This is a genomic window from Methanomicrobia archaeon (genome assembly GCA_011049045.1).
Classification (GTDB): Archaea; Halobacteriota; Syntropharchaeia; order Alkanophagales; family Methanospirareceae; genus JACGMN01.
Window position 1 is genome coordinate 1 of sequence record DSCO01000058.1, and the last position, 45,765, is coordinate 45,765.

A 45,765-nucleotide genomic window follows, 5' to 3' on the forward strand; every position below is an offset into this window, starting at 1 on the left:
CGTCAAAGTTCCAGCGACGCTTGAGCAGGAGCAATCCGGCGAGTTGATGTGCGAGGACATCGAGCGGTTTATCCGGGATGTCTGCAGGCTCTAATTCGTCAGCGAGCGCGCGGCGACAGATGGCTAACGCCTCCAGCGCGTCGTCCGAATCCTGAACCACGATCGCACCGTGCGCAATACCGCCGATTCGATGCCCGCTGCGCCCGATCCGCTGAAGAAGCCGCGTTACCTGCCGCGGCGAGTTATATTGTATCACAAAATCCAGCCGCCCGATATCAATACCGAGTTCCAGCGAGCTCGTGCAGATGATCCCGAGCAGCTTGCCCTCCTTTATGCCGCGCTCGACCGTGATTCGCGACGGTTTGGAGAGCGAGCCATGATGCACCCCCATGAGAAAGTCCAGGTCCCAGACACGGAACCTGCTCCCGAGGATCTCGGTGATCGAGCGTGTATTGGTGAAGATCAGCGTAGATTCATGCGCTTCTACGAGCGCCCGCATCAATCGCAATCGAGCGGCAACGTCAGGATAGGTATAGAGCTCCTTTGACAGCTCGTAATCTGCCGCATCGGCTTTCGGATAGTGTACCGTCACCTGTATCGAGCGCGCGACGGAGACATTGATGATCTCACAGTCGCGCTCAGCACCCACGAGGAACTTCGCCACGCGTTCCGGCGAGCCGATGGTAGCTGATAAGCCAATGAGCTGGAAGTCACCCTCCTTCAGGTAGCGGAGTCGCTCCAGGGCAAGAGCCAGTTGCGAGCCGCGTTTGTCGATCGCGAGCTCGTGCACCTCGTCCACGATCACCCAGCGGACCGCGGTCAGATGCTGCCGCATAAGCCTGCCCGGTAAGATCGCCTGTAACGTCTCCGGCGTGGTGATCAGGATGTCGGGCGGGACGATTGCCTGGGCTTCTCGCTCCCGTGTCGGGGTATCGCCATGGCGCATCCCCAGGCGTAGATCAAGCCGCTGGCACCACCACTGCAGTCGCTCGAGCATGTCGCGATTCAGCGCCTTGAGCGGCGTAATGTACAGGAGCTTGATGCCCGGCTCGCGCGTTCGCGTCAGAAGCGCATCAAGCACCGGCAACAAGGCCGATTCGGTCTTGCCCGTTGCCGTCGGCGCGATCAATAAGACGTTCTTCCCCGCGATGATCAGGGGTATCGCCCTCCGTTGCGGCTCGGTGGGGTGCGTGAAGCCCTTCTCGCGGATAGCCCGCTGGAGGGGGCTTGAGAACGCTTGAAACACCTCAGATGGCATTGCTCGTTACTAACTACCGTACCGGCTGTGATCAGTTAGTACTGGGAGCTGCGAGCAGAAAAAGCGCAAACGGCTACGTGAACGTAGTACTGCACGGGGACGCAAAAGCTAATATGGAGAGAAGACAACGGATATTCAGGCTCCCTTTATTTCAGGTGGACATGAGCAGCTTATTTCATCTCCGGAGGGGCGTCATACCGGCCTGCGACGTACGGGATCTGCGAGCGCTGCGGAAGCTCGTTGAGGCTACCTGCGATCTCGAGGGCATTGTGGGCTACAAGATCGGCGCGCTCCTCGGCTTGACCTACGGGCTCCCGCGGCTGGTTGCGGCTATCGAGGAGTATACGGACTTGCCGGTCATCTACGACCATCAAAAGGCGGGCACGGATATTCCGGAGCTGGGCGAGCTCTTCGCGGCCGTCTGCGCAGATGCAGGCGTAAAAGGTGTCATTATCTTCCCGCAGGCGGGTCCGGCGACCGAGGCCGCATTCATCGATGCGCTCTTCGCAGCGCGGCTTGTGCCACTGGTGGGGGGAGAGATGACGCATCCCCGCTATTTAACGACCGATGGGGGCTTTCTGAGCGCGGACGCACCTGATGCGATGTACACGCTCGCTGCGGATCGCGGCGTGACACACTTCATCGTGCCCGGGAACAAGCCCGCGACTATTAACCGCTACCACCATCTGCTGGCTCAACGGGTACCGGAGCCGGCATACAGCATGCCGGGCATTGGACGGCAGGGCGGGGCTATCCGCTCAGCTTTTGCGGCCCTTGAAGGCGCACCCGCATATGCGATCATTGGTGCGAGCATTTACGAACAGGACGATATGGCCGCGGCGGCGCGGAGCTTCTGCGCTGAAGCACTCCAGGATACCGGAACTGCGGGACGATGAGCTGGGAGGACGAGAAAAGGCGCATCGGGGAAGAGCTCGTGCGCGCATTGTATCACCATGGCCTGATCAGAACGTGGTACCGTGATAATCCACCGGGTTGGAGACTCGTCTCCGGGCTGTGGAGCCCGCTGTATATCCAGCTTCGGCCGCTGTCCTCCTATCCCGAGCTGCTCAGGACGGTGGGCAGTGCTTTAGGGCGATTGATCAGGGAAGAATGTACTGACCTCACCCGGGTCATCGGCGTCGCGACCGCGGGCATACCGATCGCGACCGCCATCTCGCTCATGGCGAATGTCCCCGCCTGTTTCACGCGGCGGTTGGAAGGGGTCCGGTCCCTGCAGGAGCTGAACCTGTACCTCAAGGGCTATGGCGAGCATTCGATGATCGAAGGTCTCTTAGAGGAAGGTGATCGTGTGGGGATCGTGGACGATCTCGTAACGAAGTTTGACAGCAAGGTGCTCGCCCTCAAGCAGCTGGAGTTCGAGCTACAGCGCCGCGGCTTGCAGCAGGTGACCTGCCCGGACATCATCGTGGTTCTTGATCGGGAGCAGGGCGCGACCGAACGCGCGAAGGAGTACGGGATCACCGTGCACAGCCTCATTCCCTTCCGGTCACAGGGCATCAACTGGCTCAGGGACGTACTTGCTGATCGTGAATACGAGATCATTTGCGATTACCTGCAGCATCCTGAGCACTATCAGGATCCACGTGTGCACGCAGAGCTCGCAACGCTCATAGCAGAGCAGTAAGTAGCTCTTCAGCTCAGCTCAGCTCAGCTCAGCTCAGAGCCGGGGATTCTGCGGGCAGGACAGCGCCGGCTCGCCCGATAGCCAGTACGCGCAGTGTTGACAGTGGTCACAGGCCGTGATCTGGTCGAGCTGTCCGTTTTTCGACTTGTTCACGAGCTGCGGATCGGCCACCTGCGCTCTGCCTATCGCCACGAGGTCTGCTTGTTCCACTTCGAGTATCTGCTGCGCGAGCGCCAGGCAGCGAATGTTGCCCGCGCAGATGACCGGAACATCAACGACCGCCTTTATCGCGGCCGCGAGCGGAACGTGCACAGCCTCACCCAGCTCTTTCCCGGGCACCATGTGCTCCATGCTCGCATAGGTGCCCGCGGCAACGCTGATTACGTCCGGGCCCGCATCCACGAGCATCGGAGCGATCTTTCTCGTCTCCTCGAGCCTCAGCCCGCCCTCAACGAACTCAACAGCGCTGATACGGCAGCTCAGCGGCAGACCACCGACCGCAGCACGTACGCTCGCGATCACTTCGCGCACGAATCTTACCCGGTTTGCCAGGCTCCCGCCATACTCGTCCGATCGCTTATTCGAGTATGCCGAGAGGAATCCGCCGAGCAGATAGCCAAAGGCCGCGTGGATCTCTATCAGATCCGCGCCCGCTCGTTTCGCTCTGACCGCGGCACGCGCGAAATCATCCTCAATACGCAGGATCTCCGCAACGGTCAGCTCCCGCGGACGCTCCTGCATCACGGGACAGGGAATGGCGGAGGCCGCAACGAGCGGCTGCTTGGTAATGGCTGAGCGAGTCTGTCGCCCGAAATGGATAAGCTGCGCGGCCGCCAGCGAGCCGGTCGCTTTGATCGCGGCAAAGAGCTCGGCACAACTCGCCTCGTGCTCCCCGGTCGTCAATCGGAGCATGTTCGTCGCGCCCGCGCCATCAGGCGAAACGGCGGTACAGCCGACCATGGTGAGTCCCGTTCCGCCCCGGGCAATCTCGCGATAGAACCGCAGGAGACGATCGGTAACGAGACCGTCTGTTGTGGCGTAATTGGTTTGAACGGCCGGAAAGACAATTCGATTGGGAAGTGTCACACCGCCGACGGTCGGCGGTTGGAAGACCGCATCGAACAGGGTGCTCACCCCTCCTCACCACTCCATGAGCATCGCACGTAGCATATGGTTGTACGGAAAGAGATCGATCCGATCACTGGAATAGGTATCCCATTACCTCTCATTCGTCAAATTGCTGATCAGGGACGTTTTGAGTATAACTACGACAAATACCTGCTTCCTATTTATACTTATAACCTCATGGTGACTAGGGATACCACAGGAGTTCTAGCTATACGATGCCCGCGTCCGCCCTTCAGGCACTCATGAGGATCGCCCATACCAATCTGCAGCAGCCGCTCACGCAGATCCTGGAAGAGATACTCGCTCAGGTGGTGCGGCATATCGGGGGGCATTCAGGCTCAGTCATGCTCATCAACGAAAAGACCGGCGAGCTTGAGATGGTCGCAACCTTCGGGCTTCCTGAGGATTACATCGATCGGATTTACGCTCGCCATGTCCCGATCACCTGCAGCCCCTCCGGGTTCGTCCTGGAGACGGGTGAGTGCTACATCGTGCCGAATATCTTCCACGAGCCACGGGATAGATGGTGGGCTGACCTGGGCAAGGAGTTCGGATTCGCAGCACAGCTCTTCATGCCGATGAAGTACGAAGGCAAGCTCATCGGCCTCCTGAATGTCTACATGCCCGAGCCGCACGACTACGCGGAGAGCGAGATCTCGTTCGTGAGCCTCGCAGCGAGCCATGCGGCTACCGTGATCGAAAACGCGCGCTTGTACGGGGAGCTCGTGAAGAAGACTGCCGCCCTGGAACAAGAGATCCAGGAGCGCGAGGGGCTTGAGCACGCGCTGCGCGAGCAGAAAGAGCGCCAGGAGCGGATCTTCGCGGTCTCACCCATTGGTATCGGGATCATTGAGATCGAAGGACCTGCCCTGGAGGAGCGCAAACTCGGCTGGACGAACGACGCGATGCTGCGCATCTTCGGCTTCGATCCTAACGAAGATGAGTACAAATCGTACCTCGGACTAAGTTCCGAGAACATATACGCCTCGCGAGCGGAATTTGAACGCGTTTCACGACTGTTTCAGCATGAGTTAAGCCAGGGCAAGATAGCGCAAACCGATGCGAAATTTAAACGTAAAGATGGCTCGCTCTTCGATGGTTATGTACAACTCAGCGCTTTTGATCCTTCCGATTTCCGAAAGGGTGCTGTCGCCACCGTCTCGGATATGTCATGGCGGAAGCAGGCGGAGGAGCGATTACGGCAGAACGAGGAGACTGCACGCGCGCTCTTGAACGCCTCTCTCGATGCCGCGTTGTTGCAGGGCCGTGATGGGAAACTACTGGCTTTGAATGAACGACTGGCACAGCGGTTTGGAAAAAGCGTCGATGAGCTTATCGGCACCTGCGTGTACGACCTCTTCCCGCCCGAGTTTGCACGGGCCAGAAGGGCCGCGGTTGACCGGGTTATCAGCACGAAGCAGCCGTATCGTTTTGAAGACGAGCGCGCGGGCAGGATTTACGACGCCAACATATATCCTTGCTTCGATGTGGACGGTACGGTTATCCGCATCGCGATCTTCTCGCGTGACATCACGGAGCAGAAGCGCGCGGAGCAAGCGCTGCAGTTCTCGGAGAAGATGTACCGGACGCTCTTCGAGAGCACCGGCGCCGCGCTGCTGGTCATCGAGGATGATATGACGATCTCGCACCTCAACGAGGAGATGGTCAGCCTCCTGGGCTATCAGAAAGCGGAGATCGAGGGGAAGGTGAAGTGGCCAGAATTGGTGGCGGACGCTGATCGGGAGCAGATGATGGCGTATCACCGTCTGCGACGAACAGCGCATCCAGAGGGCGCACCCACGAGTTACGAATTCCAGTTTATCCACAAAAATGGTGAACTTCGCGATGCGACCCTGGTGGTGGGCATGATTCCGGGCACGAACCGGAGCGTGGTCTCAATTCGCGACATTACCCGGCAGAAGCGCACCGAACAGGAACTCCAGCAGTCTGAGGCGCTCTACCGAACTATTTTCGAAGCCACTCGTGCACCAACGGTCATTCTCGAAGAGGATGGCACCTTCGCGCTCACGAACTGGGAAGGGGTGAAGATCTCCGGCTATAGCAGTAAAGCGGATCTGGAAGGCAAGCGGAAATGGACGGAGTTCATCGCGTCAGCAGACGATCTTGCGAAGATGCGGGAGATCCACCGGTTGCGACGCATCGCGCCTGATACGGCACCGCGGAGCTATGAATTCCTCTTCAAAGACTGCCAGGGCAATCAGAAGAATATCTGCTGCACCGCTGCGGTGATCCCGGGCACGAACCGGAGTGTGGTCTCGTTTATGGATATGACTGAGCGGCGGAAGACGGAAGCTGCGCTGCGCGAGAGCGAGGAGCGGTTCCGCTCGTTCTTTGATGAGCTCCCGCTGGGGATATTCATGATCAACCCGGAGGGAGAGATAATCGCGGCGAATAAGGCTATTTGCCTGTTCATGGGCTATGCTCAGGAGGAACTCCTGGGGCAGCACGTTTCGGCATTATATCATGCCGGTGACGCGGGTACGGATACCGCCGTGTATGCTGCCCTCGATGACGGAGAGCAAGACCGCAGTGTGACGGAAATACGGCTCATCTCTAAGAATGGCGAGGCCCTCTGGGCGCGTCTCCATCTTTCCCGCGTGAAGGACGCGGCAGGGAACGTTAAGCACGCGACCGTACTCTGTGAGGACGTCACGGGCTATAAGAGACTGGCAGAGGCGTTAACCGCAAAGCGGCAGGACGTAGAGAACCTGATGGCTCAGCTCAATCGTGCTGAAACGGCCTTGAGCGAGAGTGAAAAGAAGTACAAGGAAATTACCGAATTCTTACCGGATCTGATCTACAAGTCGATCCTCATCGATTCCTAGCGGTGGGCCGGAACGAGTGAGCCGAGCAGCACGCGAGCAGGCAAGCGGCCCGCGACCGGGATAGATCTAATCTAAACCGAACAAGAGCAGTATCAGCATATACCGCTTCTCAGCTTCCGGGGCAGCGGATTGCGTTCACGCACCGCGGGCATCGTTGATGCGGTCAGAGAGGTGACGAGCTCGGTGCTAAGGACAAAAATCGCACGTTTGTGCTCCTCTTTGCTCCGGTGCACCTCGAATGGCGAGATCCGTAGCTCGTCATATCTCCTGAGCTCAGAGATCAAGCTGTTCTCCTCGCAATATTTCTTGTATTGCGCCAGCAACATATGGATATGAATGTACTCTTCTTTCTTCATCATTCACCGCTCCAGCTGGTGGTAACCGGTCGCGGCAGCGCTTCACCCGACACGAAACGAAACGGCACCGTGAGCATAGCTAAAGTCTGGCAGTATATAAAACCTCCGGCTCTATTTCCGGTGGAGGGCAATATTGTTACGGGTGAGCAATACCGGCGCGGCCGAGGAGCCGCTACCAGGTGGGTTGAGACGGCTTAACTGTGCTGCCCTCTATCTTAGAGTATTAAACATGGAACCCGAGCTCACCGTCCTTGAATCCGCGCGAATTCTCGGCGCACATCCTGAGAGCGTGAAGCGCTGGATTCGCTACGGCGATCTTCAGGCCACCAAACAGGGCCGCCTCTATTATATCAAACGCAGCGATCTCGAATCCTTCCAGCTGCTCCGTGAGGCAGCCCACAAGCTCAGGAAGACCGATCCACGCGCGTTCTGGAGCAGCCCGCAGGGCGAATTCATCGCCAAGGTCGGTGAGCAGCTGGACGGCATTGTAGCTGACCAGCCATTGAGCATACTCGCCCTGGAGCCCGGGGGGGTCTGCTTCGCCGAGTTCCTCGCCCGTTATCGCGCGATAAAGAAAAGCCAGCAACCAGCGATACTCAGCGTGAACGTGCTCGATGAGCGTGTGCTCGAGGAGCAGCTGCGAGCCGCCCGGGAAGAGATCCGCGGCCGGAAACTGCTCATCGTCGATGACGAGTCATGCCACAGCACGCCGTACCGGCTCGTAACGAACCTCTGCTTCCGCCTGGCCGGGTTGTTGGGATTCGAGGACTTCTTCCTCAGAGATCTTGACGAGTACTTTGAGATCATCATCGCGCCGTTCCTCACCGGGCAGGACTTCGATCCCGTCCACACCGCCAAACGGATCCCGCTTGCGGTACATACCGACCATATGGCGATCGCCTCGTTCTTCGTGCGACGCCCGCCGAAGGAGTAAAGTAACTTCATCCTGACCCACACCCTTTGGGGACTCATGGATAGGGTGATCTATAAACGGGTGATCGCGCTCGCCTATCCCGCGATCATCTCCAATCTACTCTTCACCTTCCAGATCATCGCGGATACGATCATGCTCGGCCGATATCCCCCTGCGGACGTGAGCCTGAGCGCCGTTGGCGTCGTCTTCGCACTCTATCATATGTTCTTCCCGCTTACCATGGGCCTGGTCACCGGTTCGATCGCGATCATTGCGCGGCGCTGGGGCGAGCGTGACTATGACGAGGCACAGTGGGTCGCCACCGATACGATGATCACGCTCATCCTCATATCGATTCCGATCGCGCTCTTCGGGCTCCTCATCGGGCCCCACGTGATTTATTACCTTGGCGCACGCGGTGCGGTCATAACAGAGGGCACGAGCTATATCCGTGCGATCTTCTCCTTGTTCCCCTGTGTCGCGCTCGTTAGTACGTACCACGGGATCTTACGCGCGGCGGGCGACACGAAGACACCGATGTACGTTGATCTCGTCGCCAACCTCTACAATGTCCTCATGAACTACACGCTCATCTTCGGCCATTTCGGGTTTCCCGAACTCGGCGTCCTGGGTGCGGGTATCGCAACCGGGACCTCCTATGCCGTTGCGTTTGCCGTCTATCTGGTGCTCCAGCAGCGCAACAAATTGATCATCCATCCGGTTTACCGCAGAACCGTCCCGTACCGACTGGAAACGGTCAAGAAGATGTTCCGGATTGGTATTCCTGCGGGCATTGATATGGCGATGTGGAGCTTTGCAGCCATCATCTTCACCTGGATGATCTTATCGTTTGGCACACTCGGCTATTCCGGATTCCAGATCGGACTCCGAGCCGAGAGCATGGCCTACATGCCTGCGTTCGGCTTCAGCATCGCCGCCACGACACTCGCCGGCCAGTATCTGGGCGCGAAGAAAGAGGACCGGGCGAAGCAGGCGGTGCTCGCATCCACCCACCTCTGCCTGCTCTTTATGGCCATGATCGGGCTCCTTTTCATTCTCCTGCCGGACTACATCGCGATGGTCTTCACCAGCAACCGAGAGGTCACGAGCTGGGCGGCGCTCTATCTCTTCATCATCGGCTTCTCCGAGCCAGCACTGGGTGCGTTCTTCACCATCGCCGGCGGCATGCGCGGTGCGGGCTATACCAAAGTGCCCATGCTCGTCAATTTCGTCAGCCTCATCGGGATCCGCATCTCACTCGCCTATGCGCTTGGGTTCGTACTCGGCTGGGGGCTCTTGGGTATCTGGGTCGGCATGACGATCGAGACCGTTATACGCGCGGCCGTTATCTACGCGGTCTTCCGCAAAGGAACGTGGATGAACGTATCGGTGTAAAAACCTGAGTATCGGTGCGGATCACCGTCTCTGCCGGTAATCCTCGAGCGCCGCCCTGAGCGCATCGAGAGCGATCTCAGGCGTATGCTCTTCGTCCTCAGGCACGCCACCGAGCGCGGATTTGATCGTTTCCGCATCGATCTCCGTGGCCTCTTCTACCGTCTTACCCTTCACCAGCTCCGTCACTGCGCTCCCGAAAGCAATGGTGGGGCCGCGCGCATCAGTGACAAAGGTGCAGTCCGTGATCCTTCCGTCTTCGATGCGGATATAGAGCTGCAGCGTAAAACCTTCCGCAGTGGTGCCCCTCCCCACGCCGTCCGGCCGCTCCAGCTCACCCACGTTCTTCGGATTGAAGGCCGCGTCAACCATCTTCTCACCGAAGAAGCTCCGCTCCTCATCTCTGATGTCCGCTTCCAGCTCATTGACCATCTCGTCGAAGGTCTTGGGTCGTTTTCTCGTCCTCATCTCCTCTTTCCACTACGCATTCGTACTCACCCGGTTCACCGCGTCTCGAAACGCGCTCGCAGTCGCTCCACGCACGCGTCTACGCTCAGCTTGTCCTGTGATCCGGTAATAAAATCACGGAGCGTCACCAGCTCATCGCGCAACTCGTCCGTGCCGATCATCACGGCGAACTGATAGTTCCGTGTGTTAGCGTACTTGAGCTGCGCTTTCAGGCTCCGGTTCATCAGATCGATATGTGTGGGCACGTACTGCCGCAATCGAGCGGCCAGTTCAATGGCCGCACCCATTATCGCGCGGTCGCCAGGCCCAGTCCGTATCGGCACCACGATCACACCGCCCGGTCTCACGCCGTCCGCGGAAACCTCAAAGATCTCCGCCAGGCGGTCGAAGCCGAACGCGAATCCGGTCGACGGGATATCCTCACCGCCAAAGAGCTTGGCGAGCCGATACGAGCCACCACCGCAGACCTGATTCTGCGCACCTAATTTCCCGCCCACTTCGTAGATCTCGAAGACCATACCCGTGTAATAATCCAGCCCACGGGCGATCCCCAGGTTCAACGTGTACGCAACGCCGTAAACCGCAAGCAGTTCCAGGAGCGCTTGCAGCTCCGCTAACGCTGCACTTCCCGCCGCAATGACGCCCCGAGCACGCGCCTCCTGCAACGTGTCCTTTCCTTTCAAAGCGATCAGATACAGAAGATCGTCAATCACCGACTGCTCAACACCCGCGTCACCCATCAACTCGATCACCGCTGCGTGCTCACCCTTGTCGATCAGCCGCATCACACGGTTTATTCGTTCCTCGCTCAGCGGTGTCCTAGCACTCAAAAGCTCCCGAATCAGCCCCACATGGCCCACGTGCAGCTCCGCATGCACGTCTAACGCCGTTAACATGGCAAAAGCGAGCGCAATGAGCTCCGCCTGCGCATCGGGACTGTCCGCGCCGATGATCTCCGTGCCAAACTGCCAGAACTCGCGGAACCGGCCCTTCTGCGGCTCCTCGTACCTGAAGCAGTTCCCGAAATAATACCATTTCGTCGGCTTCGGCGCCATCTTCAGCTCGTTCAGGTACATCCGAATCACCGACGCGGTGATCTCGGGCCGTAACGCCAGATGCCGCCCGCCCTTGTCCGCGAACTCGTACATCTCCTTCAGGATCTCCGGCCCGGACTTCAGCGTGAAGAGCTCCGCACGCTCGAACGTCGGCGTTCTGACTTCCTCATAATCCCAGCGCTCGGCTATCGCACGCATGCGCTCCTCCATGATCCGCCGCTTCCGCATCTCCACCGGTAGAAAATCCCGGGTGCCTCGTGCTCGTTCGATCCGCATCGTGCTCTCGTAACAGACATAAAAAGCGCAGTGCGCAAATAAAATCATGCGCCACGGAGCGTGGATAGAGCACATCCGGGACCCAACCACGGAGTACCCGACGCGGCTATTTAAATAGAGAGGATCAATAACATATTCGGAGGTAGACCATGATGAGAGGAAGATCCTTTGACAGAAAAAGGCAGGGGTATGATCGCCCACCGCGTGAGATGCACACGGTCACGTGCGCAGACTGTGGTAAAGAATGTGAAGTACCCTTCAAGCCCGATGGCACCCGGCCGGTTTACTGTCAGGAATGTTACCAGAAACATCGACCAAAACGCTTTTAGTCGATAGAGGCCTGGTAGGGTAAACGTTTTTCCTCTTGTCGTGACTGGAGGAAAATGTTTTTCTTTTTTCTGTATTTTTTGTTTTCTCGCGTCAGCGGACGCTATACTCCGCGCTGCCACTACTTCGGTCAGGTACGCACGTGGAGGGCACGTGGAGGCGAGTCATGAAGTTCCGGCTGGTCTTTGTGCTGGATCTGCTCGATGGCCAGGTTGTCCACGCCCTGCGGGGGCAGCGTGACCGGTATCGGCCGATAAACTGCTTCAGTTCCCTTGTGCCCTCCTCAGACCCGTTCCAGATACTCCAGGCGCTCAAACCCCGGGAGCTGTATATCGCTGATCTCAACCGACTCACCGGCCGGGGCAATAATCGAACGGTAGTAAAAGCACTGCGAACAAGTGCACCGCACCTCATGCTTGATTACGGGCTGCACGCGCTCACGGAGTTACAGGAGCTCAGTGTTGCTGCACTCGCCGATACCTTTGTGCTCGGAACGGAGACTGCTTCGCTCGATTTCATCGCTGCGGCTGCAAGCAGCGAGATACCCGTGACGGTCAGCGTGGATATCAGCAATAATACGGTCCTGACACGGGATAAGCAGTTGCAAGCAGCGCCACTGGACGTGATCAAGATGCTCAATGACCATGCCCTTGAAGAGCTCATTGTGCTGAACCTGGATCGCGTAGGCGCGAGAAGCGGCATTGATCGCGCGTTCCTCGAAGCCGTGGTGGCCGTCTCCGATCACGCCGTTCTGTGTGGTGGTGGTGTGAGACGGTCTGAAGACCTCGAGGCCCTGCGCGAAATCGGTATTGAGGGCGCACTGGTTGCCACGGCAGTACACGACGGCTCACTACCGGTAGCCGCGCTGCAGGAGCAGGAGCCATGAGCAGGTATAAACCGTTCCAGACGGACGTGCTGAACCTGCTGACACGGGTACCGGAAGGTCGAGTGACGACCTATGGCGAGTTAGCACGCGCCCTGACCGGCTCTGTTCGCGCCGCTCGGGCCGTCGGGCAGGCGGTAGCCCGGAACCCGCAGCCCATTACCATCCCCTGCCATCGCGTGGTGCGCAGCACCGGTGAGGTCGGCGAGTACGGTGGCGGCATGGCGATGAAGATACAGCTGCTGCGCGCTGAGGGCGTTGAGATCGCGGAAGGCCGGGTGGTGGATTTTGAGCATAAGGTCTTCCGGTTCGCTGATGAGCTGGAGGAGCAACTGCGATTCCTCACCGACCGGATGTTCGGCAAGCTCACCACCTGGCTTCGTATCCTCGGCTACGATACCGTTTACGCCGCTGATATTCCCTTCACCAGCCGTGAGAGGAACGACGAGGACCACGCACTTGCCACGGCCGCTGCGCGCGAGGGCAGGATACTGCTCACGCGTGATAAGGAGCTCATCGCGATCGCGATACGGAAAGGAGCGCGCTGCATGCTCATCAAGGCTGACGATGTTCTGGATCAGCTCCAGGAATTGCTCGAGCAGCAGGTCCCCCTGCAGCTCGAGCCTGTTCCGGAGCGGTGTAGCGAATGCAACGCGCGGATACGGCCCGTGGAGGCTCATGAGCTCGCTCTGCTCCGGCACAACAGCTACGTGCCTCAGGACATGATCGGTATCTGGGTGTTCTGGGTCTGCGACCGCTGCGGCAAGATCTACTGGGAAGGGAGCCACTGGCGCGATATGCGCGAGCGGCTGAAGCGCCTGACTGGACGGGACTGAGCGGTACCGGGCAACGGTCGATCCAGAACAGGGTAGCGCGCAGAGCATGCAACCGCCTGACCGAACCGAAGAGTCATGGTTACGGCTGACCGTTCTTAGCGGCGAAAAAGGGCCCGTGTCCGATTTTCACTGCTCGTTCTGGTGCCCCCGACAGAAAAACGACCGCGCAGCTTTTACTGCACCGCTCTATTAGTTCCTGATGGTATGAGCAGGGAGCTTACGACCGAGGAACTCTACGGTATCCAGGAAGAAATCGCGGCACGCGCACTCATTACCGATACGTTCGACCCCGGCGGAATCAGCCTCATCGCCGGCGCCGATCAGGCGTTCTTCCTCGATTCCGCGGGCGAAGAGAAGATCATATCCGCGATCGTCCTTCTTGATTACCCTGATCTGCAGGTTCTCGAGTGTGCATACGCCGTGCTGCCGGTCGAGTTCCCCTATATCCCCGGGCTGCTCGCCTTTCGCGAAGCGCCTGCTCTCATCGCCGCGTTCCGCAAACTCGCCACACGACCTGACCTTCTCGTGATCGACGGCGGTGGCATCAATCATCCCCGGTTCGCGGGCCTGGCCACGCACGTCGGTGTGCTTCTGGACATCCCGACCATCGGCGTGACCAAGAAGCTCCTCTGCGGCTCCGGTGAGCTGCCCACGGTAGAGGGCGATGCGCGCGTCATTCGCTATGAAAACCGTGAGGTCGGGTATTACCTCACGAGTAAAACCGGCTGCCGGCCCATCATTGTCGCGCCCGGGCACAAGATAGCACTTCAGACCGCGCTACAGCTCATGAAAGCCTGTATCCGGAAGCACAAGCTGCCTGAGCCGGTCCGCATCGCGCACCGCTCTGCGAATCACGTGAAACGCACCGGAACGAAACGGAGAGACTGACAGACCGCAAGATTTAAGTATGCGGGCAGGCAATAGCATCTCGGTGTATCTTTATGGTCGAAGAGCTCAGCAAGATCCTCAGTAACGGTTTCGCCACGTGGAAGGCGAATCTTGTTCTGTGCCTCCCGTTCGTCTTCAGTATTATTGTTCTCGGTATCCTGGCCCTGGTAATCATTGGCGGTGCCCTCGTGCTTGCGATTGGCCCGTTCATCCCCGCCATTCTGCCGTATCTGACCGACTCGGGTGAGCTCCCGCCTGAGATCCTGCAGCAGTTATCCGGGCCGCTCATGGCGAGCGCCGGATTACTCCTCGGTGCGATTCTGGTAACCGTGATCCTCATGCTGCTGATCAATTCCTTCTTTAACGCGGGCGCGATCGGCATGGCACGGGTCGCGACGAAGACCGGCCACACCAGCCTTTCGGACATGCTGGACTACGGGCGGCGGAAGTTCCTGAGCTTCTTCGGCGTCTCGGTGCTCATTGCGGCGATCCAGCTTGCAGGGCTCATCTTCCTGATTCCTGGCATTCGATCTTTCGTCTCGAGTGCTGCGAGTTCAGGTACCCCGTTCGATCTCTCGAGCACGGCCGCCGCATGGGCGCTGCTCGGAATCGGCCTGCTACTCCTGCTACTCTATATGCTCATCATCAGCATCGTGCTCACGGTTCCGCCCTATGCGGTGGTCATCAGTGACCTCAGCGCCATTGACGGCCTTAAAACCGGATTCCGGTTCTTTATGGAGCACAAACTCGACGTATTCCTGCTCTGGCTTGTGGTGATCGTGATCGCCGTAGTCGCGAGCATGGTGCTCGGGATGATACCCTCGATTGGCGGGCTGCTGAGCATGGTGGTCTCCGTGGTTATCGTGCAGCCGCTCGTCGCTATCTGGTGGACGCGCCTCTACCTGAGCGGAACCGAACCTGCACCTGTAGACCGTGCCGTGTTTGCGGAGCTAGTCGAGTAAAGAAAGAGACCGGGAAAAAGAGGTGTGTTACGAGGGCGTGTTCGCCTGCTTAGCTCTGCTTAGCTCAGCTGCTTGCTCCGTACGGGCCCCCGCTCTCACTCACCCGAGGTGGCATAGATCTCGTAGGGCAGGATCTTCTTATTCGCCTTCTTCTTGCCCTTCAGTCTGCTCACCAGATCGGCGGCTCGCTCCTTCTTCTCGCGCGTCTTCAGCCGCTCCATAATACTGGTCATCTCTTTTGTCTTCTCGTCGCCGCCGTATTCGGTCTCCTCCACAATCGCCTCGTCATCCTCTTCTAACTCCTCCTCGCCTTCATAATTCGCGGTAATTATCTCTGCGATCATGGCTCGTTTCATGCACCTCTTATGGTGAGCACTGCTACTTACCCATAGAAGCCCGGACTATTTATATTTTCCTTTCCGCGCGTGACGTGAACCGCGGGGAACCGTTAGGGGGTTTACTGCGTCACCTTCTCGGGATACAATCGCTTCGCCGTTGCTAAGATCGCCGTCAGATCCGCGTCTTCTTCCGCTATGACCGGACCGATCTCTTCCGCGTTCAGCATGAAGGGCTCGTCCAGAAGCACCCTCGCCTCCGGCAGCTCGATCGTTGACCAGCTCGCCCTGCGTACCTGCGACCCATATCGCTTCAGGACCGCGGTTTTAAAGTAATCACGCGTCTGCTCCGGCGCATTATCTAACGCGTAGGAGACCCGTTCAGGCAGCGCAGTCCAATCAACGCCCTGCACGGCTCGCTGCGCGAATGCGAGCGAATCGTGGGGATTGAACAGCACGTTGCTCGTCATGCCTCGTTCTTCGCCCAGGTAGAGCAGTGACGTTTCGTCGAGCAGTGCGTACTGGTTACAGATGCCGATGCCCTCCGCGGCTGTTCTCGGATCGTAATTCACGAGCAATGCGAGCTTCGTCACCCAGTCAATACCATCAACGTATTTCTCGAGCCGTCGCGCTTCCAAATCCGCCAGGAGCTCCGCGAAGCACGTGAGCCCGATCTCATCCCACCTGCTCGGGCCGTGCTCCTCCGAATCTTGCAGCCGCTCCACCGCGTCCAGATAGAACTGCAAAACGGCAACCGCGTCGGTTCGCTCACCGCTCTTCAGCGTTATCCGCCACTCGCAGGACGTGGTATCCCGTGCGAGCTGCTTGAAGGTGCTCACGGGATCTTCGAGCTCCGGCGCGCCGGTCAGAAAGCCCTGCTCAAACGCCCGGATCACCAGCGCCTGCATGATGTCGCGGAGGAAGAGCGCATATTCAGAGCGGAGCGCCTCAAAATGGATATCATGGAGCCGCCAGTAGTGATGCGCCGCATGCGGCTGATCGCGTGTATTGAGGATGCCGCGGCTCGTGGTCGTCGCGAGTGAGGACTGCTGCGTGACAAACAGCGCGCGTGGCGAGATCACGAACTTCGCACCACCTTCACCGAACAAGTCGCCGGAGACCATATCGCCACCACCGGTGAAGAGGATTCGTGTCACGAGCCAGGGGATAAGCGCTCGCTCCACCCTGCTCCAGTCGGCGCATGCGGCACGGGTGGTGATACAGTTACCATGGGTGGCGTAGGTCCTGGTGGTTATGGGACGCCGTTTGCCGCGGCGCGCACCCGAGTCGAGTCCCCCGAAGGAATTGGCCACGTTGTTTTTATGAGTCACCACGCGCTCATGCAAGATTATCCCTGCCTCCTGGGAGCCCAGAACCGCGTAGATCTCCGCGGCTTTGTCGTACGCGACCGCGTCAAACGGGTTATTGTACGCGGGTGTCGCGATCTCGAGATGGCCCATATCATTATAGATCCGCGAGCCATTCGTGGCGAACGAAGACCGTATTCGCGCCTCATGCCGCTCCTGCGAGGTCTCCCTGCAGAGATCCCAGGCCACCTCGCGTGCGATCTGCCGCCATTTCAAGCCCTGAATCGCGGTATTCGCCAGCAATGAGGGATTGAGCCGCCCCCGCGCACTCACCGGGTATTCCTGCTCAACACCCCGTATCTTCGTCTCCGTCCCTACCCGCAGCACCTGTCGCTCTCTCCCCTACCGTATTCGCTCGACCTAACTAACCGGCACGCACGCCAGAGGACCGCTCGGTTCGCGCCACGCCGCGATCACTCGTCCTGGTCACTGCGCTCCTCACGATGGATCTCCTCGATCTTATCCTGTATCGAGGCCGCATTCCAGCCGTCAAGGTTATCGAACCGGAAGGTTCGGTTCTGTGCGTACAATAAATAATCCAGATACGGATTGCGCACGATCCGATTTCTGATCTCGCGGGTTATCTCGTCTTCCCAGCCCCGAATATCATCCTCTTCCGCAAGCAACCGTACGAGCACCTGCCGCGAACTCTCTCCTCTGCTCCGCTCGCGGAAAAAGACCACCACCGCACTCGGCATGCGCTCGAGTTCCGGGTAGCGCTCAAAGAGTCGTGCGTACTCCTCGCTGCTCGGCCGGCTCATGTCGATCTTCACTTCCGGCTCGCGGTTGATCGTTATTTTATTCCAGCCCAGGGTGGCATTCTCGAATTCCGCCGCCAGCCGGACCCGTAACTCAGCGCGTGAGTTCTTCGGCGGAAAGAGCAAAGCCTCACCGAGATCCTCCTCGGTCAGCAGCCGCTCCGCTCCGATCGCCTCCGCAACGCACTCGTACAGATCATGGTCGCAGAGATTGGTGAAATCGAACGACGCCGCGATCTCGCGCTCTACCTGCTCGTCCATCGGGTACATGTTCCGGTAATCGAACTTCCCTTTGGGGATCGTGTGGTATTCGAAGCCATCCAGCGCATGCTTGATCGCCCAGCGCTTCATCAACCACTCAACCCGACGATAGACGTAGGGGTCCTCCAGCAAGCCCTGCTCAAACTTGGTGCAGAGTCGTTTGAAGGTGTCCAGGGCGTATTTGTCCCAATAGGACACCTCCCGCTCCTCGAACAACTCCTCGATCGCGGCAAGATAATGGCTCGCGAGGTAATCCGTCGCGGTCTCCGATCGCCCGTTGATCAATTTGACCCGCCACTCGCCCTCCGTATTCTCCGCGAGATCCTTGAAGGTCTGCAGCGGGTTCCACAGTTCCTCGACCTGCGTGATCTTCCCCGACTCGATCGCATCGATGACGTAGGCGGTTATCGCATTACAGAGCAGTCGTGTCACCTCCGAACGGACGCCTTCGCCGGACGTGACGTGCACGCGATAGGTGTCCTTGGTGCCCAGCGGCTCGTCCCGCGTCGAGAGAATCGGCCACTGCGAGGGCGATTCCGTGAGCACGCGGCGAGCAACCATAGCTTTGGGCGAGATGACGTACTGTATGCGATCCTTATCCGCGACGTAGCCGCCCGCGCCGAAGAAGAGCTTCCGAATGATCAGATAGGGTATGAGCAGGTGCTCGCGGCCCACAAATTTCTTGCGCTCCACCAGGTATGACTCATGCGTGCCCCTGCTGTACCGCTTATCGATCTCTACGTTCGCCTTCCAGCACTGGATATACGACGCCAGCCGACTACTCCGCCGCCGGCGCAATTTCTCCTGATACTTCTCGTTCGTGCGCTCCACACCGATCTGCATGTACAGCTCGGCCGCTTTGTCATACCTGAGCACGTCGAACGCGGTGCGGCATTCCGGCGTGGCGATCTCGAGGTGGCCGCCCGTGCAGATGTAAATCCGCGAGCCATTCCGCAGGAAGCCGTCGTTACGCCGCCGTAGCTTCGAACAGACCGCGGAAACACCGTCAAAGAACTGGTAGGTCTCAAGCGCGTGAATAACTTCGTCAACGTGATAGAATCGTGCATACCGGTACAGACCGGGCGAATCAGAACTGAGCCCGATGCGAAATTCATGCTCGAGTCCTTGCCAGCGGCTCAGATCGACTCGCTCCATGGGTCTCTCGGCGCTCAGAAATGCATACCCGTCTCTTCCTCGCGCAACTCTTCAAAGCCGGATGCCAGCATCTCCTCCGCGCGTCGCTGCACGAACTTGTCAAACCCTTCTTTCAGGTGCCGCAAGTCCACGCCGATCTCATCGGTGTTCTTGTAGCGCTTCAGCAGTTCCTTGGCTCGCTCACCCACATCCAGGATCGTTGAAAGACCTTCACGCTCCCACATCTGCTTCAGTGCCGCATCGCCGATCACGCCCTTCTTCATCATGAGCATCGTCCGCTCCTCCAGGGCCTTATCACGCGCATAGCCGAAGATCTGCGCGATGAACCGTCCGGTAATGGTATCCTCGCGCTTGATTCGGCCGATCTCCGTCTCCACGTAGACATCAGCGTACAGGTAGTTGCTCAGCTCTTTTACCAGATAGGCACGAGCGGCCTCCGCGCTTCCCTTTTCCTTTATCAGATACTGGTCAACGGGGACGCGCGCGGCGTAGATGGGCAGAATAAATCGTGTCGCTTCGCGATCGGGCTTCGGGACCTCAATGATCTTATCGAAGCGCGATCGGAAAGCGGAATCAATGAGATGCAGGCGGTTGGTCGCCCCGATAACCGTCAGGTGTGGATGCAGTGCGTAAAAGCCATCGAGGATATCGAGCAGCTGGCCGGTAACGCGTTCAGGCGCACCCGAAGAACCCGCGAACATGCCGCGTTCCTGGGCGAGCGCATCGATCTCGTCAAAGAAGATAACGCCGTAGTCGATCTCGCCCTCAGCCAACTTCTCGTTCGTCGCCTTGAAGACCATTCGCACGTTCCGCTCCGACTCACCCAGCCACATGCTGAAGAGCTCGCCCGCGCCCACCTTCACGAACTCGCAATTGGGCAGTGCCGAGGCCAGCGCCTTCGCACACATCGTCTTCCCGCAGCCGGGCGGGCCGTACATCAGAATCCTGCGCGAGTTCTCCCCGAATTTCGTGTAGTCGTCGGGATTGAGCATAGGGAGTATGATGCTCTTGACCAGTTCCTGCTTCACGCTCGTCAGGCCGCCGATGTCCTTGAAGCTGACGCCCGGGCTCTTCGTGACCTCGTACCGTGAATACTCGCGTGTCCGGTACGTGCGTTTGATATCGAGCGTTCCGGGGAGCAGGCCGACCTTCATGCCTTCCCGTATCGACCCGCGTTCGTCCTCCTTGAGCCGCTTATATATTCTGCCGCGGCCACGGCCCGTGGAGATCTCGGCGATCCAGCCCTCCTCAGCCTCATCCTTACGGAGCTCTTCGATCTCGCCCACCTCTAAATCCACCATGCGATCGAAGACGCTCGTAATGCCTATGGAAAACCCACTGGGGTTACTTTTATCCGGGATTCGGCCGATGAAGACGAACTTACCCGGCTGGAGCTGCTCAAGCTCGCCATCGCTCAGCGGGCCATAGGGCAAGGCCTTCAATGCACCATTCAAATTCACCAGTGCGCCCTCGGGCAGTTGCTCAACCAGAAAACCGCAATCTAAGGGTGGTGATCTCGATTTGGAGACGAGCCGCTCCAGATCTTCCTTATACGCCTCGGTCTCCTCGTATTTACGGCGCAAGCGCCGATATTCGCTCTCCAGCCGCTCATACTCGTATCGGGGGATATAATCCTCCTGTGCCATGGTCTCTATGTGTATCTAGTGCCGGGAATTATAAAAAACCTGTGCCGGCCCCGTACGGTTATATAAAAAACTTAAATATATAGAGGTGTATAGAAAGGTACAGTAATGAAAGCGGAGAAGCGTAAAGTACAACTCACCGGCGGCTCCACCTATACCATCTCACTCCCGATCAAATGGGCTCGTGACGCTGCGGTCAAGCAGGGCGACGAGCTCCTCCTCGTCGAGCAGCCTGACCGTTCGCTGCTCCTGACACCCGTGAGGGCGGGCGACGAGCGCGCACGGTATGCTGAGCTTACCCTCGCGGATACTGAGCAGTTCGAGGACCATTTCAGATATCTCATCGCTTATTACCTCGTGGGCTACGATGTCGTGAAGCTGCTCTCACCGGGCGGGTTCGAGGCTGAGGTGCGCAAACGGATCAAGGAAGAGGTGCGGAAGCGACTCATCGGCATGGAGGTCGTGGGCGAATCCTCGAAAGAGATCGTGCTCAAGAGCTTCTTGAAATATGAGGATTTCACGCTCCGGGATGCCCTTCAGAGCATGTCCCGGATCATCATCGCCATGCTCGAGGATGCGATCTCGGCGCTCGAGCTGGGCGATAAGGACCGTGCACGGGATGTCATTGAGCGCGATAACGAGATTGACCGATTCTACTTGCTCCTGGTACGACAGCTCAAGGCCACGGTCCGTGATCCTGAACTGGCGAAGAAGATCGAGATGAGCGGGCAACGGGACAGCCTCGGCTACCGGATCGTGGTGAAGAACATGGAGCGGATGGGGGATCATGTTGAGCGGATCGCGAAGCACTCGCTGCTGATGAGTGCGCCGGTCGGCGTTGAGCAGATCCGGGAGATCGGCACGAGCACGAAAGTGCTCTTCCTGAAGACCCTGGATTCGTTACGGAAGCGTGACGTGCAGATGGCGAATGAGGCGATCCGTGATGCTAATCAGCTGATCGATCGCGTGAACGAGATAAATGAGCGTACCCTGGCCGAAGAGATGAGTGTGAGCGATAAGATACACGCGTTTGCGATCATCGAGAGCCTGGGCAAGATCGCGAAGTATTGCGAAGATATCGCGGAGATAACGATCAATCTGGGCATTGAAGTTCCCGGCGAGGAGATCCCGTAACGATAGCGCCCGGAACCGCGGTGGGTGAAGATCGATTTGATTTAAAGCGCAGTACCTAATTTATCAGTGACGTACGAGAAGGGGGGGAGACCATGCTTGGACGGTTGAGCAGCTCGCTGAAGGAGACCATACAGAAGATCGCAAAGGCCAAGCGGATCGACAAACAGACGGTTGACGAGCTGGTACGGGACATCCAGCGGGCCTTGATCCAGGCGGATGTGAAGATCGCGCTGGTGAAAGAGCTCTCGGATCGCATCCGTGAGCGGAGTTTGAGTGAGAAGCCGACCCTCAATCCGCGTGAGCACGTGATCAAGGTAGTTTATGAGGAATTGATCACCATTCTGGGCACGGGTGTGGATGTGCCGCTGGGCTCGCAGAAGATCATGATGGTCGGGTTGCACGGCACGGGGAAGACCTCATCGTGCGCGAAACTGGCACGGTATTTCCAGAAGAAGGGCTTGAAGCCCGCCGTGATCTGTGCCGATGTCTACCGGCCCGCAGCATCCGACCAGCTCCGGCAACTCTGCAACTCGATCGGCGTGCCCTTTTATGACGGCGCCAATCTGCCTCCCGGGAGGAGCGTGACGGATATCGTTGCGGCGGGCGTCACCACGTTCGAGAAGTACGATGTCAAGATCATCGATACCGCGGGTCGGCACGCGCTGGAAGCGGAAATGATCGAGGAGATAAAAGAGATCGGTGCGCTGATCGCGCCGGAACATCGCTTCCTCGTCCTGGACGCCGCGATAGGGCAGCAGGCGTCGGTGCAGGCGCACGCATTCGATGCTGCGGTCGGTATCACGGGCATTATCATAACGAAGATGGACGGCACGGCGAAGGGCGGCGGCGCGCTCTCCGCGGTCTCCGAGACGAACTCCGGGGTGGCGTTCATCGGTACCGGCGAGAAGGTGGACGATTTCGAGAAATTCGAGGCTGATCGGTTCATCTCGCGGCTGCTCGGCATGGGCGATATCAAGTCGCTGATCGAGATGGCGGAGGAGAGTCTGACCGAGAAGGAGGTGGATGCAGACCTCCTCAAGGGTAAGTTCACCTTGAACGATCTGTACAAGCAGCTGGAAGCAGTGCGGAAGATGGGACCGTTCAAGAAGATCATGCAGATGATGCCCCTGGGCGGTTTGGGGTTTGATCTCAATGATGAGATGTACCAGATCACGGAGGATAAATTGGGCAAATTCCGGGTGATCATGGATTCGATGACCGAGGACGAGCTGAATGACCCGAAGATTATCGACGGCTCACGGCTGCGCCGCATCGCGCGGGGGGCGGGCACGACCACGGCCGAGGTGAGCTCGCTGCTCAAGTATCACCGCATGATGCAGAAGATGATGAAGCAGTTTGGGAAAGGTGGTCGTGGGAAACTGCCGGCGATGAAGGGGATGCCGCTCGGCAAACTGATGGACATGATGAAATAAGGTTCCGGTCACGCGGTATCAAATCAAATCAAATCAAATCAAATCAACTCAAAGCACGAGCGAGCGTCACACGATCCGCACGTCACCGACTCTAATTCCTTTGCTCCGGGCCACGATCTCGCCAACGATTTGTCCGCCGGTTGTCTGTAGCGCTTCCCGCTTCGCCTGCTCGGGGATCACCACCGCGAAGCCCATGCCCATGTTGAAGGTCTTATACATCTCTTCGGCAGTGATGTCGCCCTGCTCCTGAAGGAACGCGAAGATCTCCTGCGGCTCGAACGGGTTATAGATATCGTAGCCGAGCTCGGTAATTCGGGTCAGCTTGAGGAACCCGCTGCCCGTGATATGGGCCGCGCCATGTACCTCGCAGCGCGCCATCAACTCCAGGACCTCCGTATAGATCCGCGTTGGTATGAGCAGCTCTGCACCGATGCTCCGCTCGGGATTCGGCGGGAACGGATCGGTATAGGCGAATCCCGCGGATTCCACCACCTTCCGGGCGAGCGTCAAGCCGTTGCTGTGGACGCCTGCACTCCTGAGTCCCAGGACGAGGTCGCCCACCTGGATCTGCTCGCCCGTAATTACGCGATCTTTATGCACATAGCCGACACAGGTCCCCGAGAGGTCTAATCCGTTCACCAGTTCCGGCAATATCGCCGTCTCGCCGCTCACGATATAAATGTCCGCGAGTTCCGCACCGGCTTCCAGACCACGGGCCACCGCCACCGCGACCTGCTCATCGGGACGATCGATCGCGAGATAATCAACGAAGGCGAGTGGCGTCGCACCCAGACAGTACAGGTCATTCACGTTCATCGCGACGCAGTCGATCCCGATGGTATCCCACTTCCCCAGCTGCTCTGCGATGAGCACCTTCGAGCCGACCCCATCGGTCGATATCGCGAGGAGGTGGAAGGGATCGAACGGGAGCTCGAAGAGCCCGGCAAAACCCTGTGAGCTGGTCTGCCGCGTGACCACCTCAGAGATCGCTTTGACCACGCTGCGCTCCTTCGTGATATCCACGCCCGCCTTCGCGTACGTCCACCGCATAGCATAGTGAGATTGGTGACGCAGCAGTTAAAGGTTGTCGAGAAGGTGTAGCGGGTACCTGTGGGATGCCGGGAGAAGTAAGACCAGCGTGACGGCGGCACGAGCGCCTGATCGCCGCCCTAGTTCACCGCTGCCTGTATCCGTGCTACCCGCGCCATCGCCGTCGTGCACGCGTCTGCACGTGACCTGCCGACACCAATACCCGTGGCGATGGGCTCGCCCTGGTGCACCGTTCTCCCGCGTGCGGGTATGTCCACGATCCCCGATCCCCCCCCGGTAAGATCCGCGGTGACGAGGCCGTCGCGCGCGGCAAACACGATCATCTTGGCTGCGTATCGTTTCACCGCGATGCGTGCTGGCAGCTCACCCGCCACGGCGCGAACGTGCGCGTCCACCAGGTTCAATCCGGTCGCGAGCTCAACGGTATCCAGACTGCCCTGCACGCGTGGATTCACCTCGATAACGACCGGGCCGTCGTCGGAAAGAACCACGTCCACACCGTTCGAGCCGATCAAGCCCAATTCCGCGGTCAAGTCCTCCGCAAGCTTGCACACCTCCGTCGATCGTGGTGCGGCCATGGGTGTGATATTCCCGCAGTAGACCAGCGGGCCGGGCGCGGACAGCGACTTCATACCTAACAACTGCTCGTTCAGGCAGATCGAGACCGCTTCCTGGTTCGATAAGAGCACCGAGACCGAGGCATGCTGCCCTTTAACGTAGTCCTGATACAGGAAGTCCGGCCGCGCCTTCGCCGATCTGATCAGCTCCTTCTCGGTCTGGCAGAAGAAGTTCGCGGTACCGCCACCGCCCTGAGCAGGCTTGGCCACCACCGGGTAAGCGAGCGGTATCCGCCTCTTCTGAGCGCACAAAGCGGTTATCGCACGACCGCTCACCGTCCGGGGGTGCGGGATACCCAGCTCGTCCAAACACGCGGCCAGCCACACCTTATCCGCAACCACGCGCGTCTTCTCCGGCCTGTTCCCCAGGATCTTTCCACGCGCCGTATCTGAGAGCGAGCGGTAATCAGCGCTCTCGAATCCCGAGCCCATGATCACGCCATCAACGAGTCCCTTCACGTCCTCAAGGATCGTCAGCCCTTTGTGAAGATCATCGGGATCCAGCAGGTAAAAATTGCGCGCACTCCCTCTCGTATCCACATCGCCAAATGCATCGGCTGCGGACATCTCGTAGCCCGCTCGCTGGCCTGAGCAGACAATGTGCCGAACGGAGAATCCGAGTGCGAGGATGGAACGTATCTCCTGCATGAGTTCGCGGCTATCTTCTCCCCCTTCAGTAAGGCAGCAACTTAGTAAGGTAAGGTAAGTATAGTATAGTGCCGCGGAAGAAAAAAAAAAGAACGTCAGGTGCGGTAGACGCACCCCACGGAGAAGGTGCGCTATAAAGATATATCTACCAAGGCACGTACATATACTGTCTAAAACGAACGAGCGAAGTATCTGGTGATTTGCAGATGTCGTATTTTGGTAAAGAGCGGCAAAAGGCGGATTTCCTGGCGCTGGAGCAGGCGATTCTGGCGCTCTGGGACTGCGAGCGGACCTTCGAGCGCAGTGTGAGCCAGCGTGAGGGTTGTGAGCGGTTCGTCTTCCTCGAAGGTCCACCTACGGCGAACGGACTCCCGCATCCCGGCCATATTCTCACCCGCGTTGTGAAAGACCTTATCCTTCGGTATAAGACGATGCGCGGCTACTATGTGCCCCGCAAAGCGGGCTGGGATACGCACGGACTGCCGGTCGAGATCGAGGTGGAGAAGGAGCTGGGTATTCGCACAAAGCCCGAGATCGAGACCTACGGCATCGAGAACTTCAACCGCAAGTGTAAAGATTCTGTATTTAGATATGAGAAGGAATGGGTGAACGCCACGAGACGGGTCGGATTCTGGATCGATATGAACGATCCGTACATCACGTTCCATAAGAGCTATATCGAATCAGTTTGGTGGTCGCTGAAGACGATCTGGGGTAAGGGGCTGCTCTATAAAGGTCATAAGGTCGTGCCCTACTGCCCCCGGTGTGAGACCACGCTCAGCAGCCACGAGGTCGCGCAGGGCTATCGCGACGTGGACGACCCCTCGGTCTTCGTGAAGTTCAAGCTGAAGCGAACGGCAGAGGATGCGAGCCCGATCTTCCTGCTGGCGTGGACGACCACGCCCTGGACGCTCCTCGGGAATATCGCACTCGCCCTGCATCCCGAGCACACATACGCTAAGATCCGGTTGACCGAGGCGGACGAATTCGGACGGCCCGGCGAGTCGGTGTTCATCCTCGCGGAATCGCGCTTGACCGTTATCGAGGAAGACTACGAGGTCCTGGAGCGGTTCCCCGGCGCGCAGTTGGACGGCGAAGAGTACGAGCCGCTCTTTGCGTACGCTACCATCGAAGGGGAGGCGCACAGGGTGATCACCGCGGAGTTCGTCACGCTCGATGAGGGTTCCGGGATCGTGCATATCGCGCCCGCCTTTGGTGAGGTCGATTACGAGGCCTGCAAGGTGCGTGAGCTGGGCTTCACGCAACCGGTGGATAGCGAAGGCCGCTTCACCGACGAGGTGCCGCCCCTTGCGGGCATCTTCGTGAAAGATGCTGATCGCGAGATCATTGAGATGCTGCGTGAGCGCGGGATACTGTACAAAGAGGAGCGCTATGCGCACTCCTATCCCTTCTGCTGGCGCTGCAATTCACCGCTCCTCTATTACGCACGTGAATCATGGTTCATCGGGATGTCACAGCTCCGTGACCACCTGCTGGCGAACAACGAGCAGATCTCCTGGTATCCCGGGCATCTGAAATACGGCCGGTTCGGGAACTTCCTCGAGAACATCGCCGACTGGGCACTGAGTCGAGAGCGGTTCTGGGGCACGCCATTACCGGTCTGGATCTGCACGGCGTGTGGCGCACAGCACTGCGTGGGCAGCCTCAAAGAGGTGCAGGAGCGGGCTGCAATGCCCGTGCCCGACGATATAGATCTCCACCGGCCGTACATTGACGACGTGATCCTGAGGTGCGACGCGTGCGGTGGCGCTATGGAGCGGGTAAAGGACGTGATCGATTGCTGGTACGATTCGGGATCCGCGCCGTTCGCGCAGTGGCATTATCCCTTCGAGACAGAGCGCTTCACCCAGAACTTCCCCGCAAACTTCATCACCGAAGCGATCGATCAGACCCGGGGCTGGTTCTATTCGCTCCTCGGGGTCTCGACCGCGGTCTTTGACCGGCCGCCGTACCACACGGTACTCTCGCTCGGCCACATCCTCGACGCGAAGGGCGTGAAGATGAGCAAGAGCAAGGGTAACGTGGTGGACATCAATGCGCTCTTCAAGACCGAAGCGGCGGACGCGCTGCGCTGGTATCTCGTTACTGCGGGGCCGTTGACCGAGGATATCCGGTTCTCCCCTGAGGCGATCAGGGAGAAGCAGAAGAAGTTCCTGAATACACTCTGGAACTCCTACTTCTTCTTCATCACCTATGCGAACATCGACGCGTTCCATCCCGCCGGGAAGAGCATCCCGGTCGAGCAGCGGAACCCCCTGGATCGCTGGCTCATCTCGCGGCTCAACACGGTCACTCAGGAGGTCATTACGGCGCTCGAGCGCTATGAACTGCACGTGGCCGCGCGTAAGCTCGAGGAGTTCGTCTCGGACGAGCTGAGCAACTGGTACATACGACGCTCACGGCGCCGGTTCTGGATCGCGGAGGAGAACAGAGATAAGGATTGCGCGTATCTCACGCTCTATGAGGTGCTCGTCGCGCTCTGCAAACTGCTCGCTCCCTTCGTCCCGTTCCTCACCGAGCATATCTATCAGAATCTCGTACGTGGTATCTCCGGCGATGGAAAAGAGAGCGTCCATCTCTGCGATTATCCCTGCCCCGAAGAAGCGCTCATTGATACCGAGTTGGAATCCGCGATGCGGCTGATCTCAGACCTCGTTGAGGCCGGTCGGCGAGCACGGTCGGATGCGGGTATCAAGATCCGCCAGCCCTTGCGCGAGCTGGTGATCACGTGCAGTGCAGACCAGCGCGCAACGTGCGAGGAGCTGATCGCGGTGCTGGAGGACGAGGTGAACGTCCGTGACGTGCGCTTCGAGGCGGCTTCGAAAGCGGTTGCAGAGCGCCTTGCCAGCGCGCGTGAGAAGTACCGCGCGGTCGAGCTGGGTGCCGGGCTCTGCCTGTACCTGGACTGCAGCCCGGACCGGACGCTGATCGAAGAAGGTCTGGTACGTGACATCGTGCGACGTGCGCAGGGTATGCGGAAGGATCTTGATCTGGACTATACCGAGCGGATAGCGCTGACCTACGCGGGTGACGCTGAGGTCAGGGATGCGATCCATAACTTCGCCGAGTATATTTGCACGGAGACGCTGGCCGAGACGCTGGAGGAAGGGCCGCCCGCGAGTCCCGAAGACGAACGCGTGTACGGGAAGACCTGGCGAATCGGGGATAAAGAGGTCTATCTCGCGATCCGGGCGCTTGCTGCTGCGGACCGCGACTGAGTTGAGTACGTGACCGCGTGAGTGCGCGCACTCCGGGTAGCGCGAAATCGTAAAGAGTAATTTATATAAAGCATCAATAAGAGGAATGGAAACTAGGTAAAAGGAGAGAAAGAAAAATGCCAGCAGTAGTAGATGAAGAGAAGTGTAACGGATGTGGAACCTGTATAGAGGAGTGCGCGGTCGAGTGCATCACGCTGGAGGGCGAGGGAGACGACGCCAAGGCGAAGATCAACGCTGAGGAATGCACCGATTGCGAGACCTGCGTGGATGTCTGCGAACAGGGCGCGATCAGCATGCAAGAGGCGTAGTTACGTTAGCGTAACGTACTTGACCTAAGCTAAGCTAACCTATCTAAGCTAACCTAACGAACAGCACTCTTGCGTGCGTTCTGGCACATCACGAGACGGTGGGACGAACTATGGGCACGGCACCAACAGGCGTGAAGATCGAACGGATCGGGATCGAGAATCCCGAGGGTAAGCAGGTCATCATCGGTCAGGGCAATTTCAGTATCTTCACCTGTGATGACCTCTTCATGACGCTCCTGACCACCGTGCCGGGGATCAAATGCGCGGTCGCCATGAACGAAGCGGTGCCGAAGTTGACGAGAGTCACGGGGAATGAGGAGCGTCTGAAACAGCTCGCCGGTGCGAACTGCCTCCGAATCGCCGCCTCTCATACTTTTTTTATTCTCCTTGAGAACGCGTTCCCGATCAACGTTTTGCCGGCGTTGAAGGCGCATCCTGCGGTGGCCACGATCTTCGTCGCCTCCGCGAACGAGCTCGAAGTCATCGTTGCAGAGACCGAACTCGGCCGCGCGGTGATCGGTGTCGTGGATGGCACCGCGGCAACCCGGCTCGAGACGTCTGCGGAGAAGCAGGAGCGCCGGGCGCTCTGCGCGCAGTTGGGGTATACGCTCGATTAATTACTAACCGAATCCGTGGTCCGCTGGCGCTTTCCTGGTTACTAACGGCTGATACCGAACGGCCGGGAAGGCGCTTATTACGCTTATTACCGCTCCTTTGATCAATCCCGAGTTGAGTAAGCCTGCGAATTCGGCTGCTCGCTCACGGTAAGCACTGCCCATTCATACTCGCGGGGCCACAGAGCGAGGCGTTTCAGTCACCGCTCGAGCTGTTCGGCCGCGTCAACGGTATAGCCCGCGTGCACGAGCTTTGAGATCTTACGCACGAGCAGTATCGGGTTCTCGGCCTGAAAGACATTGCGACCGATGGAGACACCGGCGGCACCCACCTGGATCGCATCGTAGATCATCTCGAAGAGCTCATGCTCGGTGCCCATCTTCGGGCCGCCCGCGATGACCACGGGTATCTGACAGCCCTGCACCACCTCTTTGAAAGTCTCCGGCGAGCCGGTGTAATTCGTCTTGATCATATCAACGCCGAGCTCCGCACCGACCCGTGCGGCATGCTTGACGTACTCAACCTCGTGCTCTGATTGCACCTTCGGGCCGCGGGGGTACATCATGGCGAGCAGCGGCATGCCCCACTGATCGCACGTGCGCGCCACCCGCCCGAGGTCAGTGAGCATCTCCGCCTCGTCGTCCGCGCCAACATTGATATGGACACTCACAGCGTCCGCTCCGATCCTGATCGCGTCCGTCACCCGGGTGACCAGGACCTTATGGTTCGGATCAGGCCCGAGCCGGGTGCTCGCCGAGAGGTGTATGATGAGCCCGATATCCTTGCCATAGCCGCGGTGGCCGTGGAGCGGGAGACCCATATGCCCGAGCACCGCATTGGCACCGCCTTCCGCGACCCTGTCCACGGTCGCGCGAAGGTCGATCAGGCCGGAGATCGGCCCCGCAGTCAGCCCGTGATCCATGGGCACGATGACCGTCCGGTGCGTCTTCCGATCAACGATTCGTTCCATCCGAATCGCCTTTCCGAGATTGTACATAGATCAAGATAAGGGGTAGTAGGGACTTAAAGCCCGTGCTCTTTCCCGTGCCTCGCGGCGGTTACCGCAACCACCGCTCAGGGCACCAGGCCCGGGAACCACAAGCCCGCGGCTTCGTCCAGCCCGAACATCAGGTTCATATTCTGGATCGCCTGTCCGGATCCGCCTTTTACGAGGTTGTCTATGGTCGAGATCACCACGATCCGATCGCTGCCTTCTTCAATGGCGAAGCTAAGGTCGCAGAAATTCGTGCCGCGCACGGCACCCAGTGTGGGCACGCCCGATCGCAGCCGTATGAATCGCTGGTCCGCGTAGAATTCGGTGTAGAGCTGCTCGATTGCCTCGGCCGTCTTCGAGACGCCCGCTTTCAAGAAGACATGGGCCGTGGTGAGTATGCCGCGGATTGCGGGAATAACGTGCGGGGTGAAGCCCACGGGAATGCGTAACTCCTGCCGCATCTCCGCGACGTGCCGGTGCGCGGTGATCTGGTAGGGGATGATATTCTCAGCGAGATTGGGGAAATGTGATTTCTCGGAGGGCGATTCACCTGCGCCGGAGATCCCGGACTTCGAGTCGAAGAGCACGCGCTCCACCAGGCCTGCTCGTACCAGCGGAGCCACTGCCAGGATCGCGCCCGTGGGGTAGCAGCCGGGATTTGCCACCAGGCCCGCCTGCGCAACCTCAGGATGCAGTTCCGGGAGCCCGTAGACCGCGTTACGCTCCTCTTTATCGGTATGCTCAAGCTGGTAGATCCGCTCGAAGTCCGCGCGCTTCAGGCGATAGTCTGCACTCAGATCGATCACGCGCACACCGTTTTCGAGGAGGCGCGGCACATAGGTCATGGCACTGCCATGAGGTACCGCAACAAAGACCACATCGCTCCGATCCGCGATCTCGCGGGGATCAACATCGTCGTATGCGAGCGAGATGAACGGTGCCAGGTATGGATTGACGTCGCTTACCTGCTGTCCCTTCTGGCGCCGGGACGTTACGATAGAGATATGTACCTCTGGATGAGCCAGGAGCAACCGGATGAGCTCAAGGCCGGTGTAACCAGTTCCGCCTATTATCCCCGCTTCGATCATGTCTGTCTGTCCGCCTGTCTTACCATAATTGGGTGCTGATTAATAAACTCTGAGGGTATGCAGCGTTCTCGCCGGTGTACGCGCTCACGATCGGTCTTTTCCGTGCCACCAGTTCAGGAGTTCGGGCTCGTGGCGCACGTGCGCTGGGTAGTAAGTAGACGGCACAACGAAAGACGTGGAGCACAGCGTGATCGACCCGCGCACCTGCACGCGCCTGAAGCTGGCTGAACAACTCTTCAGGCTCGCGCCCCTGTAGATCTGCGATCGAGCGAATGCCCAGGGTCCATAATGTTTCAGCGATCTTTTTCCCCACACCCGGTACCTGCTGCAGCTCTTGCAGCGCCGCTTGCTTCTTTGAGACTTGCATGTCGATTAGTTCACGCAGCTCAGATGATAAAGGGTCAGTGATAGAACCGTGCGAATACCGGCCGGTTGGTGCTGCAGCCGATGAGCGGTTTCGTGGTCTTGCGGCCGGAAGAACTTAAAAGGTTGTGGTGGTAACGTAGATACAGATACCGATGGCACGTAAAAGAAGCGTGAAGAAGGAACGCGACAATGCGCGGCTGCAGAAGATACTTGTGGGGCTCTTTATGGCCATGATCATGGTCGGGTCAGCGATTGCGGTACTGACGTTACTGTAAGCTCAGCGGGATACCGGCGTTCGGTCAGTCAGGTCTGCTGCGCTTTGATGTAATTGATCAGCCCGCCGCTTTTCAAGAGCTGCTGCATGAACGGGGGCAGTGGCGGGAACGTATACGCCTCCTGTTTAGTGAGATTTTCGATGATCCCCTGATCTATATTGAGCTCGAGCTGGTCTTCTTCATCGATCTGCTCGACGACGTCCGCCTCGATCAACGGGAGCCCGATGTTGATGGCATTTCTGAAGAAGATCCGAGCGAAGCTCCTGGCGATAACACACTCTATACCTGCGCCGAGCAGTGCACGCGGCGCATGCTCTCGCGAGCTGCCGCAGCCGAAATTCGCACCGGCCACAATGATGTCGCCCGCCTGCACCTCGGCCGCAAATTCCGGGCGCACTTTCGCGAACGCATGTACGGCGAGCGTCTTCGCATCACCGGTCGTCAGGAACTCTGCGGGAATGATCTGATCGGTATCCACGTTATCGCCAAACTTCCAGATTCGCATGGTCTCTTTCGTCCTATCTGCTACCCGCAGGTTGCTCATAGGTAGCGGTTTTTTGTATAAAAATGCCTGGTTCAGGACTCGCTCCCCCGGATTCCGGCACGCTTCTTCGCCCGAGCTGCGATGTTCTATTCGGGACCTCTGGCGCGCAGACGAGCATCAGACTCACGTGAAGAAGCCCAGCAACTTCATGCCGACCTTCACCAGGCCGACCTTGAGCGAATTTCCCAGTCCAACGCCTTCGTACCGTATCGTGCCCCGAGCCAGGGCATCCTGGAACGCGGCAACGGGATTACTGGCGGCTATAATCGCTTTTACGGTTGCCTCGTCAGTGTACGCGCGCATCGTCGGATCAGCGATCGCGCCCTTCTCGAAGCTGACCACGTGTGCATTCGAATCGGTCGCAATACCGAGCACGAGCACACTCCCGTCGTTCAGCGTGATCTCAGCATGGACGCGCGCATCGCTTGCAATGGTCTTGATGAACGGGATGCTATCCACATTCGCATTGTAGACCGCCACCATAGGCTCAATCGCGTTAAAGATCGCATCACCCGAATCCAGCGCCGCGGCGTACGGAGCGAATCCCAGGAGCATCGTGCTCATCATACAGAGCGCGAGTACTGCCGGAAGGGCGTTCAGTTTCTTCAGGTTCAACAGGTTCACCCCCTATCTACAGATACTTCTCTTTTACCGTATTTAACCTTTTTGGTAGCTTTGCGCGCTTACGCACTCGCTCGTTCGTTCGCTAGACCGGCAGCTCGTTCGGGTCGGTAATCCGGCCGGTGATCGCCGATGCCGCAACGACCGCGGGATTCGCCAGGTATACCTCGGAATCCTTGTGCCCCATGCGGCCGATGAAGTTCCGGTTCGTGGTGCTCACGCACCGTTCACCGTTCGCGAGCACACCCATGTGCCCGCCCAGGCATGCGCCACAGGTGGGGCCGCAGACAAACGCGCCGGCGGCAAGGAACGTCTGGATGAGCCCCTCGGCTATTGCCTGCTGGAAGACTCGATCGCTCGCGGGCACGACCACCATCCGCACGTCCTCATGCACCCTTCGGGGCGCCCGCAGGAGTGCAGCAGCGATCCGTAGATCCTCGATACGGCCGTTCGTACAGGAGCCAAGGTAGGCCTGATCGATGGTGACATCGAGCTCGCGTGCCGGCACGGTATTCTCGGGCAGGAAAGGGCAGGCTACCGTGGGTGGGATCGCCGCGGCGTTATATTCATAGATCTTCTCGTACTCATCATCGCGCCCATCGGCATATACCGGCGAGTACTGGCCGCGAACGCGCCCTTTCAGGAACGCGAAGACCTTAGCGTCCGGCGGTATGATCCCTGCCTTCGCCCCGGCTTCGATCGCCATGTTCGAGATCGTGATTCGATCAGAGAGGCTCAACTGCTCGATCGCGGTGCCATAGAACTCCTGCGCACGATACAGCGAGCCTGAGACACCGATATCGCCAATGATGTGCAGAACGATATCTTTTCCCATGACGAAGGGCTGCAGTGCGCCGTTGACCACGAACTTCTGGGTCTCCGGCACCTTGAACCATAATTTACCGGTCGCCATCGCCGCTGCCGCCTCGGTGGAGCCGACGCCGGTGGAGAAGGCGCCGAGTGCGCCGTAGGAACAGGTATGAGAGTCCGCACCGATGATCAGCCGGCCCGGCGCGGCGAAACCGTCCTCGATCATCACCTGGTGGCAGATACCGCCGCGGCCGATCTCGTAATAGTGCGCGATCCCGTAGCGACGCGCATAGGTCCGCAGCGCCTTCGCCTGCTCGGCTGAGGGCACATCCTTGTTCGGCACGTAGTGATCCTGGACCACCACCACCTTTTCGCGCCTGATCCGGTGCTCGGGACCGAAGGCCTCGAAGACTTCGAAGGCCGGGACGCCCGTGACATCGTTCACCATGACGTAATCCACTTCGCATTCCACGATCTCACCAGCGCTTGCCGCCGCTCCTTTACCAGCCTTCTCACCCAGTATCTTCTCTGCTATCGTGGGCATGGTTCACTAACCAGTTCTTTGCCAGGATAAGAAAAACGTTGCCGGTTTTTACGTACTTACGGCTCGCTAGCAGGTTTCCGGTCGGTTTGCCTGCAGGTCGAGCTGCTGTGCCAGAGCGATCACGATTTGGCGGGGGACCGCAACCAGCCCTTCGGGACCCGCATTCAGCGCGACCCAGGTGTTCAACGCGGTGCAGATCTTCAATATCTTCGCCTCCTCGCAGGTATGACGGGTAATGGTATGGACGATCTCGTCCCGATTGATGATCTTCACGAAATAACTGGCCTCAATAACCTGCAGCAGCGCCTGCGCGCGCGCTTCTGCGTCTTCCGTATCCATAGTAGTGCTTTGTTCATCCGGGTATATGAACAGGACAACCGTAAGGCACGGTGTGGCACCTGCATGCAGGACCGCTGCAATCAGGTATAGGTCCCGGTCACCCACCGCGTGCCGGTGATCTCAGCCACCGCCCGCGTGAGTGCAATGAGATCCTCACGATCAAGCGCATTCACGTCGTTCTTGCCCACGATCCGCGTGAGTGCAGCGACTTCGGCCGTCGCTACCTGTATGAAGTTCGCGAGCCGGTTTACGCCCGTTTCGAGCTCAAGCTGCTTCATCAGGCCAGGGTTATGCGTGGTGACGCCGGTCGGGCATAGTCCGGTATGGCAGAGCCGGTACTGCTCACAGTTGATCGCGATCAAGGCCGCCGTGCCCGTGTAAACGGCATCCGCACCCAGGGCGAGGCACCGGGCGAAATCTGCGGACGTGCGCAGCCCGCCGCCCGCAATGAGCGTTATTTTACCGCTCATGCTAAGATCGCTCAGGTATCGTGCCGCGCGCGGTAACGCGGCAACCAGGGGAATCCCCACGTTCTCGCGCACGTAATAGTCGGTCGCACCGGTACCGCCACCGAACCCGTCAAGCGCCACGAAATCCACCCCGGCGTCTACTAACACCTCCAGATCCTGCTCCACATTACCGCAGCCGATCTTCGCACCGATGGGCACGCCGTCCGTCTTTTCACGCAGCCAGGAGACTTTCGCCTTGATCTCCGCGGGCGTGGCCATATCGTGGTGGTGGGCAGGCGAGTACGCAGCTTCACCATCCGCTAACCCGCGCGCCTCAGCCACATCCGGGGTCATCTTACTCGCCGGCAGATAGCTGCCCTTGCCGGGATACGCGCCCTGCCCGAACCGTATCTCGATGGCGGCCACGCGCTTCAAGAGCGCCTCGTCCACGCCGAACCTGCCGGTCGCATACTGCCCGATGAGGAATTCAGGAGCAGCAGTCAGTTCCTCATCCAGGATACCGCCCTCGCCCGAGTTGAACGCGATCTTCAAGAGCGCTGCGGTACGTGCGATGACGAGTTTCACCTTCTTTGCGGTCGCCCCGTAGCTCATGCCCGCGATCATGATCGGCGCGGCGACCTTCAGCGGCCGCTTCGCCTGCGGCCCGATAACCACCGTGGTGTTTACTGGCTCTTCACGATTGAGCGGGATCCGGTGCACCTGTGCGGGGACGAACTGGAGGTGCTGCAAGGAGTATGGCAGCGGTTTCAGGGAGCCCATAGACCGCACCACGCTCGTGCCGGTCGCGGCCATCTCCTTGATATCCACCACGGTCTGGTAAAACGCAGCGTCTTCGTCCGCTCGCCGCTTGCGTATGATTATGCCCGTATCACCGACCGGTTCTTTATCGCAATAGTAGATGCGCTGCAGCTCGTTCTCGGCATACACGGGGCAGAGCGTGCAGGTACAGCCCTTGATGGGGATATCGCAGCTGCTCGACCCGCGTGCGCAACACAGCACCTCCTCGCCCGGGCACCCGTGAGGATAACTCGGACAGCTCGCGCAGATACACTTCTTACGGTTTGCCGCGCTATCTTCGACCATACGAAGGCTCCGTTAGGGTGAGTTACTCAGTGTGCTTTGCCGTCACGGCAGAAATAGCCCAGCGGTTTGCCGCTTACCAGCGCGTACTCTTTCCAGAGCGGGCAATCGCCGCAGATGCACATCTGACGGGTATTAAGGTCTTTACAGGCCGCAGTACCCGTTGCGCAATAGAGGCCCGGGACATCTTCCGGCTCCGGCATCACGCCGCTACCTCGCGCCGCAGCCTTCGCCAGCTGCGCCTTCACGCAGGCGCTTCCGGTCTGTACCGGGCATTGCGCGCAGAGGCACTTCGCAACGTTCTCGCGGGTAAACGGTACTTTTTGGTTCTGCTCAACCATGTTCGTTTCCACCTCGTTCGTTCACAACACTTACAAATAACGAACCATAGCGAATTTAATAGTGCTGCTGGCTGTTCGTTACGCTGTACAGCTACGGTCCACCCGCGCGAACAGCGCTAAATCAGGTGCGGATACGGCGGTCTCCGCGGTCTGCTTGCTTGTTCTCTGCTTCCGCACACCGACCGGCCCTACCCCGTCTGATCCACGCTGTTGAATTTCACACACGAGAGCGATACCGTCTCGCTTTATTTATTTAAGTCCCCGGGCGTCGCCCTACTTGCCTTTCTGCATATAGGCCAGTACGTCCTCGATCCGTTTTGAGACGTCACCGAGTATTTTCTTCTCTTCCGCGCTCAGTGAAGGGGAGACCTGCAGCCCTTTCAGGATACCGATCGCCTCAACAGCCTTATTCATCTGATCTGAAAGCTTTTCAACCTCAGCCCCTTTCTTCTCGCGCTTCTTCGCGCGCTTATGCTTCGCTCTCACATGATGCGCCAAGAGTAATGGCTTGTCAAATTCCTCGCCGCAATACTTGCACTTATATACCTTCTTCTCTACGGTCATTTCTTTCACCCTGTTCTTACCATTGTGCAGTCAGTATATAAATACAGTGCACATGTTGTAGTGGCTCGAAAGTTATGGCACACTCTTTTAGTTCTTATTGTGGCATTGATTCAACACCTTTTTGCGCCCTGACTCTTGAACGTACGTGAAGTTCTATAAAGATAGCGCGAAATCGAGCGTATCACGAACTCAGGGCCGACTGTTTCGTCGCGACAGCGATACAGCAGTTCAGGTTCACGGTCACTCAGCAACCACGCCGATGTAAAAGGGCTCGAGCAGGGATTGCGCGTTCTCGGAATGCGGTATGCCCGTGCCGGGTTTTTCGTCCCACACTGCGGTGACATCAGTGCCACACCGCTGGAGGATCGTACTGCCAAAACTGCCACCGTGGCACGGCATGCCCGTGGCGTTATAGACCTGCCCATGGATAACGATCCAGCAATCCTGAGCGGTGCTGTGGCGCGCGACCTCTGCGAGTGTGAAGCTCGTTTCAGCACCGCCGTCCGGTGGTGCTTCCTGCTCCACGCAGCCGGAGGTGAAGAACAGCGCGAGCAGCAGACCTGCTATGATCCACCCGTATACAGATCTTCGGACCATTTTGTACCGTATAGAATGGTGCACCGGTATTTATCTCTTTCGCTCGCCTGTCTGCCTGGCCTGGCTGCCTGCCTGGCCTGGCTGCCGGCCTGCGGCCGTCACGTTGCAGGGGGCAGCTGAGCTCAATCATCCATAACAAACGGTATTTTCACGCTGTGGCATACCCGTCGAGTCGAAAATGTGCTGTCGCACCCATTACCTTAACAGCCCCGCTTGCCAGCACCCACCGCGAGATCAGTTACCCCCGGAGAACCGGTCGGCATCCATCACCCGTCCTGTGGCCAGGCTGCGAAGATATTAGCACGCGGTGCATACGTTAGTACAAACCAGAAGAGGTCGCGAGCCGTGATAGACGAATCAGAATATATCCGGCATTTTGCCGAACTCGTGGAATTGGAGCGGGTGGAGCAGATGCGGCAGCAGGAGCAGGAGATGCGGCGGCTGAGCGGCCGCGAGCGCGAGGCGCAGGGCCGCGCGTTCCTCGAGCTGCGCGGCAAATCGCAGGATTGGGGCCTGTGCGGTAAATACCTGGTGCGCTTCAGAAAGCAGGTTACCGGGCAGCCGTTACCGGAGAGCGAGATCGAGGTTGGGGACCTCGTGCTGGTGAGTGCAGGGGGCGGCAATCCCTGGGATGAGGATAATCCGACAGGGACCGTGGCGGAGAAGACCGCGCACACGATTACCGTTGCGTTCGACGAGCCGCCGCCGGGCTTTGTGTATCGCAAGGACCTCAGAATCGATCTCTTTGTCAGTGACATCACCTTTCAGCGTATGCATGAGGCGCTGCAGCGCTTCAAACGGCTGCCGCGCGCGCGAAAGGAGACGCTGCTGGGGCTTGTGCCACCGCAATTCGCGCCGATCACGGCGGTCGCGTTTTGCAACGGGCAGTTGAACGAGAGTCAAGAATCAGCAGTGCTGCAGTGCCTGGCGGCACGTGATTTCTTCCTCATTCATGGCCCGCCGGGCACCGGGAAGACGGTCACCTGTATCGAAGTGGTGGTGCAACTGGTCAGGCGCGGCAATCGGATCCTGGCGGCCGCGGACTCTAACGTCGCGGTCGACAACCTGGTGGAGCGGCTCGCTGCGGCGGGTGTGAAGGTTGTTCGCGTCGGCCATCCTGCACGCGTTATCCCGTCATTACGTGAGCGGAGCCTGGATTATCTGGTGCAGGACGATCGGGATTATGCGCATGCGCAGGAGCTGCGGGCGCGCGCACTGGAGTTGAAGACGAGCACGGACTGGGGTGTCATGCCCGAGATGCGCTGGCGCCGCGGCCTGAGCAACGAGGCGATCATAGAGCTCGCACGGCAGGGGCGATCGGTGCGCGGGATACCGGTGTCGAAGCTGAAGGGTATGCGGAAGTGGCTGACGGTGAAGCAGCAGATGGACCACCTGTTCGCTCGGGCGCGCGACCTGGAAGAGATCGCGATCAACCGTATCCTCAGGGATGCCGAGGTGGTCTGCACGACGAACAGCACGGCGGGCTCGGAGATCCTCAGTCCGGTGAAGTTCGATGTCGCGGTCATTGACGAGGCGACGCAAGCCACAGAGCCCTCGGCGTTGATCCCGGTGCTGAAGGCGAAGCGGTTCATCATGGCCGGCGACCACAAGCAGCTGCCGCCGACGGTTCTGAACGAAGCAGCAGCATGGGGCAGCCTGAGCAGGAGCTTATTCGAGCGGCTGTTGCAGGCCTATGGCGACCGGATACGGGCGATGCTCGCGATCCAGTACCGTATGAACGAGGAGATCGAGTCCTTTCCGAATCAGGAATTCTACCAGGGCAAACTGCGCGCGTTTGACACCGTGAGAGGGCGCACGTTACGGGAGCTCATCCCGGCATCCCGGGACGCGGTACTGGAGCCCGATGATCTTGTACCGTTCCTGTTCCTGGACACCCAGGGTCGTGAGCCGTACCGGGAACGAACACGGAGGGGCTCGACCTCGAAGGAGAATCCGGGCGAGGCGCGCGTGGTCCGGGGCATCGCGGAACATCTGCTGGAACTGGGACTTCGGCCCGAGGCGATCGCGATCATCTCGCCCTATGACGATCAGGTCTCGCTCATGAAATCACTGCTCAGGGTCGAAGGTCTGGAGATCAAGACGGTTGATGGGTTCCAGGGCAGAGAGAAGGAGGCGGTTATTGTCTCCTTCGTGCGCAGTAACGACCGAAGAGAGCTCGGTTTTCTGAGCGATCTGCGCCGGCTGAACGTCTCTCTTACGCGTGCGAAACGGAAACTGGTTTGTATCGGCGATGCAACAACGCTGGCGAGCAGCGGGTGCTACCGGCGGTTGATCGAGTCGGCGAAGGCACGAGGCGCGTACAGAGCAGTGGCTTGACCGCGTTCAGTCCCGGTGCTCGATCTCCACCACCTTCTTCCTGCTGCTCGCACCGGCAACGATCCGCACGTTCGCGTTGAAGTATGCGGAAAGCAGTTGAACGACCGCTTTATTAGCCCTGCCTTTTGTCGGTGCCGCTGTTACCCGCACGATGAGTGGCTCGGCCTCGATGACCTCGTCCGCTCGTGCGTTGGGAATGACCTTGATCGTCCTCGTCTCCATTACAGAAGAGGTACGAGGTGCAAGGGATTTAAAGGATAACGGTCTTGATTACAGGAGAGCAGTAATGCACGCAAGTGGGTGAACGATGGAGACAATGCTACGGGCGCATGTGGTGGTCTCCGGGCGTGTGCAGGGCGTTTACTATCGCTACGCCACCCGTGCGGAGGCGACGATGCGCGGTGTGAAGGGTTGGGTGCGCAACCTGCGGGATGGCCGTGTGGAAGCGGTCTTTGAAGGCGATATGGTGAAAGTGGAGGAGATGATCGACTTCTGTCATTACGGCACGCCGGACGCGAAAGTCTCTTCGGTCGAGGTAACCTGGGAGGAGTATACGGGCGAGTTCAAGGAGTTCTCCATTCGCTATCGATAGCGTGGCCGGTCGCGGCGTGTGCGTTCTTTCAGCCGCTGAGCCGCCTGTTCGGGAACGAGGAACTCCGGCGCGGGGTGTACGCGCGGTTTCAGGGTGCAAAGACGCTGATGAGATCGTCGCGCGTGATGACCCCGACGAGCTTCCCCTGGTCATCGACCACCGGTATGCGGTTGAAATCGCGCTTATGCATGATCCGTGCGGCATCGGAGATGGATGCTTCGGGCGTTATAGTCACGGGTTTTCGCGTCATCACGTCCGTTACGAGCCCCTCGAAGAGCGCATTGATCTCCTCCGGGATCCGCTTCACCTTGCTCATGTATGCGGTGAGCGAGAAGACGGGGAAGGGGTTGAGCGGGTCAATATCGGGGAAGGGCACGGATGCGGTCAATTTCATGATGTCCGCTTCACTGATCACCCCGACCACGTTCCGGTGGTCATCGATCACCGGTGCGCCGCTGATGTGATGTGTGCGGAGCGTTTTCGCGACGTGCCGTATGGTATCCTCGGGCCGGAATGTGATGACCGCAGAGGTCATGAGCGCTCCAACTTTAGTAGCTGCTTTTGATGCCATCGTGTTCCGTTCCGTTCCGTTCCGTTCCGTTCTGTTCGTTATTCCCCCTCCAGCTGCTCGTAGAGCGAGGCGAGAATGTCCGCGCGCGTGACAATGCCGACCAGTGCGCCGGATTCGTCGAGCACGGGCAGGCGATTGAAGCCGGTGAGGTACATGATCTGTGCCGCGTCATCGATCACGGTATCCGGCGACACGGTCTCGGGATCCTTCGACATGATCTCCCGTATCTGGGTCGCACCGGCCTTCTCGATGTCCTGCTGGATGTCCCGTGGCTCTTTCTGATGTAGCTGCAGGAGCTCCAGTGTGGTGAGGATCGGGGTGTACCAGCGGTACGTATCCAGGAGCTTCAGAATGTCCGCTTCACTCACGACGCCCACGAGCTCCGCGCGCTCGTTCAGCACCGGCGCGCCTGCGACCTTCTTCGTCCTGAAGACCTGGGCGACCTCGAGCACCGAATCGGTCTCCTGTACCGTGATCACGTCCCGGGTCATTATCTCCGCCACTTTCTCTTTCATGGATCGTCACGCACCTATTTGCTTTCGAGAGCGTTTTGTTCGGTCTGTTTGTTGTTAAGTTAAGTATCCGCTCGTTCATATCCCGCTCTGGAGGCCGATCGCTTTCCGGATGACCTGTGCGATGGGTATGGAGCAGATCATGTACCAGAACACCCAGTACGGGAGTCCAAGTACGAACCGCGCGGCGAGCTCCTTCTCGCCCATGAGCGGGAAGATAACCGAGCTAATGACGGTGATATCGACGTAGCGCCAGATCCACATGAAGATGGGGATGGTGATGATCCCGATGTACGCCATGGGCTTCATCTGCTGCCGGAACATCTCGCCGGAGAACTGTGTCTGTTTCCGCATGATCTCCTCCTTCTTCTTCTCCAGCTTCTTCATCAGGGTCTTGTTGTTCGTTCGTTTCGCTTCCATGAGCTCTTTCTGCAGCTCCCTGATCTGTTTCTGATATTCCTTCGACTTCGCCATCAGCTCCCAGTTCATGGTGTACTTCTGAACCACGGTCGTATAGATGCCGGTGATGACCGCGAGTATAAGGATCGTAATGAGGAAATGATCGACGCCTACCGCGTCCGCGAGCGGATCGAGCACGACGCCCAGCGCGCTCCCGAGCCCTTCACGCAGGCCGGGAACGATGATGATGCCAAAGAGGATAAAGAACCCGAGCGCCATGAGCGCGCTCTCGAGGAGCTTCTTCATCTGCTGCTTCTGCTGTTGGGCAACGCGCTCTTTACTCACCATTGGTACCGTTCTACTCTGCGTTATAGGAGTACAAAAGCGGAGTATTTAAACTTTTTCTGGCTGCTGGAGCGGTTCTTGCAAGGCAGCGTACAGCAGGATTTTCGCAGGAATTCACGAGGAATACCCGTTTGGAGGATCACCATGCGGTCATTCATCGTTCCGGAGATTGAGAAGCTTTTCCTGGTTCACGGCTCATTCTGCTCTTCCGCAAGCTTCTTATCGGTGACCGTATACATACATCCTGTGTGTCGGTCCTCCCTGCTTTAGCAAGCAGAATGAAGAGTTCAGCATTGCTTTAAACGAACCCGCGTTCTATCACTGACTGCGGCCGTATCGCTGGTATCCGCCAACTTTCCTATAGAATAGAATAGAATAGAATAGAATAGAATAGAATAGAATAGAATAGAATAGAATAGAATAGAAGAAAAGTTAATTAAAGAAAGATTCTCTTCAATCAGACCAAAACGTGATCGCCGGTATCAACTCCTCGTGCAGTTTGCCGTTGCTGTCAACGAACGATGTGCTGGTTATTACTCCGCCCGTGGCATTGTGCGATGGCTTGTAGATGCTCTGCGGGTGCGAGCCGGTGTATAGTATATATTGTGGGTTTTGCCTCTTTCTTCTGTTCAGCTCGTACTGCAAAAAAGGGTGATGGGCAGAGAAAGCAATGCCCACCATCATCTTGGTCTCTTTACGATAACCTCCAGCAGTTCAGCGGATAGCGGGGGTCACCCGGGAACCCGACGTGGTAGAGCAATCGCCCCACATCCGCCACGTCTACCGTACCGTCGCCGGTGACATCGCCGCAACTCCCCCATACCACATACGCCGAACCCGAATTTGTGCCTTTGTCATCGTCACGGTATGCGCCAACGAGGGCATACTCACCGTCGATGGCTACCGAGTAGCCGAAATAGTCATCTGCGGCGCCGTCGCTGGCCGTGAGCTTTGCCTGCTGTGTCCACGAGCTGCCGTTCCGCTTGAAGACATACGCCGAACCAGAATTTGTGCCTTTGTCATCGTCAAAGAATGCGCCAACGAGGGCATACTCACCATCGATGGCTACCGAGATGCCGAAATAGTCGTATGCGGCGCCGTCGCTGGCCGTGAGCTTTGCCTGCTGTGTCCACGAGCTGCCGTTCCGCTTGAAGACATACGCCGAACCAGAATTTGTGCCTTTGTCATCGTCACGGTATGCGCCAACGAGGGCATACTCACCGTCGATGGCTACCGAGTAGCCGAAATAGTCATCTACGGCGCCGTCGCTGGCCACGAGCTTTGCCTGCTGTGTCCACGAGCTGCCGTCCCGCTTGAAGACATACGCCGAACCAGAATTTGTGCCTTTGTCACCATCCTGGCGTGCGCCCACGAGGGCATACTCACCGTCGAGGGCTACAGCGTAGCCGAACTCGTCATCTGCGGCACCGTCGCTGGCTATCAGCTTTGCCTGCTGTGTCCACGAGCTGCCGTCCCGCTTGAAGACATACGCCGAACCAGATTTACTGCCTTTGTCATCGTCAAGGAATGCGCCCATGAGGGCATACTCACCGTCGAGGGCTACTGAGTAGCCGAAATAGTCACCTGCGGCGCCGTCGCTGGCCACGAGCTTTGCCTGCTGTGTCCACGAGCTGCCGTCCCGCTTGAAGACATACGCCGAACCCGAAGTACTGCCGTTGTCGTCATCGCCGTATGCGCCCACGAGGGAATACTCACCGTCGATGGCTACCGAGTAGCCGAAATAGTCACCTGCGGCACCATCGCTGGCCACGAGCTTTGCCTGCTGTGTCCACGAGCTGCCGTCCCGCTTGAAGACATACGCCGAACCAGAATAATTGCCGTTGTCGTCATCGCCGTATGCGCCCACGAGGGCATACTCACCATCGATGGCTACCGAATAGCCGAACTCGTCATCTGCGGCGCCGTCGCTGGCTGTGAGCTTGAACTCGGCAGCATGGACGCTCGAGACTAAAGATAGCGCTAGTAAGACTGAAATGACCACATAAAAAGCAAGTTCTCTCCTATTCATTTTTTTCCGCCCTTCTCTTTGGGTACTTCTATCGCGCCCCTCCTCGGCGCTTTCACCCGGTGCCACAACCCAGTAATCCACGTAATTCACGGGTGTTGTAGACTGACATGAGAAGGTGGGGCGGAGGTATATATGTGCTTTTCGGTTTTGTGCACGCTCAGCTCATGGCCACTAGGAACTACTCGCCAGAACCTAAATTGGCAGAGGTTATGGAGATGGAAGAAAGCGTTACCACTCGGAAGAAAGGGCGAGCTTCGTGAAATTGCTTGTCCAGGCCTCAACCCTCATATAAAATAGCGGTTCTTCTCCATGTTTAGGAACGAACAGAGGAAATAAAAACCCCGCTAGGCATCTTATTTGGCGAAAATGGGCAACAGGAAAGCGTCTTTTCGCTGTCCCTGAGGGGGTTGATTTTCACACGTTTTGCCGTAGCTGTCTCCATGGATCTATCAGGTGACAACGTGACCAAAGTGTACGTATACCACTCGAGAATATCGTAGAGATCGTTGCTGAGGTCTCACTCAACCCAAAGTTGCCAGATTCTCGCAAAA

The 45,765-nt window shown here is 58.5% G+C and carries 43 protein-coding genes and 1 pseudogene; 17 read left to right on the forward strand and 27 right to left on the reverse strand.

All coding sequences use genetic code 11. From position 1 onward, the window contains the following. On the reverse strand, window positions 1-1,258 hold a 1,258-nt coding region (locus tag ENN68_07920; protein HDS45994.1), incomplete at its 3' end, for a DEAD/DEAH box helicase. Window positions 1,259-1,419: 161 nt separating this feature from the next. Here ENN68_07920 and ENN68_07925 point away from each other — a divergent pair. Further along, window positions 1,420-2,154, forward strand: coding sequence for an orotidine 5-phosphate decarboxylase (locus ENN68_07925; GenBank protein HDS45995.1), 735 nt, complete (start codon window positions 1,420-1,422; stop codon window positions 2,152-2,154). Beyond that, the gene (locus tag ENN68_07930) at window positions 2,151-2,903 is read left to right on the forward strand and encodes a hypothetical protein (protein ID HDS45996.1); all 753 of its coding nucleotides are present in this window, start codon (window positions 2,151-2,153) and stop codon (window positions 2,901-2,903) included. The genes ENN68_07925 and ENN68_07930 overlap by 4 nt, the downstream gene beginning before the upstream one ends. A gap of 33 nt (window positions 2,904-2,936) precedes the next feature. On the opposite strand, the gene ENN68_07935 is transcribed toward ENN68_07930, so the two are convergent. After that, window positions 2,937-4,037 (reverse strand): NADH:flavin oxidoreductase, encoded by a 1,101-nt coding sequence (locus tag ENN68_07935; protein HDS45997.1) that lies wholly within the window; start codon window positions 4,035-4,037, stop codon window positions 2,937-2,939. Between the two features lie 209 nt (window positions 4,038-4,246). Between ENN68_07935 and ENN68_07940 the strand changes: the two genes are divergently transcribed. Next, window positions 4,247-6,877 carry a PAS domain S-box protein gene (locus ENN68_07940; GenBank protein ID HDS45998.1) on the forward strand — a complete coding sequence of 877 codons (2,631 nt, stop codon included), beginning with the start codon at window positions 4,247-4,249 and terminating at the stop codon, window positions 6,875-6,877. 92 nt (window positions 6,878-6,969) lie between these two features. On the opposite strand, the gene ENN68_07945 is transcribed toward ENN68_07940, so the two are convergent. Then, on the reverse strand, window positions 6,970-7,236 hold the full coding sequence (locus tag ENN68_07945; protein ID HDS45999.1) for a metal-binding protein: 267 nt from the start codon (window positions 7,234-7,236) through the stop codon (window positions 6,970-6,972). 226 nt (window positions 7,237-7,462) lie between these two features. Here ENN68_07945 and ENN68_07950 point away from each other — a divergent pair, with 226 nt between their 5' ends. Together ENN68_07950 and ENN68_07955 are read left to right on the forward strand one after the other, a co-directional pair. Then, window positions 7,463-8,167 carry a DNA-binding protein gene (locus ENN68_07950; protein ID HDS46000.1) on the forward strand — a complete coding sequence of 235 codons (705 nt, stop codon included), beginning with the start codon at window positions 7,463-7,465 and terminating at the stop codon, window positions 8,165-8,167. 36 nt (window positions 8,168-8,203) lie between these two features. Then, window positions 8,204-9,541: an MATE family efflux transporter gene (locus ENN68_07955; GenBank protein ID HDS46001.1), complete on the forward strand. Its 1,338-nt coding sequence runs from the start codon at window positions 8,204-8,206 to the stop codon at window positions 9,539-9,541. Window positions 9,542-9,562: 21 nt separating this feature from the next. Here ENN68_07955 and ENN68_07960 read toward each other — a convergent pair whose 3' ends face one another. Both ENN68_07960 and ENN68_07965 read right to left on the reverse strand, forming a co-directional pair. After that, window positions 9,563-10,006, reverse strand: a complete 444-nt coding sequence (locus ENN68_07960) for an iron-sulfur cluster assembly scaffold protein (GenBank protein HDS46002.1) — start codon at window positions 10,004-10,006, stop codon at window positions 9,563-9,565. A gap of 35 nt (window positions 10,007-10,041) precedes the next feature. Continuing rightward, window positions 10,042-11,337: a histidine--tRNA ligase gene (locus ENN68_07965; GenBank protein HDS46003.1), complete on the reverse strand. Its 1,296-nt coding sequence runs from the start codon at window positions 11,335-11,337 to the stop codon at window positions 10,042-10,044. A gap of 152 nt (window positions 11,338-11,489) precedes the next feature. On the opposite strand from ENN68_07965, the gene ENN68_07970 reads away from it, so the two are divergent. The 5 genes from ENN68_07970 to ENN68_07990 all read left to right on the forward strand — a co-directional run bounded on the left by ENN68_07970 (window position 11,490) and on the right by ENN68_07990 (window position 15,233). Beyond that, complete coding sequence (locus ENN68_07970; protein HDS46004.1) at window positions 11,490-11,666, forward strand: hypothetical protein; 177 nt, start codon at window positions 11,490-11,492, stop codon at window positions 11,664-11,666. A 164-nt stretch (window positions 11,667-11,830) separates the two neighbouring features. Continuing rightward, window positions 11,831-12,550, forward strand: coding sequence for a hypothetical protein (locus ENN68_07975; protein ID HDS46005.1), 720 nt, complete (start codon window positions 11,831-11,833; stop codon window positions 12,548-12,550). Window positions 12,551-12,774: 224 nt separating this feature from the next. After that, complete coding sequence (locus ENN68_07980; GenBank protein ID HDS46006.1) at window positions 12,775-13,383, forward strand: hypothetical protein; 609 nt, start codon at window positions 12,775-12,777, stop codon at window positions 13,381-13,383. 204 nt (window positions 13,384-13,587) lie between these two features. Then, window positions 13,588-14,271 (forward strand): endonuclease V, encoded by a 684-nt coding sequence (locus ENN68_07985; protein ID HDS46007.1) that lies wholly within the window; start codon window positions 13,588-13,590, stop codon window positions 14,269-14,271. 53 nt (window positions 14,272-14,324) lie between these two features. Continuing rightward, the gene (locus ENN68_07990) at window positions 14,325-15,233 is read left to right on the forward strand and encodes a hypothetical protein (protein ID HDS46008.1); all 909 of its coding nucleotides are present in this window, start codon (window positions 14,325-14,327) and stop codon (window positions 15,231-15,233) included. Between the two features lie 95 nt (window positions 15,234-15,328). Here the strand turns inward: ENN68_07990 and ENN68_07995 are convergent, their stop codons facing one another. The 4 genes from ENN68_07995 to ENN68_08010 all read right to left on the reverse strand — a co-directional run bounded on the left by ENN68_07995 (window position 15,329) and on the right by ENN68_08010 (window position 20,755). Continuing rightward, window positions 15,329-15,577, reverse strand: a complete 249-nt coding sequence (locus ENN68_07995; protein HDS46009.1) for a hypothetical protein — start codon at window positions 15,575-15,577, stop codon at window positions 15,329-15,331. 113 nt (window positions 15,578-15,690) lie between these two features. Then, the gene (locus ENN68_08000; protein ID HDS46010.1) at window positions 15,691-17,262 is read right to left on the reverse strand and encodes a hypothetical protein; all 1,572 of its coding nucleotides are present in this window, start codon (window positions 17,260-17,262) and stop codon (window positions 15,691-15,693) included. Window positions 17,263-17,348: 86 nt separating this feature from the next. Further along, window positions 17,349-19,109: a hypothetical protein gene (locus ENN68_08005; GenBank protein ID HDS46011.1), complete on the reverse strand. Its 1,761-nt coding sequence runs from the start codon at window positions 19,107-19,109 to the stop codon at window positions 17,349-17,351. Window positions 19,110-19,123: 14 nt separating this feature from the next. Continuing rightward, window positions 19,124-20,755 (reverse strand): 26S protease regulatory subunit, encoded by a 1,632-nt coding sequence (locus tag ENN68_08010; protein HDS46012.1) that lies wholly within the window; start codon window positions 20,753-20,755, stop codon window positions 19,124-19,126. 105 nt (window positions 20,756-20,860) lie between these two features. Here ENN68_08010 and ENN68_08015 point away from each other — a divergent pair, with 105 nt between their 5' ends. Together ENN68_08015 and ENN68_08020 are read left to right on the forward strand one after the other, a co-directional pair. Further along, complete coding sequence (locus tag ENN68_08015; GenBank protein ID HDS46013.1) at window positions 20,861-21,886, forward strand: phosphate uptake regulator PhoU; 1,026 nt, start codon at window positions 20,861-20,863, stop codon at window positions 21,884-21,886. Window positions 21,887-21,978: 92 nt separating this feature from the next. Beyond that, window positions 21,979-23,319: a signal recognition particle protein gene (locus tag ENN68_08020; protein HDS46014.1), complete on the forward strand. Its 1,341-nt coding sequence runs from the start codon at window positions 21,979-21,981 to the stop codon at window positions 23,317-23,319. Between the two features lie 66 nt (window positions 23,320-23,385). Here ENN68_08020 and ENN68_08025 read toward each other — a convergent pair whose 3' ends face one another. Further along, entirely contained in the window at window positions 23,386-24,369 is a 984-nt protein-coding gene (locus tag ENN68_08025) for a phosphoribosylformylglycinamidine cyclo-ligase (GenBank protein HDS46015.1), read from the reverse strand. 119 nt (window positions 24,370-24,488) lie between these two features. Continuing rightward, on the reverse strand, window positions 24,489-25,634 hold the full coding sequence (locus ENN68_08030; protein HDS46016.1) for an ATP-grasp domain-containing protein: 1,146 nt from the start codon (window positions 25,632-25,634) through the stop codon (window positions 24,489-24,491). Window positions 25,635-25,840: 206 nt separating this feature from the next. Here ENN68_08030 and ENN68_08035 point away from each other — a divergent pair, with 206 nt between their 5' ends. From ENN68_08035 to ENN68_08045, 3 genes are all read left to right on the forward strand, one after another. Then, window positions 25,841-28,873, forward strand: a complete 3,033-nt coding sequence (locus ENN68_08035) for an isoleucine--tRNA ligase (protein HDS46017.1) — start codon at window positions 25,841-25,843, stop codon at window positions 28,871-28,873. Window positions 28,874-28,989: 116 nt separating this feature from the next. Next, complete coding sequence (locus ENN68_08040) at window positions 28,990-29,181, forward strand: 4Fe-4S dicluster domain-containing protein (GenBank protein ID HDS46018.1); 192 nt, start codon at window positions 28,990-28,992, stop codon at window positions 29,179-29,181. A gap of 110 nt (window positions 29,182-29,291) precedes the next feature. Next, window positions 29,292-29,798 carry an adenosine monophosphate-protein transferase gene (locus tag ENN68_08045; GenBank protein HDS46019.1) on the forward strand — a complete coding sequence of 169 codons (507 nt, stop codon included), beginning with the start codon at window positions 29,292-29,294 and terminating at the stop codon, window positions 29,796-29,798. Between the two features lie 197 nt (window positions 29,799-29,995). Here ENN68_08045 and ENN68_08050 read toward each other — a convergent pair whose 3' ends face one another. The 11 genes and pseudogenes from ENN68_08050 to ENN68_08100 form a co-directional block, all read right to left on the reverse strand. Beyond that, window positions 29,996-30,793, reverse strand: coding sequence for a fructose-bisphosphate aldolase (locus ENN68_08050; GenBank protein HDS46020.1), 798 nt, complete (start codon window positions 30,791-30,793; stop codon window positions 29,996-29,998). A 77-nt stretch (window positions 30,794-30,870) separates the two neighbouring features. Further along, window positions 30,871-31,878, reverse strand: coding sequence for an N-acetyl-gamma-glutamyl-phosphate reductase (locus ENN68_08055; protein HDS46021.1), 1,008 nt, complete (start codon window positions 31,876-31,878; stop codon window positions 30,871-30,873). A gap of 84 nt (window positions 31,879-31,962) precedes the next feature. Continuing rightward, a pseudogene (locus ENN68_08060) lies at window positions 31,963-32,245 on the reverse strand (DUF4332 domain-containing protein). A 302-nt stretch (window positions 32,246-32,547) separates the two neighbouring features. After that, a complete protein-coding gene (locus tag ENN68_08065) occupies window positions 32,548-33,024 on the reverse strand; it encodes a 3-isopropylmalate dehydratase small subunit (GenBank protein HDS46022.1) in 477 nt (158 codons plus the stop codon). 162 nt (window positions 33,025-33,186) lie between these two features. Then, complete coding sequence (locus ENN68_08070) at window positions 33,187-33,678, reverse strand: hypothetical protein (GenBank protein HDS46023.1); 492 nt, start codon at window positions 33,676-33,678, stop codon at window positions 33,187-33,189. Window positions 33,679-33,769: 91 nt separating this feature from the next. Then, on the reverse strand, window positions 33,770-35,038 hold the full coding sequence (locus tag ENN68_08075) for a 3-isopropylmalate dehydratase large subunit (protein HDS46024.1): 1,269 nt from the start codon (window positions 35,036-35,038) through the stop codon (window positions 33,770-33,772). A gap of 66 nt (window positions 35,039-35,104) precedes the next feature. Then, window positions 35,105-35,377 (reverse strand): hypothetical protein, encoded by a 273-nt coding sequence (locus ENN68_08080; protein HDS46025.1) that lies wholly within the window; start codon window positions 35,375-35,377, stop codon window positions 35,105-35,107. A gap of 80 nt (window positions 35,378-35,457) precedes the next feature. Next, window positions 35,458-36,930 carry a DUF2769 domain-containing protein gene (locus ENN68_08085; GenBank protein ID HDS46026.1) on the reverse strand — a complete coding sequence of 491 codons (1,473 nt, stop codon included), beginning with the start codon at window positions 36,928-36,930 and terminating at the stop codon, window positions 35,458-35,460. Between the two features lie 26 nt (window positions 36,931-36,956). Further along, a complete protein-coding gene (locus ENN68_08090; protein ID HDS46027.1) occupies window positions 36,957-37,268 on the reverse strand; it encodes a DUF2769 domain-containing protein in 312 nt (103 codons plus the stop codon). Between the two features lie 273 nt (window positions 37,269-37,541). Beyond that, on the reverse strand, window positions 37,542-37,832 hold the full coding sequence (locus tag ENN68_08095) for a hypothetical protein (protein ID HDS46028.1): 291 nt from the start codon (window positions 37,830-37,832) through the stop codon (window positions 37,542-37,544). 240 nt (window positions 37,833-38,072) lie between these two features. Further along, window positions 38,073-38,429, reverse strand: coding sequence for a hypothetical protein (locus ENN68_08100; GenBank protein HDS46029.1), 357 nt, complete (start codon window positions 38,427-38,429; stop codon window positions 38,073-38,075). 345 nt (window positions 38,430-38,774) lie between these two features. Between ENN68_08100 and ENN68_08105 the strand changes: the two genes are divergently transcribed. Next, entirely contained in the window at window positions 38,775-40,766 is a 1,992-nt protein-coding gene (locus ENN68_08105; GenBank protein ID HDS46030.1) for an IGHMBP2 family helicase, read from the forward strand. A 6-nt stretch (window positions 40,767-40,772) separates the two neighbouring features. Here ENN68_08105 and ENN68_08110 read toward each other — a convergent pair whose 3' ends face one another. After that, window positions 40,773-40,988 carry a DUF167 domain-containing protein gene (locus ENN68_08110; protein ID HDS46031.1) on the reverse strand — a complete coding sequence of 72 codons (216 nt, stop codon included), beginning with the start codon at window positions 40,986-40,988 and terminating at the stop codon, window positions 40,773-40,775. A gap of 85 nt (window positions 40,989-41,073) precedes the next feature. Between ENN68_08110 and ENN68_08115 the strand changes: the two genes are divergently transcribed. Further along, window positions 41,074-41,358, forward strand: coding sequence for an acylphosphatase (locus ENN68_08115; GenBank protein HDS46032.1), 285 nt, complete (start codon window positions 41,074-41,076; stop codon window positions 41,356-41,358). Between the two features lie 88 nt (window positions 41,359-41,446). On the opposite strand, the gene ENN68_08120 is transcribed toward ENN68_08115, so the two are convergent. The 4 genes from ENN68_08120 to ENN68_08135 all read right to left on the reverse strand — a co-directional run bounded on the left by ENN68_08120 (window position 41,447) and on the right by ENN68_08135 (window position 45,214). Continuing rightward, window positions 41,447-41,929: a CBS domain-containing protein gene (locus tag ENN68_08120; protein HDS46033.1), complete on the reverse strand. Its 483-nt coding sequence runs from the start codon at window positions 41,927-41,929 to the stop codon at window positions 41,447-41,449. A 38-nt stretch (window positions 41,930-41,967) separates the two neighbouring features. Continuing rightward, entirely contained in the window at window positions 41,968-42,444 is a 477-nt protein-coding gene (locus ENN68_08125) for a CBS domain-containing protein (GenBank protein HDS46034.1), read from the reverse strand. 75 nt (window positions 42,445-42,519) lie between these two features. Beyond that, window positions 42,520-43,188, reverse strand: coding sequence for a DUF106 domain-containing protein (locus ENN68_08130; protein ID HDS46035.1), 669 nt, complete (start codon window positions 43,186-43,188; stop codon window positions 42,520-42,522). Window positions 43,189-43,879: 691 nt separating this feature from the next. Next, window positions 43,880-45,214, reverse strand: a complete 1,335-nt coding sequence (locus ENN68_08135) for a hypothetical protein (GenBank protein ID HDS46036.1) — start codon at window positions 45,212-45,214, stop codon at window positions 43,880-43,882. Window positions 45,215-45,765 lie beyond the last annotated feature (551 nt).

Bases quoted from the DNA above. Each gene is read 5' to 3' on its own strand.
- ENN68_07925 (HDS45995.1), top strand. From the start codon at position 1,420: ATGAGCAGCTTATTTCATCTCCGGAGGGGCGTCATACCGGCCTGCGAC.
- ENN68_07930 (HDS45996.1), top strand. From the start codon at position 2,151: ATGAGCTGGGAGGACGAGAAAAGGCGCATCGGGGAAGAGCTCGTGCGC.
- ENN68_07940 (HDS45998.1), top strand. From the start codon at position 4,247: ATGCCCGCGTCCGCCCTTCAGGCACTCATGAGGATCGCCCATACCAAT.
- ENN68_07945 (HDS45999.1), bottom strand. From the start codon at position 7,236: ATGATGAAGAAAGAAGAGTACATTCATATCCATATGTTGCTGGCGCAA.
- ENN68_07950 (HDS46000.1), top strand. From the start codon at position 7,463: ATGGAACCCGAGCTCACCGTCCTTGAATCCGCGCGAATTCTCGGCGCA.
- ENN68_07955 (HDS46001.1), top strand. From the start codon at position 8,204: ATGGATAGGGTGATCTATAAACGGGTGATCGCGCTCGCCTATCCCGCG.
- ENN68_07960 (HDS46002.1), bottom strand. From the start codon at position 10,006: ATGAGGACGAGAAAACGACCCAAGACCTTCGACGAGATGGTCAATGAG.
- ENN68_07965 (HDS46003.1), bottom strand. From the start codon at position 11,337: ATGCGGATCGAACGAGCACGAGGCACCCGGGATTTTCTACCGGTGGAG.
- ENN68_07970 (HDS46004.1), top strand. From the start codon at position 11,490: ATGAGAGGAAGATCCTTTGACAGAAAAAGGCAGGGGTATGATCGCCCA.
- ENN68_07975 (HDS46005.1), top strand. From the start codon at position 11,831: ATGAAGTTCCGGCTGGTCTTTGTGCTGGATCTGCTCGATGGCCAGGTT.
- ENN68_07980 (HDS46006.1), top strand. From the start codon at position 12,775: ATGAAGATACAGCTGCTGCGCGCTGAGGGCGTTGAGATCGCGGAAGGC.
- ENN68_07985 (HDS46007.1), top strand. From the start codon at position 13,588: ATGAGCAGGGAGCTTACGACCGAGGAACTCTACGGTATCCAGGAAGAA.
- ENN68_07990 (HDS46008.1), top strand. From the start codon at position 14,325: ATGGTCGAAGAGCTCAGCAAGATCCTCAGTAACGGTTTCGCCACGTGG.
- ENN68_07995 (HDS46009.1), bottom strand. From the start codon at position 15,577: ATGATCGCAGAGATAATTACCGCGAATTATGAAGGCGAGGAGGAGTTA.
- ENN68_08005 (HDS46011.1), bottom strand. From the start codon at position 19,109: ATGGAGCGAGTCGATCTGAGCCGCTGGCAAGGACTCGAGCATGAATTT.
- ENN68_08010 (HDS46012.1), bottom strand. From the start codon at position 20,755: ATGGCACAGGAGGATTATATCCCCCGATACGAGTATGAGCGGCTGGAG.
- ENN68_08015 (HDS46013.1), top strand. From the start codon at position 20,861: ATGAAAGCGGAGAAGCGTAAAGTACAACTCACCGGCGGCTCCACCTAT.
- ENN68_08020 (HDS46014.1), top strand. From the start codon at position 21,979: ATGCTTGGACGGTTGAGCAGCTCGCTGAAGGAGACCATACAGAAGATC.
- ENN68_08025 (HDS46015.1), bottom strand. From the start codon at position 24,369: ATGCGGTGGACGTACGCGAAGGCGGGCGTGGATATCACGAAGGAGCGC.
- ENN68_08030 (HDS46016.1), bottom strand. From the start codon at position 25,634: ATGCAGGAGATACGTTCCATCCTCGCACTCGGATTCTCCGTTCGGCAC.
- ENN68_08035 (HDS46017.1), top strand. From the start codon at position 25,841: ATGTCGTATTTTGGTAAAGAGCGGCAAAAGGCGGATTTCCTGGCGCTG.
- ENN68_08040 (HDS46018.1), top strand. From the start codon at position 28,990: ATGCCAGCAGTAGTAGATGAAGAGAAGTGTAACGGATGTGGAACCTGT.
- ENN68_08045 (HDS46019.1), top strand. From the start codon at position 29,292: ATGGGCACGGCACCAACAGGCGTGAAGATCGAACGGATCGGGATCGAG.
- ENN68_08050 (HDS46020.1), bottom strand. From the start codon at position 30,793: ATGTACAATCTCGGAAAGGCGATTCGGATGGAACGAATCGTTGATCGG.
- ENN68_08055 (HDS46021.1), bottom strand. From the start codon at position 31,878: ATGATCGAAGCGGGGATAATAGGCGGAACTGGTTACACCGGCCTTGAG.
- ENN68_08065 (HDS46022.1), bottom strand. From the start codon at position 33,024: ATGCGAATCTGGAAGTTTGGCGATAACGTGGATACCGATCAGATCATT.
- ENN68_08075 (HDS46024.1), bottom strand. From the start codon at position 35,038: ATGCCCACGATAGCAGAGAAGATACTGGGTGAGAAGGCTGGTAAAGGA.
- ENN68_08080 (HDS46025.1), bottom strand. From the start codon at position 35,377: ATGGATACGGAAGACGCAGAAGCGCGCGCGCAGGCGCTGCTGCAGGTT.
- ENN68_08085 (HDS46026.1), bottom strand. From the start codon at position 36,930: ATGGTCGAAGATAGCGCGGCAAACCGTAAGAAGTGTATCTGCGCGAGC.
- ENN68_08090 (HDS46027.1), bottom strand. From the start codon at position 37,268: ATGGTTGAGCAGAACCAAAAAGTACCGTTTACCCGCGAGAACGTTGCG.
- ENN68_08095 (HDS46028.1), bottom strand. From the start codon at position 37,832: ATGACCGTAGAGAAGAAGGTATATAAGTGCAAGTATTGCGGCGAGGAA.
- ENN68_08100 (HDS46029.1), bottom strand. From the start codon at position 38,429: ATGGTCCGAAGATCTGTATACGGGTGGATCATAGCAGGTCTGCTGCTC.
- ENN68_08110 (HDS46031.1), bottom strand. From the start codon at position 40,988: ATGGAGACGAGGACGATCAAGGTCATTCCCAACGCACGAGCGGACGAG.
- ENN68_08115 (HDS46032.1), top strand. From the start codon at position 41,074: ATGGAGACAATGCTACGGGCGCATGTGGTGGTCTCCGGGCGTGTGCAG.
- ENN68_08120 (HDS46033.1), bottom strand. From the start codon at position 41,929: ATGGCATCAAAAGCAGCTACTAAAGTTGGAGCGCTCATGACCTCTGCG.
- ENN68_08125 (HDS46034.1), bottom strand. From the start codon at position 42,444: ATGAAAGAGAAAGTGGCGGAGATAATGACCCGGGACGTGATCACGGTA.
- ENN68_08130 (HDS46035.1), bottom strand. From the start codon at position 43,188: ATGGTGAGTAAAGAGCGCGTTGCCCAACAGCAGAAGCAGCAGATGAAG.
- ENN68_08135 (HDS46036.1), bottom strand. From the start codon at position 45,214: ATGAATAGGAGAGAACTTGCTTTTTATGTGGTCATTTCAGTCTTACTA.